53 protein-coding genes (2 of these 53 running past the window's edge) are annotated in these 56,003 nt (G+C 65.3%); 31 read left to right on the top strand and 22 right to left on the bottom strand.

What is annotated here, in order from left to right; all coding sequences use genetic code 11:
* On the bottom strand, positions 1–331 hold the 5' portion of the coding sequence (locus B5D62_RS20720) for a VOC family protein (RefSeq protein ID WP_085935854.1). 41 nt of this gene lie to the left of the window's left edge; the window shows 331 of its 372 coding nt (coding positions 1–331); it begins with the start codon at positions 329–331; its stop codon lies off the left edge, out of view.
* 91 nt (positions 332–422) lie between these two features.
* On the opposite strand from B5D62_RS20720, the gene B5D62_RS20715 reads away from it, so the two are divergent.
* Positions 423–977: a CGNR zinc finger domain-containing protein gene (locus B5D62_RS20715; protein ID WP_085935853.1), complete on the top strand. Its 555-nt coding sequence runs from the start codon at positions 423–425 to the stop codon at positions 975–977.
* Positions 978–990: 13 nt separating this feature from the next.
* Positions 991–1,668 carry a methyltransferase family protein gene (locus B5D62_RS20710; RefSeq protein ID WP_085935852.1) on the top strand — a complete coding sequence of 226 codons (678 nt, stop codon included), beginning with the start codon at positions 991–993 and terminating at the stop codon, positions 1,666–1,668.
* A gap of 35 nt (positions 1,669–1,703) precedes the next feature.
* Here B5D62_RS20710 and B5D62_RS20705 read toward each other — a convergent pair whose 3' ends face one another.
* Positions 1,704–2,000, bottom strand: coding sequence for an SCP2 sterol-binding domain-containing protein (locus B5D62_RS20705; RefSeq protein ID WP_085935851.1), 297 nt, complete (start codon positions 1,998–2,000; stop codon positions 1,704–1,706).
* A gap of 103 nt (positions 2,001–2,103) precedes the next feature.
* Between B5D62_RS20705 and B5D62_RS20700 the strand changes: the two genes are divergently transcribed.
* From B5D62_RS20700 to B5D62_RS20670, 7 genes are all read left to right on the top strand, one after another.
* Entirely contained in the window at positions 2,104–2,967 is an 864-nt protein-coding gene (locus B5D62_RS20700) for an SDR family oxidoreductase (protein WP_085935850.1), read from the top strand.
* Between the two features lie 3 nt (positions 2,968–2,970).
* Positions 2,971–4,587 carry an acyl-CoA carboxylase subunit beta gene (locus B5D62_RS20695; RefSeq protein ID WP_085935849.1) on the top strand — a complete coding sequence of 539 codons (1,617 nt, stop codon included), beginning with the start codon at positions 2,971–2,973 and terminating at the stop codon, positions 4,585–4,587.
* A gap of 25 nt (positions 4,588–4,612) precedes the next feature.
* Complete coding sequence (locus B5D62_RS20690; protein ID WP_085935848.1) at positions 4,613–5,773, top strand: acyl-CoA dehydrogenase family protein; 1,161 nt, start codon at positions 4,613–4,615, stop codon at positions 5,771–5,773.
* A gap of 202 nt (positions 5,774–5,975) precedes the next feature.
* Entirely contained in the window at positions 5,976–7,136 is a 1,161-nt protein-coding gene (locus B5D62_RS20685; protein ID WP_085935847.1) for an acyl-CoA dehydrogenase family protein, read from the top strand.
* A complete protein-coding gene (locus B5D62_RS20680; protein WP_085935846.1) occupies positions 7,136–7,954 on the top strand; it encodes an enoyl-CoA hydratase/isomerase family protein in 819 nt (272 codons plus the stop codon). The genes B5D62_RS20685 and B5D62_RS20680 overlap by 1 nt, the downstream gene beginning before the upstream one ends.
* On the top strand, positions 7,951–9,837 hold the full coding sequence (locus B5D62_RS20675; RefSeq protein WP_085935845.1) for an acetyl/propionyl/methylcrotonyl-CoA carboxylase subunit alpha: 1,887 nt from the start codon (positions 7,951–7,953) through the stop codon (positions 9,835–9,837). Before B5D62_RS20680 ends, B5D62_RS20675 begins: the two co-directional genes overlap by 4 nt.
* A gap of 62 nt (positions 9,838–9,899) precedes the next feature.
* Entirely contained in the window at positions 9,900–10,865 is a 966-nt protein-coding gene (locus tag B5D62_RS20670; RefSeq protein WP_170921061.1) for a Bug family tripartite tricarboxylate transporter substrate binding protein, read from the top strand.
* A gap of 3 nt (positions 10,866–10,868) precedes the next feature.
* Here B5D62_RS20670 and B5D62_RS20665 read toward each other — a convergent pair whose 3' ends face one another.
* Positions 10,869–12,314 carry an amidase gene (locus B5D62_RS20665; RefSeq protein WP_085935843.1) on the bottom strand — a complete coding sequence of 482 codons (1,446 nt, stop codon included), beginning with the start codon at positions 12,312–12,314 and terminating at the stop codon, positions 10,869–10,871.
* 80 nt (positions 12,315–12,394) lie between these two features.
* Here B5D62_RS20665 and B5D62_RS20660 point away from each other — a divergent pair, with 80 nt between their 5' ends.
* Both B5D62_RS20660 and B5D62_RS20655 read left to right on the top strand, forming a co-directional pair.
* Entirely contained in the window at positions 12,395–13,249 is an 855-nt protein-coding gene (locus B5D62_RS20660; protein ID WP_085935842.1) for an SDR family oxidoreductase, read from the top strand.
* Between the two features lie 2 nt (positions 13,250–13,251).
* Positions 13,252–13,971, top strand: a complete 720-nt coding sequence (locus B5D62_RS20655; protein WP_085935841.1) for an alpha/beta fold hydrolase — start codon at positions 13,252–13,254, stop codon at positions 13,969–13,971.
* A gap of 22 nt (positions 13,972–13,993) precedes the next feature.
* Here the strand turns inward: B5D62_RS20655 and B5D62_RS20650 are convergent, their stop codons facing one another.
* The gene (locus tag B5D62_RS20650; RefSeq protein ID WP_218191176.1) at positions 13,994–14,848 is read right to left on the bottom strand and encodes a CmcJ/NvfI family oxidoreductase; all 855 of its coding nucleotides are present in this window, start codon (positions 14,846–14,848) and stop codon (positions 13,994–13,996) included.
* 97 nt (positions 14,849–14,945) lie between these two features.
* On the bottom strand, positions 14,946–16,121 hold the full coding sequence (locus B5D62_RS20645; protein WP_085935839.1) for an iron-containing alcohol dehydrogenase: 1,176 nt from the start codon (positions 16,119–16,121) through the stop codon (positions 14,946–14,948).
* Positions 16,122–16,329: 208 nt separating this feature from the next.
* On the opposite strand from B5D62_RS20645, the gene B5D62_RS20640 reads away from it, so the two are divergent.
* Entirely contained in the window at positions 16,330–17,538 is a 1,209-nt protein-coding gene (locus B5D62_RS20640) for a CaiB/BaiF CoA transferase family protein (protein WP_085935838.1), read from the top strand.
* A 9-nt stretch (positions 17,539–17,547) separates the two neighbouring features.
* Positions 17,548–18,402 carry an SDR family oxidoreductase gene (locus B5D62_RS20635; protein WP_085935837.1) on the top strand — a complete coding sequence of 285 codons (855 nt, stop codon included), beginning with the start codon at positions 17,548–17,550 and terminating at the stop codon, positions 18,400–18,402.
* Positions 18,403–18,414: 12 nt separating this feature from the next.
* On the opposite strand, the gene B5D62_RS20630 is transcribed toward B5D62_RS20635, so the two are convergent.
* Both B5D62_RS20630 and B5D62_RS20625 read right to left on the bottom strand, forming a co-directional pair.
* Positions 18,415–19,596 carry an efflux RND transporter periplasmic adaptor subunit gene (locus B5D62_RS20630; RefSeq protein ID WP_085935836.1) on the bottom strand — a complete coding sequence of 394 codons (1,182 nt, stop codon included), beginning with the start codon at positions 19,594–19,596 and terminating at the stop codon, positions 18,415–18,417.
* Positions 19,586–22,777: an efflux RND transporter permease subunit gene (locus B5D62_RS20625; protein WP_085935835.1), complete on the bottom strand. Its 3,192-nt coding sequence runs from the start codon at positions 22,775–22,777 to the stop codon at positions 19,586–19,588. The genes B5D62_RS20630 and B5D62_RS20625 overlap by 11 nt, the downstream gene beginning before the upstream one ends.
* A 182-nt stretch (positions 22,778–22,959) precedes the next feature.
* On the opposite strand from B5D62_RS20625, the gene B5D62_RS20620 reads away from it, so the two are divergent.
* Entirely contained in the window at positions 22,960–24,555 is a 1,596-nt protein-coding gene (locus B5D62_RS20620) for a GMC family oxidoreductase (protein ID WP_085935834.1), read from the top strand.
* Here the strand turns inward: B5D62_RS20620 and B5D62_RS20615 are convergent.
* Positions 24,539–25,798, bottom strand: a complete 1,260-nt coding sequence (locus B5D62_RS20615) for a glycosyltransferase (protein ID WP_170921044.1) — start codon at positions 25,796–25,798, stop codon at positions 24,539–24,541. The genes B5D62_RS20620 and B5D62_RS20615 overlap by 17 nt on opposite strands.
* Before the next feature lie 217 nt (positions 25,799–26,015).
* On the opposite strand from B5D62_RS20615, the gene B5D62_RS20610 reads away from it, so the two are divergent.
* Entirely contained in the window at positions 26,016–27,461 is a 1,446-nt protein-coding gene (locus tag B5D62_RS20610) for an aminotransferase class I/II-fold pyridoxal phosphate-dependent enzyme (RefSeq protein WP_218191174.1), read from the top strand.
* Positions 27,462–27,468: 7 nt separating this feature from the next.
* On the top strand, positions 27,469–28,791 hold the full coding sequence (locus tag B5D62_RS20605) for a hypothetical protein (protein WP_085935832.1): 1,323 nt from the start codon (positions 27,469–27,471) through the stop codon (positions 28,789–28,791).
* Between the two features lie 6 nt (positions 28,792–28,797).
* On the opposite strand, the gene B5D62_RS20600 is transcribed toward B5D62_RS20605, so the two are convergent.
* From B5D62_RS20600 to B5D62_RS20580, 5 genes are read right to left on the bottom strand one after another with little or no spacing between them, the layout of a single operon-like run.
* The gene (locus B5D62_RS20600) at positions 28,798–29,217 is read right to left on the bottom strand and encodes an acyl-CoA thioesterase (protein ID WP_085935831.1); all 420 of its coding nucleotides are present in this window, start codon (positions 29,215–29,217) and stop codon (positions 28,798–28,800) included.
* Positions 29,195–29,644 carry a PaaI family thioesterase gene (locus B5D62_RS20595; RefSeq protein ID WP_085935830.1) on the bottom strand — a complete coding sequence of 150 codons (450 nt, stop codon included), beginning with the start codon at positions 29,642–29,644 and terminating at the stop codon, positions 29,195–29,197. The genes B5D62_RS20600 and B5D62_RS20595 overlap by 23 nt, the downstream gene beginning before the upstream one ends.
* 6 nt (positions 29,645–29,650) lie before the next feature.
* A complete protein-coding gene (locus tag B5D62_RS20590) occupies positions 29,651–31,156 on the bottom strand; it encodes an indolepyruvate oxidoreductase subunit beta family protein (RefSeq protein WP_085935829.1) in 1,506 nt (501 codons plus the stop codon).
* Positions 31,149–33,299 (bottom strand): thiamine pyrophosphate-dependent enzyme, encoded by a 2,151-nt coding sequence (locus tag B5D62_RS20585; protein ID WP_085935828.1) that lies wholly within the window; start codon positions 33,297–33,299, stop codon positions 31,149–31,151. Before B5D62_RS20585 ends, B5D62_RS20590 begins: the two co-directional genes overlap by 8 nt.
* Positions 33,300–33,315: 16 nt before the next feature.
* Complete coding sequence (locus B5D62_RS20580) at positions 33,316–33,927, bottom strand: DTW domain-containing protein (RefSeq protein ID WP_139373998.1); 612 nt, start codon at positions 33,925–33,927, stop codon at positions 33,316–33,318.
* A gap of 41 nt (positions 33,928–33,968) precedes the next feature.
* Here B5D62_RS20580 and B5D62_RS20575 point away from each other — a divergent pair, with 41 nt between their 5' ends.
* The 6 genes from B5D62_RS20575 to B5D62_RS20550 all read left to right on the top strand — a co-directional run bounded on the left by B5D62_RS20575 (position 33,969) and on the right by B5D62_RS20550 (position 37,676).
* Positions 33,969–34,796 (top strand): hypothetical protein, encoded by an 828-nt coding sequence (locus B5D62_RS20575; protein ID WP_085935826.1) that lies wholly within the window; start codon positions 33,969–33,971, stop codon positions 34,794–34,796.
* Positions 34,778–34,999, top strand: a complete 222-nt coding sequence (locus B5D62_RS20570) for a biotin/lipoyl-binding carrier protein (RefSeq protein ID WP_085935825.1) — start codon at positions 34,778–34,780, stop codon at positions 34,997–34,999. The genes B5D62_RS20575 and B5D62_RS20570 overlap by 19 nt, the downstream gene beginning before the upstream one ends.
* A 126-nt stretch (positions 35,000–35,125) precedes the next feature.
* On the top strand, positions 35,126–35,698 hold the full coding sequence (locus B5D62_RS20565; RefSeq protein ID WP_085935824.1) for a helix-turn-helix domain-containing protein: 573 nt from the start codon (positions 35,126–35,128) through the stop codon (positions 35,696–35,698).
* Positions 35,695–36,216: a GNAT family N-acetyltransferase gene (locus B5D62_RS20560; protein ID WP_085935823.1), complete on the top strand. Its 522-nt coding sequence runs from the start codon at positions 35,695–35,697 to the stop codon at positions 36,214–36,216. Before B5D62_RS20565 ends, B5D62_RS20560 begins: the two co-directional genes overlap by 4 nt.
* Before the next feature lie 4 nt (positions 36,217–36,220).
* Entirely contained in the window at positions 36,221–37,057 is an 837-nt protein-coding gene (locus B5D62_RS20555; RefSeq protein ID WP_085935822.1) for an EamA family transporter, read from the top strand.
* A gap of 148 nt (positions 37,058–37,205) precedes the next feature.
* Complete coding sequence (locus B5D62_RS20550; protein WP_139373996.1) at positions 37,206–37,676, top strand: MaoC family dehydratase; 471 nt, start codon at positions 37,206–37,208, stop codon at positions 37,674–37,676.
* 3 nt (positions 37,677–37,679) lie between these two features.
* Here B5D62_RS20550 and B5D62_RS20545 read toward each other — a convergent pair whose 3' ends face one another.
* The 3 genes from B5D62_RS20545 to B5D62_RS20535 are packed head-to-tail and all read right to left on the bottom strand — an operon-like array spanning position 37,680 to position 41,763.
* The gene (locus B5D62_RS20545; RefSeq protein ID WP_085935821.1) at positions 37,680–38,357 is read right to left on the bottom strand and encodes an NUDIX hydrolase; all 678 of its coding nucleotides are present in this window, start codon (positions 38,355–38,357) and stop codon (positions 37,680–37,682) included.
* Positions 38,305–38,907, bottom strand: coding sequence for a class I SAM-dependent methyltransferase (locus B5D62_RS33655; RefSeq protein WP_085935820.1), 603 nt, complete (start codon positions 38,905–38,907; stop codon positions 38,305–38,307). The genes B5D62_RS20545 and B5D62_RS33655 overlap by 53 nt, the downstream gene beginning before the upstream one ends.
* 57 nt (positions 38,908–38,964) lie before the next feature.
* Positions 38,965–41,763, bottom strand: coding sequence for a glycosyltransferase (locus B5D62_RS20535; protein ID WP_085935819.1), 2,799 nt, complete (start codon positions 41,761–41,763; stop codon positions 38,965–38,967).
* A 299-nt stretch (positions 41,764–42,062) separates the two neighbouring features.
* Here B5D62_RS20535 and B5D62_RS20530 point away from each other — a divergent pair, with 299 nt between their 5' ends.
* The 4 genes from B5D62_RS20530 (at position 42,063) to B5D62_RS20515 (ending at position 45,297) form a co-directional block, all read left to right on the top strand.
* Positions 42,063–43,028 carry an alpha/beta fold hydrolase gene (locus B5D62_RS20530; RefSeq protein ID WP_170921042.1) on the top strand — a complete coding sequence of 322 codons (966 nt, stop codon included), beginning with the start codon at positions 42,063–42,065 and terminating at the stop codon, positions 43,026–43,028.
* Positions 43,029–43,094: 66 nt separating this feature from the next.
* Complete coding sequence (locus B5D62_RS20525) at positions 43,095–43,931, top strand: CoA transferase subunit A (RefSeq protein WP_085935817.1); 837 nt, start codon at positions 43,095–43,097, stop codon at positions 43,929–43,931.
* Positions 43,928–44,677: a CoA-transferase gene (locus tag B5D62_RS20520; RefSeq protein ID WP_085935816.1), complete on the top strand. Its 750-nt coding sequence runs from the start codon at positions 43,928–43,930 to the stop codon at positions 44,675–44,677. Before B5D62_RS20525 ends, B5D62_RS20520 begins: the two co-directional genes overlap by 4 nt.
* A 65-nt stretch (positions 44,678–44,742) precedes the next feature.
* Positions 44,743–45,297: a tyrosine phosphatase family protein gene (locus tag B5D62_RS20515; protein WP_085935815.1), complete on the top strand. Its 555-nt coding sequence runs from the start codon at positions 44,743–44,745 to the stop codon at positions 45,295–45,297.
* A 7-nt stretch (positions 45,298–45,304) separates the two neighbouring features.
* Here B5D62_RS20515 and B5D62_RS20510 read toward each other — a convergent pair whose 3' ends face one another.
* Together B5D62_RS20510 and B5D62_RS20505 are read right to left on the bottom strand one after the other, a co-directional pair.
* Positions 45,305–46,150 (bottom strand): CmcJ/NvfI family oxidoreductase, encoded by an 846-nt coding sequence (locus tag B5D62_RS20510; RefSeq protein ID WP_085936000.1) that lies wholly within the window; start codon positions 46,148–46,150, stop codon positions 45,305–45,307.
* A 187-nt stretch (positions 46,151–46,337) separates the two neighbouring features.
* Positions 46,338–47,129, bottom strand: coding sequence for an SDR family NAD(P)-dependent oxidoreductase (locus B5D62_RS20505; RefSeq protein ID WP_085935814.1), 792 nt, complete (start codon positions 47,127–47,129; stop codon positions 46,338–46,340).
* A 53-nt stretch (positions 47,130–47,182) separates the two neighbouring features.
* Here B5D62_RS20505 and B5D62_RS20500 point away from each other — a divergent pair, with 53 nt between their 5' ends.
* From B5D62_RS20500 to B5D62_RS20480, 5 genes are all read left to right on the top strand, one after another.
* Positions 47,183–47,947 carry an SDR family NAD(P)-dependent oxidoreductase gene (locus tag B5D62_RS20500; protein WP_085935813.1) on the top strand — a complete coding sequence of 255 codons (765 nt, stop codon included), beginning with the start codon at positions 47,183–47,185 and terminating at the stop codon, positions 47,945–47,947.
* Positions 47,944–48,438: a hypothetical protein gene (locus B5D62_RS20495; protein ID WP_085935812.1), complete on the top strand. Its 495-nt coding sequence runs from the start codon at positions 47,944–47,946 to the stop codon at positions 48,436–48,438. The genes B5D62_RS20500 and B5D62_RS20495 overlap by 4 nt, the downstream gene beginning before the upstream one ends.
* A gap of 30 nt (positions 48,439–48,468) precedes the next feature.
* The gene (locus tag B5D62_RS20490; RefSeq protein ID WP_085935811.1) at positions 48,469–50,169 is read left to right on the top strand and encodes an AMP-binding protein; all 1,701 of its coding nucleotides are present in this window, start codon (positions 48,469–48,471) and stop codon (positions 50,167–50,169) included.
* Positions 50,170–50,612: 443 nt separating this feature from the next.
* On the top strand, positions 50,613–51,599 hold the full coding sequence (locus tag B5D62_RS20485; RefSeq protein WP_085935810.1) for an isopenicillin N synthase family dioxygenase: 987 nt from the start codon (positions 50,613–50,615) through the stop codon (positions 51,597–51,599).
* On the top strand, positions 51,599–52,309 hold the full coding sequence (locus B5D62_RS20480; RefSeq protein ID WP_085935809.1) for an ABC transporter ATP-binding protein: 711 nt from the start codon (positions 51,599–51,601) through the stop codon (positions 52,307–52,309). Before B5D62_RS20485 ends, B5D62_RS20480 begins: the two co-directional genes overlap by 1 nt.
* Positions 52,310–52,583: 274 nt before the next feature.
* On the opposite strand, the gene B5D62_RS20475 is transcribed toward B5D62_RS20480, so the two are convergent.
* The 4 genes from B5D62_RS20475 to B5D62_RS20460 form a co-directional block, all read right to left on the bottom strand.
* Positions 52,584–53,336: an ABC transporter ATP-binding protein gene (locus B5D62_RS20475; RefSeq protein ID WP_085935808.1), complete on the bottom strand. Its 753-nt coding sequence runs from the start codon at positions 53,334–53,336 to the stop codon at positions 52,584–52,586.
* Positions 53,333–54,304: a branched-chain amino acid ABC transporter permease gene (locus tag B5D62_RS20470; RefSeq protein WP_085935807.1), complete on the bottom strand. Its 972-nt coding sequence runs from the start codon at positions 54,302–54,304 to the stop codon at positions 53,333–53,335. The genes B5D62_RS20475 and B5D62_RS20470 overlap by 4 nt, the downstream gene beginning before the upstream one ends.
* Positions 54,301–55,176: a branched-chain amino acid ABC transporter permease gene (locus B5D62_RS20465; RefSeq protein ID WP_085935806.1), complete on the bottom strand. Its 876-nt coding sequence runs from the start codon at positions 55,174–55,176 to the stop codon at positions 54,301–54,303. Before B5D62_RS20465 ends, B5D62_RS20470 begins: the two co-directional genes overlap by 4 nt.
* Positions 55,177–55,306: 130 nt before the next feature.
* Positions 55,307–56,003, bottom strand: partial view of an amino acid ABC transporter substrate-binding protein gene (locus B5D62_RS20460; RefSeq protein WP_170921041.1) — the 3' portion only. The gene runs 536 nt beyond the window's last position; 697 of the gene's 1,233 nt are visible here — the last part of the coding sequence; the start codon falls outside the window, past its right edge; its stop codon occupies positions 55,307–55,309.

The raw sequence follows: 56,003 nt of genomic DNA, 5'->3' as shown, positions 1-56,003 counted from the left end.
CGATGACGAAGGCGGCGTAGTACTTGGGGCTGTAATCGGCGCGGACGCCCGGCTTGCCGTTGTCCTTGCCCCCGGTCTTGAGGGCGGCGGCATGGAAGGCATCCACGGCAGCGCGATCCTTTGCGGTGAAGCAGAAGTGCAAGCCAGACTCCCTGTCGGCCGGTACCGGCTTGCCCGTCTTGCTGATCCACAACTGCACGCCCTTGTCGCCATAGCCGAGAGAACTATCGCCATGGGAAAGGCGTTTGTACCCGAGGGGCGAGAGAGCCGCGTCGTAAAAGGCACCCGTCCGCTTGATGTCGCTAACACCGATCGAAACGTGGTCGAGCATCGCTTTCCTCCTCACTATATAACTGGTTATATGGTTAAGCGGTGACAGCGCGCTTGTCAACCGGTCAACCGGTTATTACGTGCTTGTTTGGATGGTGCGTCCCGACCTCTGCCTGGAATTTGCCAACACGCGCTTTTGGCGCGGACAGGCGACTCCGACCGAAACCTTGAACCGCCCGGAAGACTTCGCGGCCTGGGGGTCGGCCAATGCCGGGGCCAAGCCCGACAAGCCGTTGACCACGCGGGATCTCGACCAGGCCCTGTCCTTGCGGGAAGCCATTTATCGGCTGTTCGACGCGCAGGCGCAGAACAAACCACCGCCATCGCGTGATCTCGCGGCCCTGAATGACGCCCTCGCCGCAGCTCCTGCTCGCACGGCCCTCAAGCGCGCGCGCAACGGCTACGACTGGGATGTGGACATGAAGGCCGGGACGGCGCTCAATCTCCTGGCGCCGGTGCTGTGGTCGGCCGGGGATTTGCTGACCGGTCCCCGGCTCGATCGCGTCCGGCGGTGCGCCAATCCGGAATGTGGCTGGCTCTTCCTGGACGACAGCCGGGCCGGCAAGCGACGCTGGTGTTCCATGTCCGCCTGCGGCAATCGTGCCAAGGCACGACGGCACTACCACAAGAGCAAGGACCAGGCCTGACAGGAGGCGGAAGGTGAACACGCTGGCCGGGAAAGCGTTGCAGGGACTTGTCGGCCTTTTCCTCGCGATGGCCGCGCTTCTGTTCGGCCTGCCCTGGACGATCGATTACTGGCAGGCGTGGCTTTTCCTGTTCGTCTACTTCCTGGCCGCACTGCTCATCAGCCTCAGCCTTCTCGAAAAGGATCCGGAACTGCTGCGCCGTCGCATGCGGGCCGGGCCGCTGGCGGAGAAGGAACCGAAGCAGAAGATCATCATGCTGTTTGCCTCGATCGGCTTCGCAGGCCTGCTCATCATACCCGCTCTCGATCGTCGCTTCGGCTGGTCTCACGTCCCGACCGCGGCCGCGATCGCCGGCGATCTTCTCGTTCTGTTGGGATGGATCGCGATCTACCGTGTGTTTCGCGAAAACAGCTTCACGTCGGCGACCATCGAGGTGGCCTCAGATCAGAGAGTGATCTCCACCGGACCGTACGGCATGGTCAGGCATCCCATGTATGCAGCGTCTCTCGTGATGCTCGTCGGCATTCCGATCGCGCTGGCCTCGTGGTGGGGGCTGCTTTCCTTCGGCGTCATTGCCGCCGCGCTTGCCTGGCGCATCCTCGACGAGGAGAGGTTCCTGGTGCTGAACCTGCGGGGCTATGCCGACTACAAACAAAAAGTGCGGTATCGCCTGATACCGCACTTGTGGTGAGGATCGCGCCAAGCCAACGGCGCGGCACCGTTTCCTTAGCGCAGGATGCTCTGCAGCTTCATGGCGACGCCCATGTCGCCCTCGATCTTGAGCTTGCCGGTCATGAAGGCGGTCATGCCGTCGAGCTTGCCGCCGATCAGGTCCGCGAAGTCGCTGAAATCCATCTTGATCGTGCAGTCGGCATCCTTGTCGTCGTTGCTGACGACTGGCGGATTCGCATTCCCGTCGACAAAGATCACACCCTGGTCGGTGGCGAATTTCACCGTGCTGCCGAAGGACGACTTCTGCGCTGCGTTTTCCTTCATTTTCGCAGTGATTTCCTGCAACGTCATGGCGAGTTCCTCCTGTCGGCCAATGCCTTGGGGGCTTACTTGACCTTTACGTAAACGTCAACTACAGCCCGATAAACGGCTATTCAGGTCGTGCGGAGGAAACATGTCGTATCGCTCGGTCTTTGCACCGGGACTCTTCCAGGGCCAGACCGTCCTCGTCACGGGCGGCGGCAGCGGCATCGGCCGCTGCACCGCGCACGAGCTCGCCGCCCTGGGAGCCCATGTCGTCATTGCCGGCCGCAAGATCGAGAAGCTCGAAGCGGTGAAGGCTGAAATCGAAGCAGCCGGCCACACCTGCGAGACGCATACTTTCGACATCCGCGAGGAAGCGCAGGTGAAGGAGTCGATTGCTCGGATCGTCGCCAGGAACGGCCGCATCGACGGGCTGTTCAACAATGCCGGCGGGCAATTCCCCTCGCCGGCCGCGCAGCTCAGCGCCAAGGGCTTCGACGTCGTGGTGCGCAACAACTTGACCGGCGGCTTCCTCGTCAGTCGCGAGGTCTATACCCAATCGATGCAGCAGCATGGCGGCTCGATCGTCAACATGACGGCCGATTACCGTAACGGCTTCCCCAACATGGTCCATACCGGCGCGGCCCGCGCGGGCATGGCCAACCTCACCATGACGCTCGCCTACGAATGGGCCGTTTCCGGCGTACGCGTGAATTCCGTTGCGCCGGGCTGGATCGCCTCGTCTGGCATGGACACCTATACGGGCGAGTTCAAGGAGCAGATACCCAAGCTCAAGGGCTACTGTCCCTTGGGCCGGCTGGGCACGGAGAGCGAGGTTTCTGCCGCAGTCTGTTTCCTGCTGAGCAAAGCTGCCGCCTATATCACCGGGACCGAGATTCGTATCGACGGTGGTGTGCCGCTGGCCAACCGCTCGGTCGATTTGCCCGCGACCGATCGGTCGCAGTCTTTCAACGGCTTCCATCTCGCCGTCACGCCCAAAGTGTTGGGTGGCTGAACCATGCCCATCATCGAGAGCCAGATCGACCGCAACAGCGACGAGTTCAGGAAGAACCGCGAGCGCATGCTGGCCGCGATCCAGGAATTTCGCGATGCCGAGGCCAGCGTGCAGGCGGCGTCCGAGAAGGTCCGCGAGCGCTTCCGCAAGCGCAAGCAGCTGATGCCGCGCGAGCGCATCGCGCTGCTGCTCGACCGCGGTGCGCCGTTCCTGGAGTTGATGCCGCTCGCCGGCTATCGCATGCATGACGACAAGGACGGTTCGAGCGCCGGCGGCGGCTCGGTCTCCGGCATCGGCTATGTCGAAGGGGTGCGCTGCATCGTCACCGCGTCGAACTCCGCCATCAAAGGCGGCACCGTCGCCCCCTCCGGCCAGCGCAAGGGCCAGCGCGTGCAGCAGATCGTGCTGGAGAACAAGCTGCCAGTTGTGAACCTGGTCGAGTCCGGTGGCGCCAACCTGCTCTATCAGGCCGAGATCTTCGTGCCGGGCGGCCGCGGCTTCGCCAACCAGGCGCGCATGTCGGCGCGCGGCATTCCGCAGGTGACGGTGGTGCACGGCTCCTCGACGGCCGGTGGCGCCTACCTTCCCGGCCTGTCGGATTACGTCATCATGGTGCGCAATCAGGCCAAGGTGTTCCTGGCCGGCCCGCCGTTGCTCAAGGCCGCGACCGGCGAGATTGCCACCGACGAGGAGCTGGGCGGCGCGGAAATGCATGCGACCGTCTCGGGCGTCGCCGAATGGATGGCCGAGGACGACGCCGACGGCATCCGCATGGCGCGAGAAGTGATTGCCAAGTGGCACTGGAACGACAAGCTGCCTCCCAGGACAGCGAAGTCCTTCAAGGAGCCGCTGTACGATATCGACGAGCTGTGTGGCGTCGTCCCGCCCTCGCACAAGGATCCCTATGACGTCCGCGAAGTGATTGCGCGCCTGGTCGACGGCTCCGACTTCCTCGAGTTCAAGGGCCTGTTCGACCAGCAGACGATCTGCGGTTGGGCCGAGATCGAGGGCGAACCGGTCGGGCTGATCGGCAACAACGGACCGATCACGACGAAGGGCGCCGTCAAGGCGGCCCAGTTCATCCAGCTCTGCTGCCAGCAGGGCACGCCGATCGTCTACCTGCAGAACACGACCGGCTACATGGTCGGCACCGAGGCCGAGCGCGGCGGCATCGTCAAGCATGGCTCCAAGATGATCCAGGCGGTCGCCAACGCGACGGTGCCGCAGATCACCATCGTGATCGGCGGCAGCTTCGGCGCCGGCAACTACGGCATGTGCGGCCGCGCCTACGATCCGCGCTTCATCTTCGCCTGGCCCAACAGCCGTACCGCCGTGATGGGCGGCGAGCAGGCCGCCGGTGTGATGAAGACCGTGACCGAACAGAAGTTCCTGCGCGAAGGCAAGGAGCCGCCGCGCGAACAGATCGACAAGATGTTCAAGGCGATTGTCGACCAGTTCGAACGCGAGTCGACCGCGCTCTACGGCACCGCGCACCTGTGGGACGACGGCATCATCGATCCGCGCGACACCCGCAAGGTCCTGGCCTTCACGCTCTCGATCGCTCGCGAATCGATGGTGCGTCCGCTCAATCCGATCACCTTCGGCGTCGCCCGGATGTGACGCAAGACAAAGAGGAAACGACAGGATGAAATTCACGCCGGAACATGAGGCGCTGCGCCAGACCTGGAAGACGCTGATCGATCGCGAGGTCAATCCGTACGTCGACGAATGGGAAAGGGAAGGCCAGTTCCCGGCTCACGAGCTGTTCAAGAAGATGGGCAATGCCGGACTGCTCGGCGTCGACAAGCCCGTCGAGTTCGGCGGCTCGGGCCTCGACTTCTCCTATGCCATGATCTGCTCGGAGTCGCTGGGGCTGGTGAACGGCGGCTCGATCCCGATGGCAACCGGCGTGCAGATCTCCATGGCCACGCCGGCACTCGCTCGCTACGGCAGCGATGAACTCAGGCAGGAATTCCTGGCGCCGTCGATCAGCGGCGACTACGTCGCCTGTCTCGGCGTCTCCGAGACCGGCGCCGGTTCCGACGTCGCCTCGATCAAGACCACGGCACGCCGGGTCGGTGGCGACTGGGTCATCAACGGCGGCAAGATGTGGACCACCAACGGCGCACAGGCCGACTGGATGTGTCTTCTTGCCAATAGCGGCGACGGCCCGGTGCACAAGAACAAATCCCTGATCGTGGTGCCGATGAAGACCAAGGGCATCTCGATCGTGAAGAAGCTGAACAAGCTTGGGATGCGCGCCTCCGACACGGTGCAGACCTTCTTCGACGAGGTGAAGGTGCCGGTGCGCTACACGATCGGCCAGCCGGGATCGGGCTTCATCTACCAGATGCAGCAATTCCAGGAGGAGCGGCTATGGGCCGGCGCCGGCACGCTGATGGGCTGCGAGCGCATCATCAACGCGACGATCGACTATACGCGCGAGCGTCAGGTGTTCGGTCGTCCGTTGCTCGACAACCAGGTCGTCCATTTCCGGCTGGCCGAGCTCAAGAGCGAGGTCGAGGCGCTGCGGTCGCTCGTCTATCGCGCCTGCGAGGACTACCTCGCCGGCAAGGACGTCACCATGCTGGCCTCGATGGGCAAGTTGAAGGCCGGTCGGCTGCGCCGCGAAGTCTCGGACGCCTGCCTGCAATACTGGGGGGGCGCCGGTTATCTGTGGGACAGCCCGGTGGCGCGCAGCTATCGCGACGGACGCCTGGGCTCGATCGGCGGCGGTGCCGACGAGGTGATGCTGCAGATCATCTCCAAGCTGATGGGCACCATGCCGCGGCTGGATAATCGCTGATGGGCGCGGGCGAAGCCACCGCCATTCAAGACCGGAATCGGGAATCGAGGTACGGCCAGCCTATCCTGTTCGGCATGATCGCCTTTTCCGGCTCGCCGAGCCTCGCTCCATTAAATTTCCATTTATTTAAGCGTTACCGGCCGGTAACCAGCCCGCGACGTGGCTGACCGGCATCGAACGCGATCGACAGAGGAAACGACCCGTGCAGTTCACCCAGGAACATGAAGAGATCCGCCGCACGCTGCGGGCGATCATCGACAAGGATATCAATCCGCATGTCGACCAATGGGAAGAGGATGGAATCTTCCCCGCCCACAAGGTCTTCAAGGCTCTGGGCGATGCCGGTCTACTCGGTATCAACAAGCCCACCGAATATGGCGGCATGGGGCTCGATTATTCCTACGCCATGGTGATGGCCGAGGAGCTGGGCCACATCCATTGCGGATCGGTGCCCATGGCGATCGGCGTGCAGACCGACATGGCGACCCCCGCCCTCGCCCGCCACGGCAGCGACGAGCTGCGGCGCGAATTCCTCGCCCCCTCGATTGCGGGTGACTATGTCGCCTGCCTCGGCGTTTCCGAGGTCGGCGCCGGATCAGACGTGGCGTCCCTGAAGACCACGGCCCGCAAGGTGGGCGGTGACTGGGTCATCAACGGCGGCAAGATGTGGACCACAAACGGCACCCAGGCCGACTGGATGTGTCTGCTGGCCAACACCGGCGAAGGGCCGGTGCACAAGAACAAGTCGATGATCGTCCTGCCGATGACGACCAAGGGCGTGCAGGTCGTGAAGAAGCTCGACAAGCTCGGCATGCGCAGTTCCGATACCGCCCAGATCTTCTTCGACGAGGTGAAGGTGCCCGTCCGTTACACGATCGGGCAGGAAGGCATGGGCTTCATCTACCAGATGCAGCAATTCCAGGAGGAGCGGCTGTGGGGCGCGATCAGCGCCGTCGTCGGCATGGAACGGCTGATCGACGAGACGATCGAGTACACGCGCGAGCGAAAGGTGTTCGGCCGGTCCCTGCTCGACAACCAGGTGATTCATTTCAAGCTGGCGGAGCTGCGCACCGAGATCGAGCTGGTGCGTTCCCTCTGCTACCGCGCCTGCGAGGAATATCTCGAGGGCAAGGATGTCACCCTGCTCGCCTCCATGGCCAAGCTGAAGGCCGGCCGCATGGTGCGGCTGGTGACCGACGGCTGCCTGCAATACTGGGGCGGCGCCGGCTATCTCTGGGAATCGCCGACGGCCCGCGCCTTCCGGGATTCACGCCTGGCTTCGATCGGCGGCGGCGCCGACGAAGTGATGCTGCAGATCATCTCCAAGATGATGGGTACGTTGCCGCGGGGGGAGAACCGCTGATGTCCGACTTCGCGCCCAAGTACGACACGCTGCTGCTGCGCCGCGAGCGCTCACGGCTCTACGTCACCTTGAATCGCCCCGAGGTGAAGAACGCGCTCAACCCGACCCTGATCGGCGAGCTGCGCTCCGTCTTCGAGGTCCTGCGCGATCGCCGGGACATCAAGGTGATGATCCTGCGCGGAGCCGGCGGCACCTTCTGCGCCGGAGCCGATCTCAAGAACATGGAGCAAAGCTTCAACGAGCCGCCGAAGCCCGGCGAGAAGGACCCGATCGCGGTGAACAACCGCCAGTTCGGCACCTTCCTCGAGCTGGTGAACACCGCGCCACAGGTCGTCGTCGCGGCGGTCGAGGGCTATGCCATCGCCGGCGGCTTCGGTCTCCTCTGCGTGTCGGACGTCGCGATCTGCACCGAGGATGCCGGCTTCGCCATGAGCGAGACCGCGATCGGCATCGTTCCAGCGCAGATCGCGCCGTTCGTGGCCGCTCGCATCGGCGTGCCGCAGACGCGGCACCTCGCGTTGACGGCCGCTCGCTTCAAGGGTCCGGAGGCCTATCGTCTCGGCATCGCCCACTATCTCGTGAAGGATAGCGCCGCTCTCGACGCCAAACTCGAAGAGGTGCTGAAGCAGGTCGACCGCTGCGCCCCCTTCGCCAATGCCGCTACCAAGGCGGTGGTGATGAAGGTCGGGACCGAGCCATTGTCGTCGGTGCTCGATTTCGCCGCCGACAAGTTCGCCGAAGCGCGTCGCAGCCCCGAGGCCGCCGAGGGGTTGCGCGCCTTTGCCGAAAAGCGGCCTCCCCGATGGGCCGTCGAATGACGACATCCTTCAGCAAGATCCTGGTCGCCAACCGTGCCGAGATCGCCTGGCGTATCATGCGCACGGCCAAGGCGATGGGCTATCGCACCGTCGCCGCCTATTCCGACGCCGATCGCGAGGCGCCGCACGTCGCCTTTGCCGATGAGGCAGTCCGCATAGGGCCACCTCCGGTTGGCGAGAGCTATCTCGACATCGACCGCGTCCTCGATGCGGCTCGCCAGACGGGAGCCGACGCCATCCATCCGGGGTACGGCTTCCTGTCCGAGAACGAGCGCTTTGCCAGCGCCTGTGAGAAGATGGGGCTCGTCTTCATCGGACCGCCGGCCAGCGCCATCGCAGCCATGGGCAACAAGGCAGCCGCCAAGCGGCGTATGATCGAGGCTGGCGTCCCGTGCGTGCCGGGATACCAGGGCGCGGACCAGAGTGACGCAACGCTGGAACAGGAGGCGCGCAAGATCGGCCTGCCCGTGATGGTCAAGGCGGCCGCCGGTGGCGGCGGGCGCGGCATGCGTCTGGTAGAGCAGGAAGCGCAACTTGCTGAAGCCATCCGCACGGCGCGCGCCGAGGCAGAGAATGCCTTCGGCTCCGGCGAGCTGATCCTCGAGAAGGCCGTAATCGACGGACGCCATGTCGAGATCCAGGTCTTCGCCGATAGCCAGGGCAATGTCATCCATCTCGGCGAGCGCGACTGCTCGGTGCAGCGCCGCCATCAGAAGGTGATCGAGGAAGCGCCCTCGCCCGCCGTCGATCCCGATCTGCGACAGCGCATGGGAGCCGCCGCCGTGGCGGCCGCGAAGGCCGTCGGCTATCGCGGCGCGGGCACGGTCGAGTTCCTGCTCGGCAGCGATGGTGCATTCTACTTCCTGGAGATGAATACCCGCCTGCAGGTCGAGCATCCGGTGACCGAAGCGATCACCGGCCTCGATCTCGTCGAGTGGCAGATCCGCGTCGCGCGTGGCGAGGCCCTCCCGCTGTCACAGGCCGATATCCGGCTCGACGGCCATGCCATTGAAGTCCGCCTCTATGCCGAGGATCCCTACGCCGGCTTCCTGCCGCAGACGGGGCGCATTGACGTCTGGCGGCCGGCCAGCGGTCCGAGCATCCGCATCGATCATGGCATGACGGACGGACTCGCCATTTCCCCCTTCTACGATCCCATGATCGCCAAGGTGATTGCGTACGGCGCCACACGCGAGCAGGCCCGCACCCGGCTCGTGCGCGCCCTGCAGGAGACCGTCGTCCTTGGCCCGACGACCAACCGGCATTTCCTGATCCGCCTGCTGGAGCACCCGGCATTCGCTGCCGGCCAGGCCACGACAGCCTTCATCGGCCGCTATTTCGCCGGCGATGCGCTGAAGCCACCAGAGGTCACGGATCAGCACTGGCAGCTCGCCGCCTCACTCCTGTGGCACGAGTCGGCGAAGCGCTATCCGCCCGCCTTCCGCGGCTGGCGCAATTCCAATCCGGAGCCGACGCCAATCAAGCTGGCTGTGGGCGATGTCGAGCGCGCGATGACGGTGGCCGCGACCACTCCGGTTCCCGCCACGCTCCCGTTCCATATCGACGGCCGCCAGATAATCGTCGATCTCGATGGCCATACGGTGCGCTTCGAGGATCGCACCTACATGCCGCCCGCGGCTGCTGCGGCCGGCAGCGACGGCAAGCTCCGGGCGCCGATGGACGGACGGATCGTCTCAGTCAAGGTCGCGCCCGGCAACACCGTCATCAAAGGCCAGACCATGATCGTTCTTGAGGCCATGAAGATCCAGCATCAGCTCAAGGCCGCCTTTGATGCGCGGGTCGAATCGATCGCGGTGCAGGAGGGGCAGCAGGTGAGCAATCGCACCGTTCTGTTGACTCTGGCGACGGAAGCCGCAGCCTGACTCGCGACTTTACGGCCACCAGAGACGGTGCAACGCTCCTGTAAAAGCGGGAGGAAGTGATGCTGCGGAGAACCCTGTTGGCGGGGCTGGGCAGTGCCCTAGCCGGACCGGCCCTGGCCGAAACCTATCCCAGCCGGCCGATCACGCTGGTCGTGCCCTTCGCCGCCGGCGGACCGACGGACTTGATGGCGCGCATCATCGGCGAGCGCATGGGCAAGGAACTCGGCCAGCAATTCATCATCGACAATACGACCGGCGCAGCCGGCACGATCGCCGTCGGCAAGGCCGTCCGCGCAGCTCCCGATGGTTACACCATCAGCATCGGCCATCTCGGCACCCATGTCGCCAACGGCACCATCTACAAGAACCTGTCCTACGATCTGCTGACCGATCTCTTGCCGATCGCGCGCCTGCCCTCCAATCCCATGCTGGTGGTGAGCGCCAATGCCGTGCCGGCGCAAAACCTGAAAGAGCTGGTGGACTATCTCAAGGCCAATCCCGACAAGGTCTCTGGCGGAACGGCCGGCATCGGCTCGGCCTCGCATCTCGGCGCCCTTGCCTTCTTCGCGGCCACCGGCGCCAGATATCAGCTCGTGCCCTATCGCGGCACCGGGCCCGCCGTGCAGGACCTGATCGCCAACCAGATTCAGGTGATGGTGGACCAGTCCTCCAACTCGCTTCCCCACGTCCGGGCGGGAAAGATCCGCGCCTACGCGGTCACTGCCAAGGATCGTTCGGCCGCGGCGCCCGAGATCCCGACCGCCGCCGAGGCCGGCTATCCGATGGAGGTTGCCATCTGGCATGGCCTGTGGGCCCCCAAGGGAACGCCAGCCGCCATCGTCGAGAAGCTGAACGCGGCCGCCGTCGCCACGCTGCAGGATCCCGCCATCCGGAGCCGCATGGAAGATCTCGGCCAGGACGTGCCGACACCGACCGAGATGGCGCCCGCAGCCTTCGCTGCGTTCCAGCGCGCCGAATACGCCAAATGGCAGAAGATCCTGAGCGACGCCAACGTCAAGGTCGAGTGAGGATCAGTCCGCGTAGTTGGGCGGCACGGGACAGGGCGGCAGAAGCTTCTCCAGCGCCTTGGCGACACCGAGCAGCTTCGCCTCGCCCCAGCGCTTGCCGGTGAGCTGCAGGCCGATCGGCAACCCGTTGCGGGCGAACCCGCACGGCAAGACGATGGAGGGCTGGCCGGTGAAATTGGCAAGGAAGTTGTAGGAGGTGCCGGCGAAGAAATACGGATGGTCGCGGCCGTCGATGGTCAAGGGCTGACTTTGCTTCTGCCGGACGAAGGCCGCGTCGGGCATGACCGGCATCAGCCAGGCATCGTGGTCGTCGAGGAACGACTCGCAGCGCCGCATGACCTGGTCGCGACGATCGAGGACGGCGAAGAACTCCGCCATGTCGAGCCGCGCCGCCCGCGCCACCGAGCGCGTCGTCGGGTCCGGGGCGTCGGTGCGATCGAAGTAGCGCTCGCGGTCGGCGAGCGGCTGCAGGGCGCGCACCTCGTACTGCAGCAGGTCAGACCAGTCGTCCCAGGCCTTCCGCCAATCGAGGCCCTCCGGCTCGACGCGCTTCACCCTGGCACCGGCTTTGGCGAGCAATCGGCTGGTCTCCTGGACCACCCTGGCCGTGTCCGCCGAGACGGGCACCAGCGGATTGCTCTCGAGCACCGCAATCCGCAAGCCCTTGGCAGCGAGCCTCGGCGTCGGGCCGATTGGCACGGGGGCGGCCTCCGCCTCGTACCCGTCGGGACCGGCGACGATGCGGAGCGCCAGGTCGAGATCGTCGACGCAACGCGCCAACGGGCCATAGACGCCCATGTAGCGGATCGTCCGCGTCTGCCCGGGAAGGCCGGGCACATGGCCTCGGCCCGGCACCCGCCATTCCGTCGGCTTCAGCGAGAAGATGCCGTTGAAATGGGCCGGATTGCGCACCGAACCGCCGATGTCGCTGCCCAGCTCGAGCGGCGAGAATCGCGCGGCGACGGCAACCGCGCCACCGCCGGTCGAGCCGCCCGAGGTGCGGCGCGTGTCCCAGGCATTCTTGGTGGTGCCGAACAGCGGACTGTCGGTCTGGAAGTCCATGCATAGTTCGGGAACGTTGGTCTTCCCCAGGATCACCGCGCCGGCAGCCCGCAGCCGCGCCACGACAGCGGCATCCGACACGGCGACATTGTCCTTGAGCGGCGGATGGCTGGACGTCGTGTGCAGGCCAGCGACGTCGAAAGCCTCCTTGATGGTGATCGGCACGCCGTGCAAGGGCCCCTGTGTCGTCCCCTTCTTCGCCAGGGCCCTGTCGGCAGCACGCGCCGTCTTGAGGGCAGCATGGCGGTCGATGACGACCAGGGCATTCAAGGGCCCGTTCAACCGCGCGATACGCTCCAGATGCGCCTCGGTCGCCTCGCGGGAAGTGATGCGCCCGTTTCGTATAGCGCGTGCAAGACCGGTTGCGGTCTCGAAACACTCGTTCATGCATGCCTCCCCTGCGACGTACCGAGACTAGCGGCGTGAACGAGCGGCCGCTATAGACCCAAGGGAATCTTGGGGAATGCATGAGCCTGGCTAACAAGACGCTGTTCGTGACCGGCGCTAGTCGCGGTATTGGCCTCGCCATCGCTTTGCGTGCCGCCCGCGACGGCGCCAACATCGCGATCGCGGCGAAGACCGCGACACCCGATCCTCGCCTGCCGGGAACGATCTTCACCGCCGCGGAGGCGATCGAGAAGGCCGGAGGGAAAGCGCTTCCGCTGATCTGCGACATCCGCGACGAACAGGCGGTCGAAGGTGCCGTCCATGAAACGGTTACCAAATTCGGCGGCATCGACATCCTGGTCAACAATGCCAGCGCCATCAGCCTGACCGGCACACTCGCCACGCCGATGAAGCGCTACGACCTGATGCATCAGATCAACGCTCGCGGCACGTTCCTTGCGTCGCAGAAATGCATCCCCCACTTGTCCAAGGCCGTAAATCCGCATGTCCTCAACCTCTCCCCACCGCTGGATTTCGACCTGAAGTGGTTCGCCTCCCACCCGGCCTACACGCTCGCCAAGTACTCCATGTCGATCTACGCCTGGGCCATGGCCGAGGAGTTCAAGGACAAGGGCATCGCCTTCAACTGCCTCTGGCCGCGTACAGGCATAGCGACCGCCGCCATTCAGAACGTTCTGGGCGGTGAGGAAGGCATGAAGCACTGCCGCAAGCCAGAGATCATGGCCGACGCCGCCTATGCCATCTTCAACCGCGCCGCCCGGAGCTGCAGCGGCAATTTCTTCATCGATGACGAGGTGCTGACCGCGGAAGGCGTGACCGATTTCGACCAGTATGCCGTCTCGCCCGGCTCGTCGCTGATGCCGGACTTCTTCGTACCGGCCGCCGGTGCCCGCACCGTTGTAGGACGCAGCTGACGATGGCGACCTTCATCCTCGTTCACGGTGCTTCGCACGGCGGTTGGTGCTGGGAAAAGGTAAAGCCGATCCTGGAAGGACACGGACACAAGGTTTGCACACCCGACTTGCCCGGCCTTGGCAAGGATCAGACTCCGCCGGCCAGCGTCACGCTGGCGGACAATGTCGAGAGGATCTCGCGCCTTCTCGACAAGATGGAAGAGCCCGTCATCCTGGTCGGCCACGCCTTGGGTGGCGTGACCATCAGCCAGGTCGCTGAAGCGCGCCGGCGCAAGATCAAGGCGCTTGTCTATGTCTGCGGATTGATGCCGCCGTCGGGCAAGACCAGCCGTGAAATGACGGGCGACGATCCCGATGCGCTGTTCCGTCGTTCGCGCGAGCTGAGCCCGGACGGTCTCACCTATACCTTCGCGCGGGCACAATTGCCGGTGCTGTTCTATGCCGACGTCTCCCCGGAAGATCGCTATCGCGCGATGGAGCGTCTACGGCCCCAACCCATCTCGATCTCGACCACGCCGGTCAGCCTGACCGATGACCGCTTCGGCTCGGTCCCGCGCTGGTACATCGAGTGCACGCAGGACAATGCCGTGCGTATCGCCCGGCAGCGCACGATGGTGAAGACCCTGCCGTGCAAGGTGATCACCATGGAATGCGGCCACACGCCCTTCTACAGCAAGCCCGAGGAGCTGGCCGAGCACCTGGAGGAGATCGCGCGCTCCTGACCGCCGTCACTCGAACAAGGCGTCAGTCGAAGAAGGCGAAGGTCCTGACCTCGATGCTCTGACGCGGCCTGGGATCGGTGGGTGACGTCGGATCGTCGAAGGCCGAATGCAGCGAGAAGCGCGCCCGGCCGTCCGTCACCGAATCGTAGCACTTGATGAGGATCGCTTCCTCCCGCGTCATCGACGGGAAGTAGTGCCAGCGATGATCGGCGTTGTACACGCCCTGATAGATCTCCCCCACGCGGTCGGCATAGACCAGGTCGCACACGGCGAGATCACGCGGCGCGATCGTGCCGGCATCGACGAATCCCAAGGGCGCCATCTCGATGGGATCGTGCGCAATGTTCCGCCACACGTTGTACTCCGCAAAGCGCTTGCGCAGACGAGCCTCGGCTTCATCCGCAGGCAGCAGATCGCGCACGCGCTGCGGCCCTGACCGTTCGGTGTAGTCGTTGTGAACGCTGCGCACGGGAGTCCGCAGCCCACGCTCGACCGCGCGGTCGGCGGTCCGGATCGTATGGTCGAAGACGACCACCTTGGACGCTCCCGTCTCGCGCTTGATCAGGGCCTCGACCTCGGGGAAGTACACCGACCGCAGGTCCGCCTCGTCGTAGAAGTCCCGCACGTGCGTGTCGTGCCGGGCAAGGATGAAAGCCTGCTTGTCCAGCGACAGGCTGGCCGCGTAGGGCCGCGCGTCATGGACGCGCACGAAGAAGTCCCTGTAGTTTCCCTCGCGCCGCGGCACCCCCGTCCCGGCTGGCGGATTGTAGGTGACGGGCTTGATGCTGAGATCGGCGAGATAGTTGACGGGTGCCTCCACCCACTGCGCGGGCATCGGGCTGGCGCGTCCCTGTTCGGTAACCGTAGCTGTCTGCATGACCGCTCCTGACTCCGGCTGTCCCATATCGGATACGAGGATAGCTCCGCCAAGGAGCGCGCCGGGCGAGAAGAATTCATGTAGTCATGCTGCCCCGTCAGGCGGCGAGTTCGAGGATCTCCATCACCTGGGCTGGTTGCGTAATCGGCCGCGGATTGTTCAGCACCGCCCGATCGTGCATCGACTTTTCCGCGACTTCGCGGAAGCGATCACGGCCCACACCGACATCTGACAGCCGTCGAGGCAATCCCAGGGACTGGACCAGTTCGGCAATCAGATCGGCCGCTGCCACGCCGGGCCGACCGAACGCCTCGCTTACGCGCTTCTGCCGGTCGGCGTTGGCGGGCAGGTTCCACCGCAGAACCGACGGCAGCATCACGCAGGAGGTATGGCCATGCGGCACGTGACAGGCGGCGCCGAGCACATGGCCAATGCCGTGACTGGCGCCCACGCCGACGCCCGACGTGCCGGCGCCGATCGACAGCCACATGCCGAACTGGAGGTTGAGGCGCGTTTCCATATCGTCCGGCTTGGCCTTGTGCGCCGGTAACGCCGCAGCCAGGAGCTTGAGCGCTTCGGTGGACGTGCCGAGCACGAAAGGATGGGCTTGCTGCGAGCACAGCCGCTCGACCGCGTGATCGACGGCCTTGAGTCCTGTCGATAGCATCAGATCCATCGGCGTGGCGAGTGTCGCTGCCGGATCGAGCACGATCACGCGCGGCACGATCAAGCGGTGGCCAAAGCTCTCCTTGATCCCGTAGCGGGTATCGGTGATGCCGGCGAAAGCGTTGAACTCCGCCGCCGAGAGCGTGGTCGGCACAGCGAGCATCCGGATCGCGTTGGCCGGTGGCCTGATCGCTTCCGCAGGAGGAGCCGCCCCTTCCTTCGGCCTGCCCGCGCGGTAGCGATCAAGGTCTTCGATGGACTCCGCCCCCTGCCACAAGGCGATCAGCATCACCTTCGTGGCGTCGATCACCGAGCCACCACCCACGGCCACGATGAGGTCCGCCTTCGCCTGCGTTGCCAGCCGGGCGCCTTCGATCACGCAAGAACGCGGTGAGTGCGCGGTGATGCCGCCATAGACGCCGGCGCAGCGGTGCCCAATGCTCTGCTTGATGCTCGCAAGCAGTTCAGTCGACGCCACGGACTTCGAAGTCGTCAGGAAGACCCGCTCGGCCCCGAGCCGCTCCGCCTCCGCCAGCACGGCCGCACCGGCGGGACGACCGTAGACGACACGCTCGATGTCCTGATGACCATGGATGCCGTTCAACATCGAAACTCCTCCTCCTCGACGCCGCTGAAACCGCTGGGGCAACGGTTGGACTGCGCAATCAACCGATGACCTCAGCCGGAACAGATTGTCCGGGCACTGTCTTGCGTGGCGATATCCGGTTCGCGTTCGATCATGGCCGAACGGTACCGGTGCTACGGTTGATGGTCTATAACCCCGCCTTCGGTTCGAGTTCGAGGAGTGGAACGAGATGCCTGAGGGCAGCAAGGGTGCGTTGGAAGGGCTGAAGGTTGTCGATCTGTCGCGCGTTCTGGGGGGCCCCTATTGCGGTCAGATGCTGGCCGATCATGGGGCCGAGGTGATCAAGATCGAGCCGCCGCAGGGCGACGAGACGCGTGGCTGGGGACCGCCTTTCGACAAGGAAGGCATCTCGGCCTACTTCGCCGGTATCAACCGCAACAAGCGCACCATGGCGCTCGACCTGTCCAAGCCCGAAGGCCGCGACGTGCTGCTACGGCTGCTCGAAGACACCGACGTGCTGATCGACAACTTCAAGACCGGGACCATGGAGAAGTGGGGCATCGGCTACGCCGACACCCTGTCCAAGAAGTTCCCGCGCCTCGTCCATGCGCGCGTGTCGGGCTTCGGCGCCGATGGCCCGCTGGGCGGCTTTCCGGGCTACGATGCCATGGTCCAGGCCTCGGCTGGCCTGGTTTCGGTCAATGGGTCACCGGACAGCGGCCCGGTACGGATCGGCGTACCGGTGGTCGATCTCTCGACGGGCATGAACGCCTGCATCGGCATCCTCATGGCGCTCTACGAGCGCAATCGTTCCGGCAAGGGCCAGTTCGTCGATGCCACGCTCTATGACAGCGCGGTCGCACTGCACCAGCCTCATGCGCCGAACTATTTCGTAGCGGGCCAGAAGCCGAAGCTGGTCGGTAACAGCCATGGCAGCCTGGCCCCCTATTCCAACTTCCCGACCAGGACCCGCAACATCGTCGTCGGCGCCGGGAATGACGGACAGTTCCGCAAGCTGACCCAGATGCTTGGCAAGCCGGAGCTCGCCGACGATCCCCGCTTCAAGACCAACAAGGACCGCGTCGCTAACAAGCCGGCGCTCGAAGCCGAGCTGCGCGAACTCCTGAAGGACCGCGACGCCGAGACCTTCTCGCAGGAATTGATGAAGGGCGGCGTACCGTCGGGCGCGGTGCTGGAGGTGCCCGATGTGATGGAGCATCCTCACACCAGGCACCGCAACATGGTGTGGGAGAAGGACGGCTATCGCAATGTCGGCAATCCCGTGAAGCTGTCGCGGACGCCGGCGCAGGTCCGCAGCAAGCCGAAGAAGTTCGGCCTCGATACGCGCGCCGTTCTTGCCGAGCGTGGCTTCACGGCGCAGGAGATCGACAAGCTGATCGCCACGGGTATCGCGTTGGAAGAAATCAAGAAAAACTAGGAGGAAGCGATGTTCCAACCGGATCTGCTGAAGGGCAAACGCATTCTCGTGACCGGGGGCGGCACCGGTCTCGGCCGCTCGATGACCCATCGCTTCCTCGAACTCGGCGCGAATGTCGTTATCTGCGGTCGGCGCGAGGACGTGCTCAAGCAGACGGTCGATGAACTTGCCAAGGAAACCGGCGGCGAGATCGAGGCCGTCGGGTGCGATGTACGCATCCCCGACGCCGTCGAAGCGATGATGGATACGATCTGGGCCAAGCGGCCGCTCGATATCCTCGTCAACAATGCAGCCGGTCAGATCCTGGCGCAGACCCACAAGCTGTCCACCCGCGCGATCGACGCCGTGCTGGGGATCGTGCTGCACGGCTCGGCCTATTGCACGGTCGCGGCCGGCCGACGCTGGATTGACGCCGGCCTGCGGGATCGGGTGGTGATGTCGATCCTGACCGTATCGTCGCTGACCGGCGCGCCCTTCACTGTCCCCTCCTCGATGGCGAAGGCGGGCGTCCTGGCCATGACCAAGAGCCTGGCCGTCGAATGGGGCCCTAAGGGCATCCGCACCTGCGCCATCGTCCCGGGCCCCTTCCCGACCGAAGGAGCGTGGAGCCGACTCATGCCCAAGGAGCGCGGCGGCAACGAAGAACTGGTGAAGACGATCCCGCTGCGACGCGTGGGCGAGCACGAAGAGTTGGCCAACCTCGCCGCTTTCCTGGTGAGCGACGGCGCCGCCTATATCAACGGCGATGCGGTCGTGATCGACGGCGGCAAGATGCTGCAGTCCGGCGGTGGCGGCGCCAGCACGCAGGCCATGCTGGATTGGACCGACGAGCAGTGGGAGGCGCTGCGCCCCAAGCGCAAGTAGTGCCGCGAGGCGCTACCGCTTCTTGAGTTCGGCCTGGGACACCTTGACTACCCGGACCGGATCGCCGGTCGCAATGCCATCCGGCGGACTCTCGATGACGCGATCGTCGAGCGACAGGCCGGCACTGATCTCGACGACCTGACCGAGATCACGGGCGATCGTCACGGACTTGAGCACCGCCTTGCTGTTGGCATCGACGGTCGCCACGCGCAGCCCCTTCTCGTCGAAAATCAATGCGCCCGACGGAATGGTCAGGACCTTCAGTGCCTGCGGGAACTCGATCCGCGTATTGGCAAAGGCGCCCGGCATCAGGTCGCCGCTACTATTGTCGACCACGACCTGCATGCGCGTGGTGCCGGAAGCGGCATCGACGGCTCGCGACGATGCCTCGACCAGCCCGGAATAAACCCGGCGCGGATGTTCCGGTACCCTGATCTCGACCTTCGAGTTGATCTTGACCGCCGGCACGTAGATCTGCGGCACCGCGATCGTCAGGCGCAACTTCTTCACATCCGACACGACGAAGAGAGCCAGACCGGCACTCGAGTCGGCATTGATCAGGGCACCGACATCGGTGTTGCGGGCGGTGACGATGCCGTCGAACGGCGCCGTCACCCGCTTGAATTCCGACAGCACCTGGAGCCGATCGACGACCGCCTGCGCTGCCTTGGTGTTGGCTTCCTTGACGCCAAGATCGCCCAGTTTCTCGTCGACCGACTGCTTCGCCACCGCGTTGGTCACCCCGAGCGCCTGCCAGCGCTGCGCCGTAACCTTGGCCAGCGCCTCGGCAGCCTGGGCCGAAGCGAGCGCGCCCTTGGCCTGCTCGAGTTGCTGATCCAGGTCCGGCGCCTCGATTTCCGCCAGGAGCTGGCCTGCTTTGACGGGCGTGCCGATATCGGCATACCAGGCCTTCACGAAGCCGCTGACGCGGGCATAGATGGGCGCCCGGTAATAGGCCTCCAGGCGGCCGGGCAATCCGAGATGGCTGTTGTTCAGGCCGTCGCTCGGCGTCACGACACTGACGGTCGGAGCCGCCTGAGCGTCCGTGCTCTCCTTGAGGCGGGCGGCGCTGGAATTCCGGTCCCAGATGCCATTGACGACGATCACCGCGAGCACCAGAGCGACCACCGTGCCGAAGATCGCCAGTCCGCGGCGCCCGGTCGAGCGGGTGGCTGACGAGGGTTCAGGCGACATGGGGTACTCCGTCGGACTCGAGGGATGGTGACGATGGCTTGCTGTACTTGCGGTGAACGAAGCTGAAGACGACCGGGACGAAAATCAGCGTTGCAACCGTCGCAAAAATCAGGCCACCGATCACCGCGCGTCCCAGGGGCGCGTTCTGTTCGCCACCCTCGCCCAGGCCGAGGGACATCGGCAGCATGCCGATGATCATGGCCAGCGCGGTCATGATCACCGGGCGGCAGCGCACGAAACCCGCTTCGAGCGCCGCTGTCGTGGCATCACCCAATTCGGCCAGTTGCTCGCGGGCGAAACTGACCACCAGCACCGAATTGGCGGTCGCCACCCCCATGCACATGATGGCGCCGGTAAGGGCCGGAACGGACAACGTCGTATTGGTCGTGAACAACATCCAGACGATGCCGGCCAGCGCCGCCGGCAGCGCCGAGATGATGATCATCGGATCGCTCCAGGACTGGAAATTCACGACGATCAGCAGGTAGATCAGCACGACGGCGCCCAACAGGCCGACCAACAGGCCGACGAACGCACTGTTCATCGTCTGGACCTGCCCCCGCAGGCGGACCGACTTGATCTTGGGGGACGCCTGACTGGAAAGTTCCTCGATCACCTTCCGGACATCGACCGCGACGGAGCCCAGATCGCGGCCCTGCACCGCGGCGTAGACCTGCACGACCGGATCGAGATTGAACTGCGATACCACGGCATTGGAGACGTCGCGCTTGATGTCGGCCACACCGCCGAGCACCTGCAGCGCGCTGACCGATGGCGCCATGATGGGCAGGTTGGCCAGAGATGCCAGGGAATCGAGCCGATACTGCGGCGTCTGCAGCACGATGTTGTAGGAGACGTTGTTGTCGCGGTTCAGCCAATATGTCGGTTGCACCTGACTGCTGCCAGCAAGATTGACGACCAGCGAGTTGGTGACGTCGCGCGTCGTGAGCCCGACATATTGCGCCCGCGTGCGGTCGACATCGACATCGAAGGCCGGCGCCGAGCGCGATTGCTGGATGCGAGCGTCGACAATGCCCGGAATCTGCCGCAACCGGGTCAGCAACCGATTGGCATGCTCGAACGCGGCATTGGAGTCGACACTGCTGATCTGGATATCGATGGGCGACGGCGCTCCGAAATTCAGGATCTGACTGATGATATCGGCCGGCAGGAACGAAAACGTCACGCCGGGGAAGCGCTCCGGCAGCAATCGACGCATCTCCCGGACATAATCGGCCGTCGGATGATGATTCCCGGTCAGCTTGATCTGGATTTCACCATCCTGCGATCCAACGGTCCCGGTATTGTTGTAGGTCAGATTGATGCCGCTGACCGGCAACCCGACATTGGTGACCATGGTGGAGATTTCGTCGGATGGGATGATGCGCCGGATCTCCTTCTGGATGTCGGCAAATCGGGCGGCGGTCTGCTCGACACGGGTTCCGACGGGCAGTCGCGCGTGCATCAGGATCTGGCCGGCATCCACGGCCGGGAAGAAGTTGCGGCCCAGGAACGGGACCAGCAGGAAGGACACGGCGACAAAGGCCATGAAGCCGCCGATGAAGGCGGCACGGTGCGCCAGAGCCAGTTCGAGCAATCCGCGATAGGCACTGCGCAGCCATTCGAACCGCCTCTCGAACCCACGCTGAAATGCGACAAGCGGATTGCGCGTCGGCGTAGCGCCATGGTCGTGCCCGGCATGCGGCTTGAGGAGATAGGCCGCCATCGTCGGCACCAGGGTGCGCGACAACAGGTAGGACCAGGCCATGGCGAACATCACCGCGAGCGCCATGGGAACGAACAGGAAGCGCGCCACGCCCTCGAGAAAGAACATCGGCACGAAGACGATGCAGATGCAGAGGGTTGATACGAAAGCCGGCGTGGCGATCTGCTGGGCGCCATCGGTGATCGCGGCGATCACCCCTTTTCCACGCTCCAGGTGATAGTTGATGTTCTCGATGGTGACCGTGGCGTCGTCGACCAGGATGCCGACCGCAAGCGCCAGGCCGCCCAAAGTCATGATGTTGAGTGTCTCCCCGGCCGCTGCGAGGGACGCGATCGCCGCAAAGATCGCGAGCGGGATCGATGTCGCGATGATGATCGTCGAGCGCCAGCTGCCCAGGAACAGGAGGATCATCAGGCTGGTCAGGGCGGCCGCGACCACCGCCTCGAACACCACGCCGCCGATCGCGTTCTTGATGAAGAGGGATTGGTCGCCAAGGATGGCGACCGTGAGATTCTCCGGCAGAATCTTCTTCAGTTCCTCGACCTGCTGCTTGATCCCGTTGACGATCGACAAGGTCGATACCGCACCGTTCTTCAGCACCTGCAGCAGCACCGAGCGCTGGCCGTCGACATTGACGATGTTCTGCTGAGGCGGCGCTCCATCCCGGACCTGGGCAACGTCGCGCAGATAGACGATCGTCCCGTTGGCAGCATAGATGGGAAGGTCGGCAAGCTCCTCGTAACGACGCGGCGCGTTATTGAGCTGGATGGGATATTCGACGCTGCCGATCTTCTGGGTCCCCGCCGGCGTGAGCAAGTTCTGCGCTGCCAGCGCATTGGCGACGTCGTTGGCCGAGAGGCCATGGGCCTGCAGGGCGGCGGGGTCGAGGTCGATCTGAACCTGCCGCATCTTGCCGCCGAACGGCCAGGGAATGGCGGCGCCAGGCACGGTGACAAGCGGCGTGCGGACCGTGTTGATGGCGAGGTCGAAGACGGCCTGTTCGGTGAGACCCTGGGCCGCCAGGGCAAGCTGCACGATCGGCACCGTCGCCGCATTGTAGTTCAGGATCAGCGGCGGCGTGATGTTGGGCGGCATCTGCTTCAGGACCGTCTGCGAGATCGCCGTCACCTGCGCATTGGCCACGCTGATATTGACGCCGGGCTGGAAGAAGATCTTCACGATCCCGATGCCGGTATAGGACGTCGCCTCGATGTGCTCGATGTCGTTGACGGTGGTGGTCAGGGCGCGCTGGAACTGCAGCATCACCCGCCCCGACATGTCGTCCGGCGGCAGCCCCGTATAGCCCCACACGACAGCGATGATCGGGATGCGAATCTCCGGGAAGATATCGCTCGGTGTCCTGAGCGCGGCCAGGGGACCGACGATCAGGATCAACACGGCAAGCACGACGAACGTGTAGGGCCGGGTCAAGGCGATACGAACAAGGTTCAGCATTCTCAGCCGAATTCCCGCAAGCGGTTGACGTGATTGCTGGAGTGTTGGCACCCACCACCAACACCCGCACATCGGAACATGACGGTATTGAGGAGTCGAGGCGATATTTGGGCTTCTCACGCTGTTGTGCTGCGTTAACGTGCGTTCGCAGGTCACGAAGGCGTGACGAAAGGAAAAGACTGATGGTGGACTACGACTACATCATCGTGGGTGCGGGCTCGGCAGGAGGCGCGCTCGCGGCGCGGCTCAGTGAAAATACCGAGACGCGCATCCTGCTGCTGGAAGCCGGTGCGCCCAGCCATCCCTATTCCCGCATGCCGCTCTCCTTCGGCCTGCTGATCGACAATCCGGCGGCCAACTGGCTGTACGAGTCGGAACCCGAGCCCGGCACCGCCAACCGCCGCATACCGGTGCCGCGCGGCAAGCTGCTGGGCGGATCGAGCGCCATCAATGGTCTTGTGTGGGTGCGCGGCCAGCCGCTCGACTATGACACCTGGGCACAGATGGGTTGCCGCGGCTGGAGCTGGCAGGACGTGGCGCCCCTGTTCACGCGGATGGAGCATTTCGTCGATGGCGACGGCAGCAACGGTCGGGGCACTTCCGGACCGCTCAAGGTCTCCACCGTGCCGGACCAGAACCCGCTCTACGATGCGCTGTTCAAGGCGGCGGAAGCAGCCGGCTACAAGCTCAACCCCGATTACAACAGCGAGGACCAGGAAGGCGTCGTGAAGACGCAAACCTCGATCTACAAGGGCCGGCGCATGAGCGTCGCCCATTGCTATATCGAGCCGGCGATGAAGCGGTCACACAATCTGCACGTCGTGACCAACGCCCATACGCTGCGTGTCCTGCTCGAGGGCAGGCGCTGTATCGGCGTCGAGTACGAGAAGGAGGGCAAGATCGTCCAGGCTCGGGCGAAGGAGACGATCCTCTCAGCCGGCGGCGTCGCCTCTCCCCAGATCCTGGAACTTTCCGGCATCGGTCAGCCCGAGCTGCTGCGCAAGCACGGCATCGACGTGAAGCACGAACTGCAGGCCGTGGGCGAGAACTTCCGCGACCACATCAACGCGCGCATCATCTGGCGCGTGAAGGATCCCAGAGTCTCCTACAATCACATGGCCCGCGGCGTCGGCGCGGTCACGCAGATGATGAAATATCTCGCGACCGGCGGCGGATTCATGAGCCTGCCCTCGGCGCCGCTGCTCGCCTTCCTGCGTACCCGTCCGGAACTTGCGACGCCCGACGTGCAGATGCACCTGGTGCCCTACTCCATCAAGGATCCCAAGACGCGCAAGCTGCAGGACTTCCCGTCGATGACCATCGCCTGCTACCAGCTCCGCCCGGAAAGCCTGGGCTCCATCCATATCCGCTCGGCCGATCCGAAGGCGCAACCCGCCATCCGCTTCAACTTCCTTGCCGATCCGATCGACCAACGCGCCATGGTCGACGGTTTCCGCATGATGCGCCGGATCGTCGATGCCGCGCCAATGGACGCCTATCGCGATTCCGAATTTTCGCCCGGACCGTCCGTGCAATCGGACGAGGAGATCCTGACCTGGATCCGCAACAACTCGCAGACAGCGTATCACCCGATCGGGACCTGCCGCATGGGACCCGGCCCCAACACGGTGGTCGACGACAAGCTCAGGGTTCACGGGATCGAGGGGCTGCGCGTCGCCGATGCCTCGATCTTCCCCACCATGCCGTCTGGCAACACCAACGCACCGTCGATCATGGTCGGCGAGAAAGCCGCCGATATCCTCAAGGCCGCGGCATAGCTGCTGGTCGGTCGATGGCTGGCGCCAGGGCGATGGGATTGGTCCGGCGGATGCCCGCCCTCCGATCAGCTCGCTTGATATGGCCAATAAGATGGCGGCCAATGCGAGGCCAATCGAATCGCACGGCGCAGGCTTCGAACGCCGCCTGCTGACGGGCATTGAGCGCTTCGAAGTCGTCGATCAAAGCCAGCACGCTGCGGGCCAGTTCGTCATGACTGTCGAACAGACCGATGCTGTGCCCGTCGACGAGCGGCATACCCGGCAAAGCCACCCGCATCGCCAGAATCGGCATGCGGTTGAACACGTAATCGAGGCCCTTGAGCTTGAATCCGCCCAGCAGATCCGGGACCAGGGCGATCCGTGCCGCCGCCATATAGGGCCGGACGTCGTCGACGGGGCCCACGAAATCCACGCTCGGATAGCGTGACTTCAGGCTTTGGAGATAGGCCGCTTCGACCTCGCCCACGAACTGCAGCTCGATACCAGCCGCGGCCAGCGGTGCGGCAGCAGAGGCCAGGAAGCGCTCCAGGCTGATCCGCTTCGGCGGCCAGTTGAAACTGCCGACAACGATCGCCCGGCGCGGGACCTCGGCACCGATCGTGCGCGCCTCGACGCGCGGGCCACCATAGCCCGGCGGCAGAAAGGCGACGGGCGTGCCTAGCCCCTCGGCCACGAAGCGACGGCAATCGTCCGGCGTGTTGGAGGTCATCAGATCCGACCTGGCGATCATGCGCCGCTCCAGGGCCATGACTTTCAGATAGTCGGCCTCCTTCAACAGCCACCGAAGCCCCCGGCTGGCATCGGCGATCCGCCGCGCGACGGTCACCTCATGGTTGTGGGCGATATAGACGATCTTGGAGCCGCTGCCGGCCCGGGCGCGATGGCGCAACGCGGCATCGAAAGCCCATCCCGCGCAGATGCTGTCGAAGATGAGCGCATCCCAATGACGCTCGGCCAGTGCCTGTTCGAGCGCAAGAGCCATGGAGCGGAAGCGGCCCCGTTGCGCCACTTCGGGCAAGGTGTCGATCAGACGCTTCCATCGGGAGCGATTCTCCTCGGGCAGGAGGCGCCAGGTGAGATCTGACCGATCGAGGGGCGGCGCGGAGCGTTCCACACGCGCCAGGCCCAGCACGCACAGCGACGCCCCCGCCGAACGGGCGGCTTCGATCAGACCTTGCGAATAGATCAACTGCCCGTTCGTGGCCGGTTCGGGATCCGCAAGCGTTATCCAAAGGCAATGCATGGCGCGCTCCATGGGCCGACGCCCAATATCGACCATGCCGCAGCGATTTTCTGTCTGACCAGTGACCATCGGAGGGCGCCGACAGGACTGCACTCACAAGTAGATATCAGCCACAAAGTGGCCACTGGCGTCGACACGACAACGCACGTCTGATGGCCTGTAAGCCGTTCGTGGAGGGGTGCATGGGACGGCAAGAAGATCTTCGAAGGAGGACTCGATGTCTTTGTCCATAGCGGGAGCGCTCCCGGTTGGGGAGGGGGCGCTGCTCGGCGGAGACGACTTCGTTTGCAGCACGTCGGAGACCCTGATTGCCGCCATTGAAAAGTGCCTCGACAACGGCTTGGGCACCTGTCTCATCGTGGGAGACAAGAGCCACCTTGTCGGCCGGATCTCGCTCGACGATCTCGGCAAGGCCGTGCTCGAAGGGGCGTTGCTCAATCCGACGCTCGGACAACACATCGAGAAGTTCGCCCACAGGCTGCACAACGAGTCGGGCGTGGACAAGGACATCCTCCGTCCAGTCCTCGACGGCTCCGGCAAGCTCATCGGCGTCACCATCGATCGCTCCTCGCAGCGAATCCAGGTTGCCCGGCCCGATATGAGCCACAGGGAATTCCGATCGGTTCTCGACGCCTTCCTGTCCTCCTGGATCTCGAGCAAAGGGCCCTATGTAGAGAAGTTCGAACAGGAGTTTCGAGCCTTCATCGACACCCGGCACGGCATCGCCGTCTCGAATGGCACGGTCGCGCTGCACCTCGCCCTGGTCGCCCTCGGCGTCGGACCGGGCGACGAGGTGATCGTTCCGGACCTGACCTTCGCCGCCACCATCAACGCCGTCCTCTATTGCGGCGCCACACCGGTGATCGTGGATGTCGATCGCCACACCTGGTGCCTGTCCCTGGCCGGGGTGTCGCAAGCCTGTACCCCGCGCACCAAGGCGGTGATCCCGGTCCATCTTTATGGGCGTCCGGCCGAGATCGGGCCGATCACGGCCTTCGCCGCCAAGCGCGGCATCGCCGTCATCGAGGATTGCGCCGAAGCGCATGGCGCCACCTATGACGGCCGCCCGGTCGGACAGTTCGGCGATGTCTCGTGCTTTTCCTTCTATGCCAACAAGATCGTGACGACCGGCGAAGGCGGCATGTGCCTGACGAACTCCGACGAACTTGCCGCATCGATCCGCCAGTTGCGCGACCACGGCATGACGCCCAACCGCTCCTACTGGCATGAGCGCGTCGGTTACAATTATCGGATCACCAACCTTCAGGCAGCGATCGGCTATTCCCAGCTCTGGCGCATCGAAGACACGCTGAAGCGCAACCAGCAGATCGCCGACACCTATCGGGATGCTCTCGAAGGCATTGCCGGCGTCCGCCTTCCGCCGGCAATGGACAGCACCTGCAGGCCGGTGGTCTGGCTCGCCTCGGCTCAGGTTCCGGCCGCCAAGCGAGACCGTCTCCTCGTGGCGGCGCAGGAGGCAGGCATAGAGATGCGCCCCTTCTTCCATTCGCTGTCGACACTGCCGCCCTACGAGAAATACGCCCGGCTGTGTCCCAACAGCCTGGAGCTCGCGGCCACCGGCATCAACCTGCCGACATCGCGGGCGGTCGACGACCAGGTGGTCGACCGTATCGTCCAAGTCTTCCGCAACGTTCTGGGCTGAACCGCAGATGCCGCGCGATCTTTATTCCTGCGCCGTCATAGGCGGCGGCCCGGGCGGGCTTGGCCCGCTCCTCTGGGCGGCCCAGCACGGGCACCTCGAGCACTGGCTCGACCAGGGCGTCGCTTTGGTCGAGCGCAGTGGACGTCTGGGCGGAACGCTGGGCCGTTACGGCATCAACTCCGATTCCCTTGGCGGCTCCTATCTCGAATGTCTCGAGGCTCCCGGCTGGCCAAAGGCGTTCCATTATCTGCGGGAGGAGCCGACGACCCTGGAAATGGAGCGCTACCGCACGACATTTCCGCCCTTGCCGCTGGTCGATCGCTACATGACCAAGGTTGGCGCCGCCATGGCCGGCCTGTTCCCTCGGCATCCGGCCTCCGCGCTCCATCTGCACACCACCGCCCAATCGGTTCAGCTGCAGGATGACGGCACGGTGGCGATCGTGCTCACCGGCGATCGCGGCCGGCCAAGAGAGCTGAGGGCCCGTTCGGCCGTCGTGGCGCTGGGCGGCCGGCAGCACTGGCAGGACGAGATTGCGATGCCGGGCCTGACCTTCGCCCAATGCGCCATGCGCCATGTCCTGCCATCCAACGAGCTGCTGGGTCACCAGGGGCTGCGGGATGCGGACAGGATCATGCGCGAAGCCGACGGGCGGCAGATCGTCCTTCTGGGCGGTTCGCACAGCGCCTATGCGGCGGCCTGGGCGTTGCTCCAATTGCCCGCCGCCGCGAAGCTGGCAGAGGGCCAAGTCGTCATCCTTCAGCGTCGGCCACCGCGGGTCTTCTATCCTGATCGCGCCGCCGCCGTCGCCGATTCTTACGAAGTCGATCCCGGCGACATCTGCATCCGCACCCAGCGCGTCAATCGGATGGGCGGATTGCGTGGCCACGGCCGCGATATCTGGCGGCAAATTACCCGGCGACCAGGCGTGTCGCCGGAATCGCGTATCGTCGTTCTCGACCTCCACCAGCTTCCCGCGACCGAGTTGCGCAAGACCATCGAGGACGCCGCCCTCGTCGTTCCCTGTCTCGGTTATCGGTCGGCCACCTTGCCGATCCTGGACCCGAAGGGCCGGCGGCTGGTGTTGAACGCTGACCGGAACGGCGATGCCGTCGATGGTCAGTGCCGCCTGCTGCTGTCCGACGGCACTCCTCTTCCCAACCTGTTCGGCATCGGATTGGGAACCGGATTCCGTCCGACCCAGGGCATGGGATGCGAACCGAATTTCAGCGGCCAGGCCAACAGCCTGTGGCTGTACCAGAACGACATCGGGGCCGTCATCTATCACGCCGTCCAGGCGATGCTTGGCGAGACCAAGGCGGCGGCCTGACGGATCTCAGCCACCAAGCTTGCGCCGCACGCCCTCCGGCATGGGAACGGCCTTCAGCGAGCGCGCGTCGCCTTCCTTGCGGGCCCAGATGCGGGTCTCCGTGCCTTCCGCAGCGACGGCGCCCGTCAGGTCGCGAAAGACGTGCCGCACGGTGAAGGAGGTACGGCCGAACTTCTCGACCTGGCTCTCGATCACCAGCCTCTCGCCATGCTGGGACGGCCGGCGGAAGCTGCATTCGGCGGCGACCAGCGGCGTGCCTTCCTTCCATTGGCCGGTGCTGACATCGTCGCGCTTGAGACCCGCCGCGAGAAACAGGCGATAGGTCGCCTGATCGAACCAGCGGAAATAGGACGGGTAGTAGACGATGCCGGCGGGGTCGCAGTCGCCCCATTCCACGGTGATTTCATGATGGCTGGTGAGGGGCATCGTCCTTGATCTCGTGAGGATTGCCGCTGGTGAAGGCGGTCCCGGTCATGGCCGCGACCAGCTTGCCGTCAGCGCGAGCGACATCGATTCGATAATGCGACAGGCTGGCCGAGCGCGATATCTCGACCGCCGTGGCAATGAGGACGTCTCCGGGCCGCGCCGCGCGATTGTAGATCATGTGCACGTCGACACCGGCTGCAGCCATGCCATGGGAATTGCAGGCCAAACCGAAGGCCGCATCGGCCAGCGTGAAGGTCAGGCCCCCGTGTCCCGATCCGTTGAAATTGAGGTGGCGTGGCTCGATCCGGACCCGCGTAACGGCCCGCCCGAGCTGAGCTTCGACCAATTCGATCCCGAGGTCGCGACAGAAGGCATCGCGTGCGGCCAGCGCGGCGACGTCCACCTTTGGCGGTCGGCTCGTCGGCATGCAGCGCTATTCGGCCGCCTGACGCACGACAACGCCCGAAGCGGAGATCGCAGCCAGAGTCTTGGCGAGCGATTGTCCTTCGGGATCGGCCAGGGCGGCGACACGGGCATTCGCGACGGCATCGGCGGCAACCTTCGGCGACAGGCGCCCGGAAAGAGCCGGCGCCACGACCTGGGCGACGATCTCCCGATAGTTGCCCAGTCCGCGCTTGTAGGTGTCGCCATAGCCCTTGATGAGGCGCGCGAGTTCGGCGGTCTCCCGGGCAAGATCGACATTCAGCGGATGGGCGGCTCGAATCGAAGCGAGCCAGCGCTCGATCTCCGCCTGCTCCTCGACATAGCGAAAGCTGTGCGGACGCCACCAGCGCAGGCCGGCAACCACGCGCAGGCGAGCAAAGCCCAGGATCGTCGTGGTCCGCACATGCATCGAGATGTGGAACTTGCCCAGCCGCCCGCTGCGCTCGGCCCAAGCCAAGATCCGCCGCGCCACCCCTGGCGGCAGGATGGCGCAGATCTCCTCGATGCCCGGCTTGAAATGCTCCGTGATCTCGACCGGTTCGGTCGGTTTGGCCCGCACCTCGGTCCGTACCCGCACCAGCCGCTCCCGCGACGTCTTCGCCTGGGCGACGCGGATGACGTCCTCGAACGACATGCGCACCGCGAGATGGCGGCCGACATCGCGCAGCAGATCCGCCGATCCAAGGCCGTGGATGGCGTCGAGCCGATCGAGATAGAGCGCCGCGTAGGACCGATCCTGGTAGGCGGCCAACCGCCGAATCCCCTCCTCCACCACGTCCAGGCTGCTGACGGGATACGACTGGCGGGCTCGCTCGATCAGATCCTCGACGCCATTCGATGCCGCCCGGCGCTTACGATGCTCCCGAACGGCCTGAGCCAGTTCCCCTCGCGCATGGCCGCGACCGAAGGCGAAGCCGGCAAGATTGGCATCGACGGACTTGCCACCTTCGCGAATGGCCGCCTCGAAGGCCGGTCCCGGTATGGGCAATTTCCCCGACCCGGCCAGCGCGCCCAACAGAACGGCATTGAGGACACCGCCAGACTCCTCGGCGGCCTGATCCATATCGAACAGGATCTGTTCCTTGCTGCGCTCCTTCACAGCGCGCAGCAGCCGGCCGACATCGAAGCTGCCGTCGCCCATCGCCGCGCGCTCGCCGATCGCCAGCACCCGGTGCGTGGAGGCGACGAGCGTGGTGCGGTCGGGGCTGACGAAGCCATTGAAGATCATGCGGCCGGCTTCGAGAAGCTCCGTCGCCAGCGCCACATCGACCTCGCCGATCGCCGGATTGAGCGCCAGCGCCGTCGGCGCCGGACCGGGTGTCGGCATCACCTCGAGATAGTAGGTCGTGGCTCCGGTGCGCTGCGCGACACCGGGAATTTGCGTCGCCTGCACGCCCAGCCCCTGGGCGTGAGCGGCGGCAACGATCCAGTCGCACAGCACGCCGCCGCCATCGCCGCCCAAGGCGCCGACCAGGATCGTGATCGGCCTAGGCACCCGCCATCGCTCCAATCACCGCCGAACGCAGACGCCATTTCAGGCGATCCCACCAGCCCGGATTCTGCACGATGTCGGCCTTGAAAAAGGATGGGCAAAGGACCGCTGCATCCGCCACCTCGCCGCACAGACCGCAGCCGAGGCAACCGTTGTTCACATGCGCTACAGGGTCCGAGCGCAGGGGATCGGGGCTGGGCTTGACCACCAGCGACGGGCAACCCGACAGCCGGATGCAGGAATGATCGCCGGTGCAAACATCGTCATCGACACCATAGCGCGTGCGCACAACGCGCTCGCCGCGCTTGAGCTGAGCGGCGATCTGCGGCCGGATCCGACGCTGACGCGCAAGCTGGCACTCGCCATCCGCCACGATCACCTTCAGGCCGGCCTGGTCCGTGCTCATCGCCTCGCGCAGCGTCTTCAGCATGGTGCCGACATTGTAGGTGCGGATGGTGCGCAGCCACTTCACCCCCATCGCCTTCAGCGTGGTGGCGATGTCGGAGGTCGTCTCGCCGTCGCGGCGATTGCCAGACGTGTTCGGGATGAACTGAGCGCCAGTGGCCGAGGTGTAGCCATTCTGCATGATGACCAGAACCCGGTCGCCGCGGTTGAACATCGACGAGGCGACGCCGCTCAGCAGGCCGTTGTGCCAGAACCCGCCATCGCCCATCACCGAGATGGTGCGCTTCTGCATTACCGGCGCGACCGCGCCGGCCGCGGCGAGCGACATGCCGAAGCCCAGGATCGAGTTGCCGAGATTGAACGGGGCCAGCGTGCCGAAGGAATGGCAGCCGATATCGCTGGAGATATGGACCTTGCCGACCTCGCGTTCCAACAGCTTGATCGCCGAGAATACCGGCCGCTCGGGGCACCCGACGCAGAAACCCGGTGGCCGCAGCGGCAGCGGTCCACCGAGGATCCGCTGCGCTTCCGAGCGACCCGCCCGCGCCGCTTCGAAGCGCTCGCGCGGCCGCGACAGATCGATGTCATTGGCCGACTGCGCGAAGAACTTCAACAGGCCGTCGGTGATCACCTCGGCGGTGTACTCGCCCGCCATGGGCAGGACGTCCTTGCCGTGGATCTTGGTGTCGATGTCGCGCTTGCGCAGGAGCGCATGGACGGCCTGTTCGATGTAATCCGGCGCGCCCTCCTCGACGATCAGTACGGCGCGCTTGCCCTTGCAGAAGTCGGCAATCTGATCGGGTACCAGCGGATGCGTGACGTTCAGCACCAGCGTCGGGATCTTCCCCTCGACCTCCAGCCGATCGAGCCCGCGCATCAGCACGTTGGTGATGCCGCCCTGCACGATGACGCCGAGGTCGGAGCGCTCACCGGGAAAGAGCTCGTTCAATCCCTGCTCGACGATGAATTTCTGGGCGGCCGGGAGGCGCACATCCACCTTCAGCTTCTCATGGGCGTAGGTCGAGGGGGGATGGGAGATGCGGTCGTAATTATGCGGCGCAGGAGCATCGAGACGATGGTTGCGGGAGATGGCCGGCGGCTGGTTGTCCCTGGCGACGAACTCGCCCGTGACGTGGCAGGCGCGGATGCGCAGTTCCATCATCACCGGCGTGTTGGAGGCCTCGGAAAGCTCGAACGCCTTCTCCGTACAGCGTACGATCGTCGGCAGCGATGGTCGCGGATCCATCAGCCAGACCGAGCATTTCAGCGCATAGGCATGCGAGCGCTCCTGGATGACCGACGCCCCTTCGCCGTAATCCTCGCCCACGACAATGAGCGCTCCGCCGACGACGCCGGGCGATGCCAGGTTGGACAGCGCATCGGCCGCGACATTGGTGCCGACGATGGACTTCCAGGTGACGCACCCGCGCATCGGATAATTGATCGAGGCACCGAGCAGCGCCGCCGCCGATGCCTCATTGGTGCAGGTTTCTAGATGCACCCCCAGCTCGTCGAGCAGATCCTGCGATTCGACCAGCACATCGACAAGGTGGGACACTGGAGCACCTTGGTAACCGCCGACATAGGCGACACCGGATTGAAGGATCGCCTTGGTGACGGCCAGGATGCCTTCGCCGCGAAAGACCTCGCCATCGCTGAGCCGCAGCGCCCGCACTTCCTCGCGGAACGACCGTTCCGGGTTGGTGCGTTGGGCGACGGGAACCTGGGGTTGGTCGAGCATGCGCTGATTATAGGGACTAACGCCTGACGCGACGATCCCGTTTCGAGTCCCGGATACCTGCGGCGCGCGCCTTGGCCAACAAGGCGCGAAACGGCGCCAGCATCTTCTCCCGCACTGCGGCATCACCCTCCAGCACGGACAGGGCGAGCGCCACCGCTTCCAGGGTCGATACCGCATCCGGCCGGGCTTCCTTGCGCAGGTCGCCATAGAGCGATGGGCCATCGGGCACCACGACGAAGCGGTGCAGCTTGGTCAGCCAGGGATTGCGCCACCAAAGGGCCTTGGCCTGAGCCCAATTCCCGTCCAGCGCGACAAGTCCCTTGATCCCCTGCCGTGCGGCCGCTTGGTCGGCCAGCGGCTCGCCCTTGCGATCGAGCGCAATCAGCGGCCCCTTCCCCTTCATCTCCTTCGCGGTGTGCGCCGAACCGAGATAGAGCACGCCCCACTCTTTCGGCTCTGCCGGTGCTTTCAAGGCATGGCCCAGATTGCGCCACGACAGGCCGACCGCCACCTGCGCCTGGGCGAGAGTCGATACGATCAGCTTCGCTGTTCCCAGCACGCGGTCCTGCTCCTGTGGATGTTGCAGGATCAGGACGGCCACCTTGTTGTCGACGCTCGGTTCGCTCATCGAGACGACATATAGAACGGGCGGGGCTATGCTGTCGCCCAATGAACGTCGCCGTCCTCGTCCTCGACAGTGTGACCAAGCTGCCGCGCGAAGCCGATGGCGCGGTCGTGGTCGGCGGTTCGCACGGCGCCGTCTATGCCGCCCATCTGTCGGCCAAGGCCGGCGTGCGCGCCGCCATCCATCATGATGCGGGCATCGGACTCGACGAAGCCGGTGTCAGCGGCCTCGGCTATGCCGAATCGCTGGGTATGGCCATGGTCGCGCTGGCGACCGAGAGCTGCCGCATCGGCGACGGCAGGGACCAGTACGAGCGCGGCCTCGTCAGCCGCGTCAATGCACCGGCAGCGCTGTGCGGCGTGACGATCGGCATGACCTGCCGCGACGCGGTCGAGTTGCTGAAAGCCGCACATTGGCCCCATCGTCCGCCGGCGCCCAAGGGCGAGGATCGCCACCTGGTCGGCGATATCGTGTGCGTCGACTCGGCCTCATTACTCCTCCCCGAGGACAAGGACCGCGTAGTCGCCACGGGCAGTCACGCTGCACTGAACTCGGGCCATGCGACGGCGCCGGCCAGGCCACGTCTGATCTTCTTCAACGATGCAGGTCCCGGCATCGATGACGGTGGCATCCTCGGCCTGTCGGTTCTGGAAGAGGCCGGGGTCGCGGGCGTCGCGGTGGCGGCGCGGTCCGCGCGCATCGGCGACGGGCGGTCCACATTGCAGGACGGAACGATCTCCGCGTTCAACCACACGGCATACCGGCTCGGCGCGCGAGCCGGCCGCTCTGCCCTTGCCTTGGCCCGTGCCGTGGCCGAAAAGGCTGGCCGGAAAGAGCGCGAGGAACACCGGGAATGGCCGTCGTCAACGTGAAGTCCGAGATCGCGGGCAATGTCTGGAAGATCCAACTCAAGGCCGGCGACAAAGTCGACGCTGATGGCGAGATCATGATTCTGGAATCCATGAAGATGGAGATCCCGGTCCTCTCGCCGACCGCCGGGACCATCAAGGAAATCAAGGTCAACGAAGGCGATGCCATCGACGAGGGTCAGCTCGTCGCCATCCTCGATATCTGAGCCTGCCGCAAGCCAGCCCTTCGTCTCTTTAGCCAACGCCGAGATGCGCTGCCGTCGAAAACACCCTCCGATGCTCGACGTCCAACATAATGGACATGTTATCCATTATGATGCACGATAGGGAAGATGGAGGAGTCAGACGTCAACAAGCGAATCGCGGCGCGGGTACGACAGCTTCGTGCCGAGCGCGAGCTTTCGCTGGAGGCCTTGGCCGAGCGCAGCGGCGTGAGCCGCTCCATGATCTCCCTGATCGAACGGGGCGAGACCAGCCCGACAGCGGTCTTGCTCGAAAGGCTTGCGACGGGTCTCAGCGTCACGCTGGCGAACCTGTTCGAGCCGCCGGCAACCGCCGCGACGCCCGTTTCCCGACGCTCCGACCAGCCGGTCTGGCGTGATCCCGCCTCCGGCTACGTTCGACGCAACGTCTCGCCGCCGGGCACCCTGACGCCGATCCAGATCGTCGAAGTCGAGTTCCCCGCCGGCGCCTCGGTGGCTTACGACAGCGGGCCGCGCCAGAAGCCGGCGCACCAACAGGTCTGGGTTCTCGACGGCACCATCGAGGTCACCATCGGCACGCAGCATTACCGACTTGAGACGGGCGACTGCCTGGCCTTCGTCCTCGACCAGCCGACCGCCTATCGCAACCGCACCCGCAAGCCGGCACGCTATGCGATCGCGATCGTGATGGGGACGCCGTGACCGACGTCCGGGTAAGACGTGTTCCGGCCCTGCGCGAGCCGGATATCGAGCAACTGGCCCATGTCCTGGTCGATTGCGTCGAAGGCGGCGCGTCGGTGAGCTTCATGCTGCCGCTCTCGCTGGACAGAGCGGCGTCGTTCTGGCGGGGGCTCGCCCAAGACATTGACGCTGGCCGTCGGATCCTGCTGGTGGCGGAGGATGCCGAGGGCATTGCCGGCACGGTCCAACTGGTTCCGGCTCAAACGGAGAATCAGCCCCATCGTGCCGACGTGGCCAAGATGCTGGTTCACCGCCGAGCTCGCAAACGGGGCGTCGGCGCCGCCCTGATGCGCGTGGCGGAGCAGGAGGCGCGCGCCGCGGGCAAGACCCTGCTCGTCCTCGACACCGCGACCGGCAGCGATGCCGAGCGTTTGTATGCCCGACTGGGTTGGGAGCGCGCCGGCTCGGTGCCGGACTACGCGCTCTGGCCCGACGGCGGGCTGTGCAGCACCACCTTCTATTATCGGCGGCTGGGCTAGGCCCATGCAGCTGTGGGATGTGGTCGGCGCCCTGGTCAGCGCCGCGCTCCATGCGGGTTGGAACGCGGCCATAAAGGCCCATCCCAAGCCGACCGAAGCCATGACCGCGCAAATGATGGTCTGCGCGCTGCTCGTCCTGCCAGGCCTGTTCTGGACCGGCTTGCCTTCGCCCTCCTCCTGGCCATGGCTGGCCGCCTCGACCTGCATCAATCTGGTAACGGTCACCGCGCTGCTGCGTGCCTATGCGCTCGTTGGCTTCGGATTGGTTTATCCGGTCGTCCGCGCCTTGTCGGTCCTCCTGGTGGTTGCCCTCGCCACTCTCCTGTCCGGTGAGACGCTTAGTCTCTACGGCTTTCTTGGTATTGGCCTGATCGCGCTGTCGCTGTTCCTGCTGGCGCAGGCCAATGCCAGCACCACAGCCGTACCGAGACGGGCCTTGCTCTGGATCCTCCTCGCCGGCCTCTCGACTGCCGCCTATGTCCTGTGCGATGCGCAGGGCGTCCGCCATGCCGGCTCGCCTTGGGCGTACGGCTTCGTCGTCTCCATTACCAACGCCGTGGCCATGTCTCTGGCGCAGAGCCGCATCGCCCGACCGTGGCGCATCCTGGCCGATCACGCGATCGGCGTCCTGCCCATTTCCATCGCCGCGATCCTATCCTACCAGCTGATCCTGTGGGTCTGGAGCCATGCGCCGGTGGCCCCGGCATCGGCATTGCGGGACACCAGCTCAGCCTTCGCCCTCTTGATTGCGGTGATATGGCTCCATGAGCCCTTTACGCGCCTGCGATTGCTGGCGGTCCTGCTATCGGCCGCTGCGGTGCCGCTGATGCGGCTTGCCTGAAGACCCGCAGCGCGTTGGCGTCTCACGCTCGACACAATCGGCGACGACATAAGAGACAGGGAAGGCTTCACCGATCGATGGGTTTCGTCGGGCTTCCAGCCTACTCTTCCCATCTGATTGTCGATCTCCACTGGAGGGAGCTGGTTCCGTGACCGATCGCTATTTCGAGGACTTCCGCACGGGCGAACGCTTTGTCAGCGGCGGCATGACCATCACCGAGGCCGCAATCATCGACTTTGCCCGCCAGTGGGATCCTCAGCCGTTCCACATCGACGTCGAGTTCTCGAACAAATGGGCCTTCGAGGGCCTGATCGCCTCCGGCCTCCATACGATGTGCGCGACCTTGCGCCTGTGGCTGGATCTCGGCGTGTTCCGCGCCTGCAGCCTGGGCTCGCCGGGCCTGGGGGAAACCCAGTTCCCGCGTCCTGTTCGCCCCGGTGACACGTTGCGCGTCGTAACCGACATCGTCGAATTGCGGCCGTCGGCATCCAAGCCCGACCGGGGGATAGCGCGCATCCGGCAGGTCACCATCAACCAGCGCGGCGAGCATGTGATGGAGCAGGAAACCACGATCTTCCTGAAGAAGCGCCCCGTGGCCGTGGCGAGCGCGCGCTCCTGACGCTCAGCGCCAGGCGAAGACCGGTTGCTCGTAGTGGTCCACGCGCGTATCGCGGCCGGCGAGCGCGACTTCCTTGAACTGGTACAGGATCGCTGCCGTCGGCGCGTTCACGGTTGCCACCGGAAGGGGAACCCGGATGATCGGCCGGTCGGACTCCTCGATGGCGACAATCTCGGGCGAGTCCGGACGGAAGAGTTCGGTGCATCGGATCCGGTAGGCAGCAGCCACCTCGGCCGGATTGGGCTCGAGATCGACGATGCCGCGCAGCCACACGACCACCGGCGCGATGAGATAGCCCGACCTCGTCGGATAATCGTCGAGCCGGCCCAGCACGTCGTCGGTGCCGGCCAGGACTCCCAGTTCCTCGTGCAATTCGCGCAACGCCGCCTGCTCGACTGTTTCACCGGGATCGACTCGCCCTCCGGGCAGAGCCCACTGGCCACCGTGTGCGCGGAGCTTCGGCGTGCGCCGGGTCAGCAGGAAGGCTGCCTCGCCGGCGGTGTCGGCCTCGACGATGACAACGGCGACGGCGGCGTGGCGAAGGCTGCCCGGATCGGCTTGTCGGCGCACCTGGAAGCGCCGCAGATTGTCGGCAATGTCGGCACGCAAGGCGTCTTCAAAGCGAAGATCAGGCACGTCGCGGAGACCGGGTGAAGGTCCACACGACCGCCGGCGGCACATTGCGCCAGATCCGGCGGCTTCTTCCACCGGCGAGCCCCAGACTCTCGCGCAGGGCCTTCGGCACAGGCGGAGACGGACCATAAGTGAACTGCACCAGCGCACCGTCCGCCGGCAACGTCTGGAACACGCCCTCGACGATACCGGTCACGACATCGGCAGGCAGCGACAGGAGGGGAAGACTGGAGACGATGGCGCCGACCTGGCGAATGCCATGGGCCGCCAGCAGCTGCGGCAGTCGTGCCGCATCGCCTTCGATGATCTTGGGGCCGGCTATATAGCGGCGCAGGAACGCCACCAGCTCAGGATCACGCTCGATGACGGCCAATCGATCGGCGGCAATGCCGGCCGCCAGCAAGGCGCGCGTCACCTCGCCCGTCCCGGCTCCCAGTTCGATGACATGGCCCGGGCGATCTCCCAGAGCGGCCAATGTCGTCCGCGCCATTGCCTGGGTCAGCCATCGACCGCTCGGCATGACGGCGCCAACCGCAAGGGGCCGGCGAAGCCAGCGCTTCAGGAACAGGGCAGTGCCTGCATGGGCGGCGGTGGGCATGGCCAAGGGTCTAACAGACGATGATGACGTGTCGACAGGGAAAAGCGCTGACGAAGCCTATTGGGCCGGCTGCATGGCCGGCCCCGAACTGCTGGGGCTGGTCACGGGTGCAGGCTCGAAGGCGGTCTGGGAGTGACGCATCTGCTCCAGGGCATTCACCAGCGAAACGACGACCGCCGCCGTGAAGGGCAACGACTGCACCACCATGAAGAAAGCCCACAGCCGCGCTTCCGGATTGATCTGGCCGTTGGTGTTCCACAGCACGATCGCCGCCAGCCACAGCAGCAGCATCAGAATGGCCTCGCCGCGCGCCATGCCAAGTGCCATGCCGAGCGTCGCGCGCTCGTCCATCTTGGGCGTGCGCATGAAGGGTAGCCGGCTCGTCATCAGGCCATAGATGACCGCGCGGCCGACCGTATAGGTGAGCGCGAGGCCCGCCAGCGACGCACCCAGGCTCTGCCGGAACGTGCATTTCACGCGATCGGCGTAGAGGCCGAAGGAGTAGACCAGCTTGAAGACGAAGATACCGATGGTCGGTGCGATGAACTCCGCGGGCGGCAGACCGACCGGCCTCAGCCCGAACAGCGGCGGCACCAGCACGGCCAAGATCCAGGCCAGCCCGGCCCAGGTGAAGATCAGGTTGAGCGCATCGGCAAACCACGGGAGCCAGCCGGCGACGAAGTGGTATTTTTGCCAGAAGGTCAGTTGGGTGCTGCCGCCGAACATCCGGCCGACATGCGCCTTCATGATCTGCATGGCACCATAGGCCCAGCGGAAGCGCTGCTTCTTGTAGCCGGCGAAATGATCGGGCGTCAGGCCGTGACCGAAGCGCTCTCGGCTATACATGGCGCCGTAGCCCTTCTCCATCAGGCGCAGGCCGAGTTCGGTATCCTCGGTGATGCACCAGGTCGCCCAGCCGTCCATCTCCTCCATGCGGTCGCGCCGCACCAGCGTCATGGTGCCGTGCTGGATGATGGCGTCGTACTCGTTGCGCAGGCACATGCCGATATCGAAGAAGCCGGCATATTCCCAGTTCAGCATTTCCTTGAAGCGGTCGTCGCGCCAGTCGCGATGATCCTGCGGCGCCTGGACATAGCTGATCTTCGGATCGTCGAAATACGGCACGACCGCCTTCAGCCAATCCGGCCGCACCATGTAGTCGCTGTCGATGACACCGATGACCTTGGCATCGGCCGCGGTCTGGCTCAGCACGTAGTTGAGCGCGCCCGCCTTGAAGCCCTTCATCACATCGAAATGGAAGAAGCGAAAGCGCTCACCAAGCTGGGCACAATAATCCTGCACCGGACGCCAGACCGCCGGATCCTTGGTGTTGTTGTCGATGACGATGACTTCGAAGTTCGGATAGTCCAGCGCAGCCAGCGAATCGAGCGTCTGGATCACCATCGCCGGCGGCTCGTTGCAGATCGCCAGATGCAGCGAGACTTTCGGCCATGACCGATCGGCCGGCTGAAGTGAGATCATCTCGGCCGCCGGCAACGCCTCGCGCATCCAGCGGCGCCGCCAGATCGTCTCGACGAACTCCAGCGCCTGTACCAGCGCCATGGCGAGGCTGATGACCAGGAAGAAGGCCAAGGCGCCCCATCCCACCTCCTCGCCCGTGACCATGTAGGTCCCGGCCGCCACCGACGCGCCGAAGGCCACGGCGCTGGTGGAGAGCACGACGAGCGCGCAGAACAGCAACTGGCCGGTGATGCGGAGATCGCGCCACTTCCACAGGAACAGCAGCATCAAGGGCATCGCGGCGGCAATCGACCAGGCGGCATAGACCGACCATTGCGGGAAGGTCTCGATCGCGCCGCTCCAGGCGAACTTGGGCTGGCGATCGGCGTTCCACACGCCCCAGTAGCCGCCGGCCTTGCCTTCGAGGTCGTAGGACTTCCACGGCTGATCGATGGCCTCGATGACGAAGTAGTCGATGCCCTGCTGCTTCAGCCAGGCCACCATGTCGCGGACATTCTTCGCCTGCTCGGCCGGCGTGGCATACTTGACGTAGCCCGTCGACGGCATGCGGCGCGCGGCGCCGTTCGACGGCCAGCCGACTTCGGTGACGATGATGTTCTTGTTAGGGTAAGCCTTGCGCAGCTGGCTGATCTTGTCCTTGAGGTAATCGAGCGGGCTCTGGCTGGAGGCCTCGTCCCAGTACGGCAGGATGTGCACGCCGAGGAAATCGACTTCCTTCACCAGCTCCGGATAGCGCAGCCAGATATCCGCCGTCTCCGACGTGCCGACCGGCACCCGGACGTTACGCTTGACGTTGCGGATCTCGCGGATGAGCTGGGCCGGGCTGACCGCGTAGGAGTCGGCGAGGCCGAGCTGATTGTCCCAGCGCAGGATGTTTTCATTGCCGACCAGGACCCGCTCGATGTTCGGATTCTGGTTGGCCATCCGGATGAGCGTGCGCGTCTCCTCAGCGTTGACGTCTGCGGCGTCGCGGCCGAACTGCCGCTGGGCTTCCTTGGCGCTGTAGATCCAAGCGCCCGGCACCAGCTTCAGGCCGTAGCGCGCCGCGATCTGGGGCATGTAGTCGCCGCCATCCGAGGTGCGATAGGTGCGGATCGTATCGACGTGTCCCGCCATCATTGCGAAGTCGCGTTCGACCTGCTCCTTGCGCGGCTTGACCGGCGGCGGTGGCTCCTCGGTGAAGGCGGTGCGCAGGAAGCTCAGGATGCCGCTCGACGTGGCCGACAGGGGATCCTGATCCTTGCCCCAGGGCGCATAGGTGACGCCGTGCAGCGGCCCTTCGACATTGGCCGCATCAACCTGGCGATCAAGCAGCCGCCAGCCCGCAATTGTGGCCGCGACTGTAATGAGGAGAACCACCCCGAGACGAAACATAGACCGGCGACCGCTCCGATAATCCGTCAACGAGGGCAGGGTTCGCAGCAGGGTCGTGGTCGCAGGCCTCCCGCGCGCGACTCAGGTCGACGCAAGGAAAATGCCGGATCGACTCCAAGCCTTGAGCCGATAACCACGCGCCGCGGCGGACCTCTTCGAGGTTTCCTTGCGCCAGATTTCCTCGTCTGCGACCCTTCGCAGGCGATGAGGCGACCGATGCGATCTATAGCCGTGTGCCCGGGACCGGTAAAGAGTCCGACTCCAATGAAGGCCAAAATGCCAAAATGCCGCCGTCTCAAATGACGAAAGACGACCCTCTTGCCGCACCGGCGGCCGTTCCGGTCGGTCTCCAGCCGCCCTATCGGCCCGCCGATCGCTATGCCTTTCTGCAATCGGGTGCGACTCGTTTGCGCTACGCGTGGTGGAACGCTGTCGGGACGCCCCGGGGAACAGTGCTGATCCTGCCCGGACGGCTGGAGTTCATCGAGAAATACGCGACGGAAGTGGTCGGCGAACTCCTATCGCGCGGCTTCGCCGTCGTTGGCTTCGACTGGCGGGGCCAGGGCCTGTCCGATCGGCCCCTGCCGGACAGCCATAAGGGCCATATCGATCGCTTCGAGACCTATCTCACGGATCTCAGCCTGTTCCTCGATACCGTGCTGATCGATGCACCCAGACCAGTGATCGGGCTTTGCCATTCGATGGGCGGCCACCTCTTCCTGCGCTCGCTCGCCCAGAACGGAAGCGGCCCGTTTGCCGGCGGCATCGTGACGGCTCCCATGATGGGCCTGAAACGCCAGGCGCTGTTGCGGAACGTGATTCGGCTCACCCCGCCTTTTCAGGCCGTCGACCGGCACTATCTGTTCGGCACTGGCGCATTCCAGGCGTCGAAGTATCCGTTCGCCGGCAACGTCCTCACACATGACGAGCGGCGCTTTCGCTTCACCGCCGATTGGTTCGAGGCCGATCCGCGCCTCTGCCTTGGCGGGCCGACCATCGGCTGGTGCCGACAGGCCTTGCGGTCGATGACCGCCGCCTTGGCGCCCGGGATGCTCGAGCGCATCGACCTGCCGATCCTGCTGGTCAGCGCGGCGCAGGACGATCTCGTCGATCCGGCCAGCCATCCGCCGGTGGTCGCACGGCTGCGCCAGGGCGAACTCCTGACCATCGCCGGCTGCCGGCACGAAGTGCTGATGGAAACCGATGATATCCGGGCGCAGTTCTGGGTCGCCTTCGACCGGATGGCGAAAGAGATCTGCGGCTGACCCGTCTTGCCGCAGGCGATGCCCGGCCACAGAATGACCCCCAACAAGATTGTTCGGGAGGGACGCATGTCCCAGGATTGGCTGCGGAGTTCCGTCGAGGAACTTGCCACTCAGGTATCGGACGGCGCGAAGATCGCCGTGCCTCATGACGGGCTCGGCGTTGCCATGGAGACCACGCGCGCCCTGATCCGGCGCGGTGTTCGAGACCTTCATCTGGTTTGCGTTCCGGTCAGCGACCTTCAGGCCGACCTGCTGATCGGTGCCGGCTGCGTCAGGACGCTCGAGACCTCCGCCATCTCCTTTGGCGAGCACGGCACTCCGCATCGCTTCCATGCCGCCTTGAAGGCCGGGACGATCGAGATGCGGGATGCCACCTGCCCGGCCATCCACGCCGCGATCGAGGCCGGTCGCAAGAACATTCCCTTTATCCCCTTGCGCGGCATCATCGGCAGCGACCTGCTCACGCATCGCTCCGACTGGAAGGTGATCGACAATCCGTTTGCGGCACATCGCGATCCCATCGTGCTGCTGCCGGCCATACGACCGGATTTCGCCGTGATCCATGCGCCGTACGCCGATCGCGACGGCAACATCTTCATCGGCCGGCAGCACGATCTGGCCGTCATGGCCCAGGCGGCGATCCACGGCGCCCTCGTTACCGTTGAGGAGGTCCGCGACGTCGATCTGCTCGCCAGCGAGGAGACGGCAGCGGGAACGCTGCCGGCGATCTATGTCGCGGGCAGCGCGGTCGCGGCACGCGGTGCCTGGCCGCTGGGACTGGCGGATCACTACGAGACCGACGAGGCGCACCTTCGCGACTACAGTCAGTTGGCCCGCACCGCCGACGGCTTCGCCCGCTACCTCGACGAGTTCGTCCACCGGCGGCGCCAGGCTGCCGAATGACCGTGTCGCGCCAGGAACTGCTGATCCATACGATTGGCCGGCTGCTACTCCCCTGCCGCAGCGTCGCCGTGGGCGCCTCGTCACCGATCCCGGGCGCCGGCGCGCTGCTCGCCCGCCATTGGGCGGCGGCGGAGACGCCGCCGCGGCGCCTGTTCCTCACCATTCTCGGCAGCCGTCATCTGAATGCGATGACATCGGGCGGCGTCGAACTGTTCGACATGGCGGCCCAGGGCCGAATCGACGCCTTCTTCCTCGGCGGCGGGCAAATCGACGGCGAGGCCAACATCAACCTCGTCGGCGCCGGCGGTACCTATCCCCAGACCAATGTGCGCTGGCCCGGTTCGTTCGGCTCGGCCTATCTCTATTACCTAGTGCCGCGGGTGATCCTGTTCCGGGAGGAGCACAGCCGGCGCGTCATGGTGCCCCGGGTGGACTTCGTCTCCGCCCCCGGCCCGCGGGCCGACGGTGTCTATCGGCCTGGCGGCCCGGTCGGCCTGCTGACCAACCTGTGCTGGTTCTCCTTCGACCGCCGCCGCCGCCGATTCGTCCTCGAGACGGTCCATCCTGGCCATACGGTGGAAGAAGTGCGGGACAATACGGGCTTCGATTTCGACATCGGCGGCGATGTGCGAACGACAGCCCCGCCCGATGCGGCGACGCTGGAGACGATCCGCGGCCCGATCGCGCGCCAGATCGCCGAAGCCTATCGGCGCTTCGTCGCCCAGGTCTTTCCCACCGCCGCCTGATCGTCATGCCTGGCACGCCGGAGATCGGCCTGCACGGCACACCCGACTTGGGGTAGAACGCGGCCATGCCTCTTCCCAGTCACAAGCTCACGATCTGCGGCATTCCCGACCTGTCGCGCCATTCCTCCCTCGGCGTCAGCCATGTGCTGTCGATCATCGACACGCACGAACCACGGCCAGAGGCGCTGGACGATTATTTCGAGATCGACCACCTGCTGCTGCGGTTCGACGACGTGGTCGCCGAGTATCCGGGCTTCGAGGCCTGCACGCCGCAGCATATCGAGCAGGTGCTGGCGTTCGGGGAGCGCGTGCATGCCGCTCCCGACAGCCACGTCCTGATCCATTGCCATGCCGGCGTCTCGCGCTCGACGGCGGCGGCCGCGATCCTGATGGCTCAGCACGCGCCCGGCCAGGAAGAAGAGGCCTTCCTCAAGATCCTCGACCTGCGTCCGCACGGCTGGCCCAACACCCGCATGGTCGAGTTCGCCGACCAGCTCCTCGGCCGCAACGGGGCGCTGCTGGACGGGCTCGTCGCCTATCGGCGAGCCCTGTTGCAGGCCAAGCCGCATCTGGCGGAGATCATCCGCAACATCGGCCGGGGACACGAACTGCCGGCGTGACGCCGCCTTAGCGGTGAAACACCAGCGTGCGCACCTCGATGCTCTCGCGCGGCGGAGCGTCGGCCGGCGCGGTCGGGTCGACGAAGGCCGTGTGGGGCGTGAAGCGCGCCGGAACCTGCGTCGACGTATCCGAGCATTTCAGCAGCAGCGCCTCGCCGGTCCGCATCTGCGGGACATAGTACCAGCGGTGCGCCGGATTGTAGGTGACCGAGTAGGTTTCGCCGACGCGATGCGGATAGACGAGATCCGACGGCACCAGCTCGTCGCTGCGCACGGTCGTGGCGTCGCACACGGCAAGCGGTGAGTCGAGCAGCGGACCACGGATCGGCCGCCAGACATTGACCACCTGCACGCGCCCCTTCAGCAACTCGTCGGCCTCTTCGGGCAGGAGATCGCGCACGCGTTGCGGGCCGGAGCGCGCGGTGTGATCGATGTGGACCCGCTGCACCGGCTGGCGCGGACCGCCGCCACGATCCTGCGCGCCGGGCACGCGGCGCCGGGTCGTATGGTCGAAGATGAAGACACGATCGGCGCCAGTTGCTTCCTTCAGCAACCGCTCGACCTCAGGGTAGTAGACCTTCCGGACTTCATCATCGTCGAAGAAGTCGCGCACGGCGCTGCGATGGCTGACGAGCGCGAAGCCATTGGCATCGAGCGACACCTTGTCGGCGATCGGCCGCGCATCATGGATGGAAACGCGCCGCGTCTCGTTCTGGATATTGCTCCAGGGCTCGCCGGCCGGCGGTTCGAAGGTGTAGTTGCGGGGCCGCTCGGCCATGGGCACGAGATAGTTCAAGTCGGCCACGACATGCGGCAAGCTGGCAAGGGTGTCGGCAGTCGCTTGCAGGCTCATGGACAAGACCTCCGGGTTGTTCCGGTCGATCTTGGCCCGCGCTCCAAATCCCGCCATGGAGAAGAAGTGCGGCGGTCCATGAGAAGACGTACTGCGAAAGGAAAGGACTTTCTCTTCGCCGTCGGCACCGAAGAAAGTTCAAGTCGTGGCGCGGCAGGGCCGCGCCACGCTCGACGATTTGTCCGTCCTAACGACCCTTCATCGGCAGGCCGCCGAGATGGGTGCCGGCATCGACGATCAGGAACTCGCCGGTGATATTGGAGGCGCTGGTCAGGAAGAAGATGGCGGCTTCGGCCATCTGCTCCGGCGTTCCGGCCTGGCGCAGCGGCGTGCTGGCCTCCTGGGCGGCCTTCAGCTTCTCGTAGTCGTCCTGGCCCAGGGCGCCCAGCAGCCAGCGCGTCTGGATGAAGCCGGGGCACACCGTGTTGACGCGCACCGCCGGCCCGAACCAGCGCGCCAGCGACAGGGTGAGCGTATTGAGCGCGCCCTTCGAGGCGGCATAGGGGATCGAGGTTCCCACGCCCATGACGCCGGCGATCGAGGAGATGTTCACGATCGCGCCGCGCTCCTGCTTCTCGTCCCATTGCTTCTTCATGGTCGGATAGACGGCACGGCTCATCATGTAGGGGCCGGTGACGTTCACGCGCAGGATGCGGTCGAAGTCCTCGGCCGACACGCCGTCGAGATCGCCCTGACTTTGGAACTTGGTGGTCCCGGCATTGTTGATCAGCCCGTCGATGCGTCCCCACGTCTTCAGGGTCTCGGCAGCCAGCTTCCGGCAGTCGGCGTCCTGGCCCATGTCGGCCTGGACGAGGATGGCTTCGACACCCTTGGCCTTGACCTTTTCGTAGGTCTCGTCCGCTTCCTTCTTGCTCTTGGTGTAGTTGATCGCGACGTTCCAGCCTTTGCCCGCCAGATCGACGGCGCAGGCCGCGCCAAGTCCGGTCGCCGAGCCCGTCACGATTGCCACTTTGGCCATGATCTCTCCTCCCGATAGGTGCCGGGCCCCTTTCTAGGCTAGGATCGGTTCCCATGGCAGACCTCTTTTCCATGAAGAACCGCGTCGTTCTCCTGACCGGCGCCTCGCGTGGCCTGGGCCGCGACATGGCACTCACCCTGGCCGCAGCCGGTGCTACCGTGCTCTGTGCCGGCCGCACCGTGAAAGGCCTCGAAGGCACCGCCCGCGCGATCGTCCGCAAAGGCGGCAAGGCCGAGGTGGTCCCGCTCGATATCACCGACGAGGCGGCGGTCCGCGAACGGGTCGAGGCGATCGTCCGCAAGCACCGTCGCATCGACGTTCTGGTCAACAATGCCGGCGTGCTGTCGCGCGAAGCGATCGTCGACCTGCCGACGGACTCCTTCCGGCGCACCGTCGAGACCGACCTGATCGCCCCCTTCGTGCTGTCGCGCGAGGTCGGCCGGCACATGCTGAAGCGCAAGTACGGCCGCATCGTCAATATCGCCTCGGTGCTGGCGATCGTGGCCCGCGGCTCGGTGTCCGGATACGTCTCGGCCAAGCACGGCATCGTCGGCCTGACCAAGAGCCTCGCCGTCGAGTTCGGTCCCGACGTCACGGCCAATGCCATTGCGCCCGGATACATTCGCACCGAGATCAATGTCGCTCTGCAGGAGAACAAGGCCTTCAGCGACATGCTGGAGCAGCGCACCGCCTCCCATCGCTGGGGCAAGCCGGAGGATCTGCGCGGCCCGCTGCTGCTGCTCGCCTCCGAAGCGGGCGCATATATCACCGGCCATACGCTGGTCGTCGACGGCGGCCTTTCCACCGTGCTCGCGTGACCGCTCGCCGTCTTCTGCCCTGGGCAATCGCGCTCTTCTTCGCCCTCGTGGTCGGCTTTGGCATCGCGATCTCGCTGGGATGGCTCGAAGAGCCGGCCCTCACCCGCTCCGACTATGTCGGCACGACCGATGTGACAGCGGACGACGCGCGGCTCTACCGCACCGTGCCGTTCGAGTGGCGCGTCACCGGCGCGGCGGGCGCCTTCACCGGCAGCGATATCGCGCATATCCGCGTCGATCCCTCGGGCGAGCGCACGCTGATCTGCGGTTGGCTGAGCCGTGACAAGGCCGGTGCCTCGATGCGCGCCTCGCGCTGGCTGAGCGAGGCACGCCTGCGCGTCGGCGACATCGTCATCTCCGCCGGCTTCATCGCCCCCACCGACTCGTCGCCGGGTAACGACCTGCACGCCGGCTGTGCCGGCCTCTATGACGGCTTGCGGCCGGCGGGGGACGCCGCGCTTGCACTCGAGGGACCGTCGGTCCACGAATAGCACCACAAGAACAATCGGGGACGAACGCCCATGCCCACTTTCCAGCAAGCCCGGCAATTCCTGCTCGACAACCGGACCAACTACGACGCGGCAGTAAAGGGCTTCCAGTGGCCCGCCCCGGTGCCCTTCAACTGGGCGCTCGACTGGTTCGATGCCGAACTGGCGCGGGCTGCCGACAGCAAGGACCGATGCGCCCTCTGGATTGTCGATGCCGCGACCGGCCAGGAAAGCAGGCATACCTTTGCAGAGTTGTCGGTCCGCTCCAACCAGGTTGCCAACTGGCTGCGCGGACTGGGCATCAAGCGCGGCGATCACGTGCTGGTGGTGCTGAACAACGTCGCGCCGCTGTGGGAGATCATGCTGGCAGCGATGAAGCTCGGGGTGGTAGTGATCCCGGCGACGACGCTGCTCACCAGCGAGGAGCTTGCCGACCGGGTCGAGCGCGGCCGCGCGCGCATGATCATTGCCGGCGAGGACCAGGCGGAAAAGTGCAAGGGCCTGTCGCGCGACGGCGTGACCTTCGTCACGACCAGCGGTGCCAGGCTCGACGGCTGGCTGCCGCTTGCCGAGGCCTATAAGGCGCCGACGACCTTTACGCCGGATGGACCGACCCGGGCCGAGGACCCGCTGCTGCTCTATTTCACCTCCGGCACCACGGCGAAGCCCAAGCTGGTGCGTCACAGCCACCGCTCCTATCCGGTCGGCAGCCTGTCCACCATGTACTGGCTCGGCCTGCAGCCGGGCGACGTGCACGTGAACATCTCCTCGCCCGGTTGGGCGAAGCATGCCTGGAGTACCTTCTTCGCGCCCTGGAACGCCGGCGCGACCGTGCTGATGGTCAACCAGGCGCCTTTCAATGCGAAAGGGCTGCTGGGCGTGCTGGAGCGCTGCAAGGTGACGACCTTCTGCGCCCCGCCCACGGTCTGGCGCCTGATGATCCAGGAGGATCTGCGCAGCTACAAGCTGTCCCTGCGCGAAGTCTGCGGCGCCGGCGAACCACTCAATCCCGAGGTCATCAGCCAGGTTCAGGACGCTTGGGGCCTGACCATCCGCGATGGCTACGGCCAGACCGAGACGACGGCGCAGATCGCGAACTCGCCCGGCCAGCCGGTGAAGGCCGGCTCGATGGGCCGCCCGATGCCGGGCTATCGCGTGCGCCTGCTCGACCCCGATGACAAGGAAGCCAAGGAGGGCGAGGTCTGCCTCGTGCTCGGCGCCGATCGTCCAGCGGGCCTGATGCAGGGCTATGCCGACGCCTCGGGCAAGCTCACCGGTGCCGACGGCGAGGTCTATCGCACCGGCGATGTCGCCAGCGTCGACTCGGATGGCTATCTCACCTTCGTCGGCCGCGCCGACGACGTCTTCAAGTCCTCCGACTACCGCATCAGCCCGTTCGAGCTCGAGAGCGTGCTGATCGAGCACGAGGCCGTGGCCGAGGCGGCGATCGTGCCGTCGCCCGACGAAATCCGGCTCAGCGTGCCCAAGGCCTTCGTGCTGCTCACCGCTTCGACGCCGCCCACGCGCGACACGGCGGCGTCGATCCTCAAGTACTGCAACACGCGCCTGGCGCCGTTCAAGCGCATCCGCCGGCTCGAATTCGTGACCGAGCTGCCCAAGACCATCTCGGGCAAGATCCGGCGCACGCAACTGCGCAAGGTCGAGTACGAGGGCGCCGCTCCCGAAGTCACGCGCGGCATCGAGTTCCACGAGAAGGACGTGCTGGGCGGCTGAGAGAGTCGCCGTCCAGCTCCCCGACCAGGACCATCGACAGCCGCTGCTTGCTACCGCTTCCCAACAGGGTGGGAAGCGCCGGATGCCGATGAATGAAAGGTTCTTCGCGCGCTTTCCCGATTTGCGCCCTCCCCACCGCCCTGCTCGCCCCAAAAAACGCGAGCCTCGCGAGGATTGGCTGAAAAGGCTGCCCCGCCTGGCTTTTGCGGCATTCCTCGCGAGCCTCGCGAGGCTCGCGAGTTCGACGGCCCGAGTGGAACTCGGACGGCGGTCGCAACTGAGGGCAATGAAGATCATTGCGCCATGATAGGGGCGGGCTGTCCTCCAGACCGATTCCGGTCGTCAACGTTCTCATGCGGGACCGGTTCTTGCATGACCGGCACCTCGCCGGTTGACTACACTGCAGTGAACGCGGCCGTTTCGCGGGGAGGTTGGTGCGCTCGATGGATACGCCAGTTGATCTTTACGCCACTCGGGAAGCGCTGCCCGTCATCCGCTTCGCCGATGCAAGCGAGGAGACGGTGGCGCGGCAGCTCGACCAGGCCTTCAGCCAGATCGGCTTCTGCTACTTCGCCGATATCGGCGTCGACGAAGCGCTGGTCGAGGGCGTGTTCGCGGCATCGCGACGCTTTCACGCCCTGCCGCGCGCGGCCAAGGACGCCATCGCCATGAACAGTTTCCATCGCGGCTACATGGCGCCGAAGACATCGCTGATCGAAACCTCGACCGTTGCGCAGGTCACCCGTCCGAACGATTCCGAATCCTTCATGCTGATGCACGAGGTACCGCCAGACGATCCGCGCTACGGCCGGCCGCTCGATGGGCCCAACCTCTGGCCGGAGCTGCCGACCGCCGAATTCCGTCAGCCGGTCGAAGCCTACGAGCAGGCGATGGAAGCGTTCTGCCGGCGTCGCCTGTTGCCGGCCATGGCGCTGGCGCTCGGCCTGCCGCGGGACTGGTTCGCGCCCCATTTCCGGCAGCCCACGACCTTTCTGCGGCTGCTCCATTATCCGCCACAGGCCAGGGATGCACCCGAAGACGCCTTCGGCTCCGCGCCCCATACCGACTACGGCTTCATCACCATCCTGTGCCAGGACCAGCGCGGGGGGCTCGAAGTCCGCCGCCGCGACGGAACCTGGCTGTCGGCGCCGCCCCTGCCCGGAACCTGGGTCGTCAACGTGGCCGACATGCTGTCGCGCTGGACCAACGGGCGCTGGCAGTCGACCCCGCATCGCGTGAAGAACCTGTCCGGCGGCGACCGCTATTCCTGTCCCTACTTCTTCGACATGTCGATGGACAGCATCGTGGAGGTCGTGCCGAGCTGCCACGGCCCCGGCAACCCGGCCCGTTTCCCGCCGGTGCGCTATGGCGACTATCTGATCGAACGCCTCGATCGCAACTACGCCTACCGCAAGCAGGCCACCTCCTGATGCAGGGCGCGCTCGAGGTTTCCGGCCTCGCCTTCGCCTACGACGGCGCGGCGGCGGTGCGGGATGTGTCGCTTACGGTGAAGCCGGGCGAGATCGTCGCGCTGCTCGGTGCCAACGGCGCCGGCAAATCGACCACGGTCCGCATGATCGCCGGCGTGCTGCGCCCCCAGAAGGGCGATATCCGCTTCGATGGCGAGGTGCTGAGCGGATCGCCCAGCCACCATGTCGTGCGCCGCGGCATCACGCTGGTGCCGGAGGGCCGGCTGGTCTTCCCGCAGATGACGGTCATGGAGAACCTGCAGCTCGGCGCCCACATCAAGGAACGCGGGCGCATCGGCGCGCTGGTCGACAAGGCCTTCACGCTCTTCCCACGCCTGGCGGAGCGTCGCGGCCAATTGGCCGGGTCGATGAGCGGCGGCGAACAGCAGATGCTCGCAATCGCCCGTGGCCTGATGGCCGAACCGCGCCTCGTCATCCTCGACGAGCCTTCGCTCGGCCTGATGCCCAAGGTCACGCAGGAGATGTTCCAGCTGATCGAAGCCGTGAACCGAAGCGGCATCAGCGTGCTGCTGGTGGAGCAGAACCTGCATCAGTCCCTACGCATCGCCCATCGCGGCTACGTGCTCGAAAAGGGCGCCGTCGTCCTGGCTGGGACAGGCGAGGAGCTGCTGGCGAATGCCTATGTCCAAAGGGCTTTCCTGGGGCGCTGAGGGCGGCACCATCCTCTTCGCACCCCCTCACCCCGCCTCTCCCCCTCGCGGGGGAGAGGAGCAAAAAGAAAGAGAGTAAGGGACAGTCACCGATCAACATTTGTCGTTACCCAGAGCGAAGCCGCCCAAAGGGCGGCGTAGCCGGGGGGGGGCCCTCTTGGCTGCGCCCCGTTCACTATTGACGCGGAACTCGTTCACTGTTGACGAGGAAAAAGATCCCTCGGGTGCACTTGGAATGACAGGGAATCGCTATCGTGCGGGATTGCCTGTCCCGCTAGGGCGAGTGGCCAGGCAAGGGTGATGGGTCGGGCGTGCCGAGATAGGCGGCGATGACCTGCGGGTTGCTGGCCACGAGGTGTGGTGGGCCATCGGCGATCAGGGCGCCGGCATCGAGCACCAGCACACGGTCGGAGACCTCCATCACCGACGGCATGTCGTGCTCGACCAGGACCACCGTGACGCCGCTGTCCCGGATCAGGCGCAGCACGTCGATCATGGCCGCGGTCTCCGTCGGGTTGAGGCCGGCGCACGGCTCATCGGCCAGCAGGAGGTCGGCGCGGGTCGCGATCGCGCGGGCGACCTCGAGGTGCCGCAACTGCCCCACCGTTAGCGTATTGGCCGGCTGTTCGGCCAAGTGCGCGATCGCCGCGAGCTGCAGGCTGCGCCGCACCGTCACCTCGACGTCGCGCACTCCGGCCTTGCCGAACAGGGCGCCGATGCGCACGTTCTCGAACACGGTGAGGTCGCGGAACGGCCGCGCGATCTGGAAGGCGCGCGCCACGCCAAGTTCGGCGATCCGATTGGTCGCCATGCCGGTGATGCGGCGATCCTTGAACGAGATCTCACCCGCCGTCGGCGCCAGATAGCCGGTGACGAGGTTGAACAGCGTCGACTTGCCGGCGCCGTTGGGCCCGATGATGCTGGTGATCGAGCCGGCCTCGATCGCGAACGACACCTCGGCAATGGCCCGCAGGCCGCGAAAACTCTTGGACACACCCTCGAGGCGCAGGATGGACGCGGCGCTCATTCCGCCGGGACCATCTCGGAACGCCGGCGCAGCCGCCAGCCGCGGACCAAGCCGATGACGCCGCCGGGGGCCATGAGCACGAGCAGCACCAGCAGCAAGCCGGTCGCGAACAGGTGGAAGTCGAGCAGCCGGCCCAGGATGACCTGTGTGACGAACACCAGCAGGAAGGCACCGATGACGGGCCCGAACAGCGTGCCCATGCCTCCGAGCAGCGAGAAGACGATGAGGCTGAGATTGGTGTCGTCACGATAGACGGAATCGGTCGTGATGTAGCCCAACGCATGGGCGTAGATCACACCCAGCAGGCCGGTCAGGACAGCGCTGATGACGAAGGCCTGGCGCTTGTAGCGTTCCGTCGGCACGCCGAGCATGCGCGCGGTATCCTCGTCCTCCCGAATGCTGAGCAGCCCGGCGCCGAAGCGGCTGCGCCAGATCGCCCAGGCGATCAGCAGCACGATCGTGCTGGCGGCCAGATAGAGCCAGTAGAAAAACACCGCCGGATCCATGCTGGCGGGGGCGATCGGCGCGAAATTGATGCCCATCGACCCCTGGAAGAAGTCGACGTTGTTGTTCACTTCGGCACAGACGTGACAGACGCCAAGCATCGCGATGGCGAAGAAGGTGCCGCGCAATCTCAGGATGGGATAGGCAACGAGAGCGGAGATGACCGCGCACGCCCCTGCTCCCGCGGCCAGGCCAAGTAGCAGCAGCAGCGCCGGAGCCAGGGTCGGGAACTGGTTCTCGACCAGGCCGGCTGTGAAGGCGCCGACGCCGATGAACGCCGCATGGCCGAAACTTCCATAGCCGGCGAAGCCGCCCAGGATGGCCCAGGCCACGCCAAGCCCCGCCGAATAGAGCATCAGCTGCCCGACGCGGACATAGAACGGCGGCAGGACGAGCGGCCCCAAGGCCAGCAGCAGGGCGCCGCCGAGGATCAGGAGCGGAAGGCGTGCAGAAGATGTATTCATCGCGAGGCGCTGAAGGCGTTGCCCAGCAGTCCGTTCGGCCGCACCAGCAGCAGAAGCACGAGCAGCAGGAACATCGTCACGTTGGGAAACGACGGACCGACATATTGCGCCGTCAGCGTATTGACCACGCCGAGCAGCAGGCCGCCCAGAAGCGCGCCCGCCGGGCTGCCGACGCCGCCCAGCACGACGACGACGAAGGCATTCAGGGTCCACAGCGATTCGTCGGCCGGCGAGAACGGCAGGATGATCCCGATCACGATCCCGGCCGCACCGGCAAAGGCTGCCGAGACGGCGAAGGTCAGGGCATAGACGTGACGCACGTTCACGCCGCAGAGCTGCGCCGCCAGGGTCTGCTGTGCGGTGGCGCGAATGACGCGCCCGAGGGGTGAGAATTTCAGCAGCAGCGCCAGGCACGACAGCAGGACCAGACTGGCGGCCAGGGCGCTCACCCGGACCGCATCGAACGTGACGCCGGCGATGCGGAACGAGGCGAAGGCATAGCTCGGCGTGATGTTCTTCATGTCGGGCGAGAACACCCAGATCATGATGTTCTGCAGCATCAGCGCCACGCCGAAGGTCAGCAGCATCGAGCCGAAGGGCGAGCGATCCACGGCGCGCTGGATCAGCAAACGCTGATAGGCATATCCCGCGACGAACAGCACCGCCATGACAATGGGCATGGTGAGCAGCGGATCGACGCCCACGGCCTGCGAACACACGAGTGCCAGGTATGCCCCAATCAGAACCAGGATGCCGTGGCTGAGATTGATCACGTGCAGAACGCCGAAGATCAGGGAAAAGCCGACGGCGGCAAGAGCGTAGATGCCGCCCAGCACCAGGCCGTCGACAAGGGTCTGGACGACCAGATTCATGGGAGCGCGCCACTGCGCGCGGATGCCTCTACGCTCAAATGGCGCTCGACCTCGTGAGAAGATGCGCCACTGGAGTGGCGCGCTCCCATGAGCGCGACGCTGGAGTGATGCGTGCCGATGAGGGCGACAATCATGCCTTCTTGTCCCAGGTCGGCGTGGGATAGATGGCTTCTGCCGACCGCGCCTCGGCCGGATAGACCGTTTCGAGCTTGCCCTTCTGCACCTGGCCGATCATCCCGCCCAAAAGCAGGGCATCGCCATCGCCCTCCGGCGTGAACTTGATGCGCGCATAGAACGTCTCGAAGTTGGCCGCCGCCAGCGCGTCCCGCACGGATTCCGGCTTGATGCTCTTGGCCGCCTGCATGGCCATGACATAGGTTTCGATGCAGGCAGCCGCGCCGGCGACGTGATAGGCGATCGGGCGCGTGAACTTGCTGCGGTAATAGTCGGCGAACTTCTTGGAGTCGCCGAAGAACTTGTCCTTGTAGGGAACCGACTCGTCCCAATAGGTCGAGCAGCACAGTCCATCCGAATATTTGCCCAGCGCCTCGCGGAAGGAGGCAAGCTGCGGCCCCAACCCCTGGAACAGCAACTTCACGTTGGTGTTGGTGGCGACCATCTGACGGGCAATCAGGAGCGAGTCCTGGTCGTGCATGACGCAGACCAGGATGTCGGGCGTCTTGCTGCGTATCGAGGCGAGCACGCTCGAGACGTCGGTAACCTTGGCCGGGAGCTCGTACGTCTCGAGCCGCTGCAGGCCGGCCGCATCGCAAGCGAGCCGGACTCCCTCGCCAGCGGTCTTGGAGAAGGCATCGTTGGTATAGATG

This window comes from Enhydrobacter aerosaccus, assembly GCF_900167455.1.
Taxonomy (GTDB): Bacteria; Pseudomonadota; Alphaproteobacteria; order Reyranellales; family Reyranellaceae; genus Reyranella; species Reyranella aerosaccus.
This window is presented reverse-complemented; position numbering and strand designations above follow the sequence as displayed.

What these genes read in the sequence shown, in the direction of transcription:
- B5D62_RS20715 (WP_085935853.1), top strand. Translation starts at nt 423, where the DNA reads ATGGTGCGTCCCGACCTCTGCCTGGAATTTGCCAACACGCGCTTTTGG.
- B5D62_RS20705 (WP_085935851.1), bottom strand. Translation starts at nt 2,000, where the DNA reads ATGACGTTGCAGGAAATCACTGCGAAAATGAAGGAAAACGCAGCGCAG.
- B5D62_RS20700 (WP_085935850.1), top strand. Translation starts at nt 2,104, where the DNA reads ATGTCGTATCGCTCGGTCTTTGCACCGGGACTCTTCCAGGGCCAGACC.
- B5D62_RS20695 (WP_085935849.1), top strand. Translation starts at nt 2,971, where the DNA reads ATGCCCATCATCGAGAGCCAGATCGACCGCAACAGCGACGAGTTCAGG.
- B5D62_RS20690 (WP_085935848.1), top strand. Translation starts at nt 4,613, where the DNA reads ATGAAATTCACGCCGGAACATGAGGCGCTGCGCCAGACCTGGAAGACG.
- B5D62_RS20680 (WP_085935846.1), top strand. Translation starts at nt 7,136, where the DNA reads ATGTCCGACTTCGCGCCCAAGTACGACACGCTGCTGCTGCGCCGCGAG.
- B5D62_RS20675 (WP_085935845.1), top strand. Translation starts at nt 7,951, where the DNA reads ATGACGACATCCTTCAGCAAGATCCTGGTCGCCAACCGTGCCGAGATC.
- B5D62_RS20665 (WP_085935843.1), bottom strand. Translation starts at nt 12,314, where the DNA reads ATGAACGAGTGTTTCGAGACCGCAACCGGTCTTGCACGCGCTATACGA.
- B5D62_RS20660 (WP_085935842.1), top strand. Translation starts at nt 12,395, where the DNA reads ATGAGCCTGGCTAACAAGACGCTGTTCGTGACCGGCGCTAGTCGCGGT.
- B5D62_RS20655 (WP_085935841.1), top strand. Translation starts at nt 13,252, where the DNA reads ATGGCGACCTTCATCCTCGTTCACGGTGCTTCGCACGGCGGTTGGTGC.
- B5D62_RS20650 (WP_218191176.1), bottom strand. Translation starts at nt 14,848, where the DNA reads ATGCAGACAGCTACGGTTACCGAACAGGGACGCGCCAGCCCGATGCCC.
- B5D62_RS20645 (WP_085935839.1), bottom strand. Translation starts at nt 16,121, where the DNA reads ATGTTGAACGGCATCCATGGTCATCAGGACATCGAGCGTGTCGTCTAC.
- B5D62_RS20640 (WP_085935838.1), top strand. Translation starts at nt 16,330, where the DNA reads ATGCCTGAGGGCAGCAAGGGTGCGTTGGAAGGGCTGAAGGTTGTCGAT.
- B5D62_RS20635 (WP_085935837.1), top strand. Translation starts at nt 17,548, where the DNA reads ATGTTCCAACCGGATCTGCTGAAGGGCAAACGCATTCTCGTGACCGGG.
- B5D62_RS20630 (WP_085935836.1), bottom strand. Translation starts at nt 19,596, where the DNA reads ATGTCGCCTGAACCCTCGTCAGCCACCCGCTCGACCGGGCGCCGCGGA.
- B5D62_RS20625 (WP_085935835.1), bottom strand. Translation starts at nt 22,777, where the DNA reads ATGCTGAACCTTGTTCGTATCGCCTTGACCCGGCCCTACACGTTCGTC.
- B5D62_RS20620 (WP_085935834.1), top strand. Translation starts at nt 22,960, where the DNA reads ATGGTGGACTACGACTACATCATCGTGGGTGCGGGCTCGGCAGGAGGC.
- B5D62_RS20615 (WP_170921044.1), bottom strand. Translation starts at nt 25,798, where the DNA reads ATGCATTGCCTTTGGATAACGCTTGCGGATCCCGAACCGGCCACGAAC.
- B5D62_RS20610 (WP_218191174.1), top strand. Translation starts at nt 26,016, where the DNA reads ATGTCTTTGTCCATAGCGGGAGCGCTCCCGGTTGGGGAGGGGGCGCTG.
- B5D62_RS20605 (WP_085935832.1), top strand. Translation starts at nt 27,469, where the DNA reads ATGCCGCGCGATCTTTATTCCTGCGCCGTCATAGGCGGCGGCCCGGGC.
- B5D62_RS20600 (WP_085935831.1), bottom strand. Translation starts at nt 29,217, where the DNA reads ATGCCCCTCACCAGCCATCATGAAATCACCGTGGAATGGGGCGACTGC.
- B5D62_RS20595 (WP_085935830.1), bottom strand. Translation starts at nt 29,644, where the DNA reads ATGCCGACGAGCCGACCGCCAAAGGTGGACGTCGCCGCGCTGGCCGCA.
- B5D62_RS20585 (WP_085935828.1), bottom strand. Translation starts at nt 33,299, where the DNA reads ATGCTCGACCAACCCCAGGTTCCCGTCGCCCAACGCACCAACCCGGAA.
- B5D62_RS20580 (WP_139373998.1), bottom strand. Translation starts at nt 33,927, where the DNA reads ATGAGCGAACCGAGCGTCGACAACAAGGTGGCCGTCCTGATCCTGCAA.
- B5D62_RS20575 (WP_085935826.1), top strand. Translation starts at nt 33,969, where the DNA reads ATGAACGTCGCCGTCCTCGTCCTCGACAGTGTGACCAAGCTGCCGCGC.
- B5D62_RS20570 (WP_085935825.1), top strand. Translation starts at nt 34,778, where the DNA reads ATGGCCGTCGTCAACGTGAAGTCCGAGATCGCGGGCAATGTCTGGAAG.
- B5D62_RS20565 (WP_085935824.1), top strand. Translation starts at nt 35,126, where the DNA reads ATGGAGGAGTCAGACGTCAACAAGCGAATCGCGGCGCGGGTACGACAG.
- B5D62_RS20555 (WP_085935822.1), top strand. Translation starts at nt 36,221, where the DNA reads ATGCAGCTGTGGGATGTGGTCGGCGCCCTGGTCAGCGCCGCGCTCCAT.
- B5D62_RS20545 (WP_085935821.1), bottom strand. Translation starts at nt 38,357, where the DNA reads ATGTGCCGCCGGCGGTCGTGTGGACCTTCACCCGGTCTCCGCGACGTG.
- B5D62_RS33655 (WP_085935820.1), bottom strand. Translation starts at nt 38,907, where the DNA reads ATGCCCACCGCCGCCCATGCAGGCACTGCCCTGTTCCTGAAGCGCTGG.
- B5D62_RS20535 (WP_085935819.1), bottom strand. Translation starts at nt 41,763, where the DNA reads ATGTTTCGTCTCGGGGTGGTTCTCCTCATTACAGTCGCGGCCACAATT.
- B5D62_RS20530 (WP_170921042.1), top strand. Translation starts at nt 42,063, where the DNA reads ATGACGAAAGACGACCCTCTTGCCGCACCGGCGGCCGTTCCGGTCGGT.
- B5D62_RS20525 (WP_085935817.1), top strand. Translation starts at nt 43,095, where the DNA reads ATGTCCCAGGATTGGCTGCGGAGTTCCGTCGAGGAACTTGCCACTCAG.
- B5D62_RS20520 (WP_085935816.1), top strand. Translation starts at nt 43,928, where the DNA reads ATGACCGTGTCGCGCCAGGAACTGCTGATCCATACGATTGGCCGGCTG.
- B5D62_RS20515 (WP_085935815.1), top strand. Translation starts at nt 44,743, where the DNA reads ATGCCTCTTCCCAGTCACAAGCTCACGATCTGCGGCATTCCCGACCTG.
- B5D62_RS20510 (WP_085936000.1), bottom strand. Translation starts at nt 46,150, where the DNA reads ATGAGCCTGCAAGCGACTGCCGACACCCTTGCCAGCTTGCCGCATGTC.
- B5D62_RS20505 (WP_085935814.1), bottom strand. Translation starts at nt 47,129, where the DNA reads ATGGCCAAAGTGGCAATCGTGACGGGCTCGGCGACCGGACTTGGCGCG.
- B5D62_RS20500 (WP_085935813.1), top strand. Translation starts at nt 47,183, where the DNA reads ATGGCAGACCTCTTTTCCATGAAGAACCGCGTCGTTCTCCTGACCGGC.
- B5D62_RS20490 (WP_085935811.1), top strand. Translation starts at nt 48,469, where the DNA reads ATGCCCACTTTCCAGCAAGCCCGGCAATTCCTGCTCGACAACCGGACC.
- B5D62_RS20485 (WP_085935810.1), top strand. Translation starts at nt 50,613, where the DNA reads ATGGATACGCCAGTTGATCTTTACGCCACTCGGGAAGCGCTGCCCGTC.
- B5D62_RS20480 (WP_085935809.1), top strand. Translation starts at nt 51,599, where the DNA reads ATGCAGGGCGCGCTCGAGGTTTCCGGCCTCGCCTTCGCCTACGACGGC.
- B5D62_RS20475 (WP_085935808.1), bottom strand. Translation starts at nt 53,336, where the DNA reads ATGAGCGCCGCGTCCATCCTGCGCCTCGAGGGTGTGTCCAAGAGTTTT.
- B5D62_RS20470 (WP_085935807.1), bottom strand. Translation starts at nt 54,304, where the DNA reads ATGAATACATCTTCTGCACGCCTTCCGCTCCTGATCCTCGGCGGCGCC.
- B5D62_RS20465 (WP_085935806.1), bottom strand. Translation starts at nt 55,176, where the DNA reads ATGAATCTGGTCGTCCAGACCCTTGTCGACGGCCTGGTGCTGGGCGGC.